This window comes from Atopostipes suicloacalis DSM 15692 (assembly GCF_900129085.1).
GTDB lineage: Bacteria > Bacillota > Bacilli > Lactobacillales > Carnobacteriaceae_A > Atopostipes > Atopostipes suicloacalis.
In genome coordinates this window covers 1-57,671 of the sequence record NZ_FQUF01000012.1, presented here as the reverse complement: position 1 = coordinate 57,671, position 57,671 = coordinate 1, and the positions used below count along the sequence as shown (strand labels likewise).

General features: G+C 35.4%; 53 protein-coding genes and 1 pseudogene (1 of these 54 running past the window's edge). 45 read left to right on the top strand and 9 right to left on the bottom strand.

Annotated elements, in window-relative coordinates; genetic code table 11:
• Positions 1-399, top strand: partial view of a hypothetical protein gene (locus BUB96_RS04900; protein WP_073297224.1) — the 3' portion only. It extends 366 nt beyond the left edge of the window; only the last 399 of its 765 coding nucleotides appear in the window; its start codon lies beyond the left edge, outside the window; its stop codon occupies positions 397-399.
• Between the two features lie 100 nt (positions 400-499).
• On the opposite strand, the gene BUB96_RS04895 is transcribed toward BUB96_RS04900, so the two are convergent.
• Genes BUB96_RS04895 through BUB96_RS04880 form a run of 4 tightly spaced genes read right to left on the bottom strand, consistent with a single transcriptional unit; the run spans position 500 to position 4,279 of the window.
• Positions 500-1,417, bottom strand: a complete 918-nt coding sequence (locus BUB96_RS04895; protein ID WP_073297221.1) for a dihydroorotate dehydrogenase — start codon at positions 1,415-1,417, stop codon at positions 500-502.
• Positions 1,414-2,133 (bottom strand): dihydroorotate dehydrogenase electron transfer subunit, encoded by a 720-nt coding sequence (locus BUB96_RS04890; RefSeq protein ID WP_073297216.1) that lies wholly within the window; start codon positions 2,131-2,133, stop codon positions 1,414-1,416. The genes BUB96_RS04895 and BUB96_RS04890 overlap by 4 nt, the downstream gene beginning before the upstream one ends.
• The gene (locus BUB96_RS04885) at positions 2,130-3,395 is read right to left on the bottom strand and encodes a dihydroorotase (RefSeq protein WP_073297213.1); all 1,266 of its coding nucleotides are present in this window, start codon (positions 3,393-3,395) and stop codon (positions 2,130-2,132) included. Before BUB96_RS04885 ends, BUB96_RS04890 begins: the two co-directional genes overlap by 4 nt.
• Entirely contained in the window at positions 3,395-4,279 is an 885-nt protein-coding gene (locus BUB96_RS04880; protein WP_073297210.1) for an aspartate carbamoyltransferase catalytic subunit, read from the bottom strand. The genes BUB96_RS04885 and BUB96_RS04880 overlap by 1 nt, the downstream gene beginning before the upstream one ends.
• Positions 4,280-5,487: 1,208 nt before the next feature.
• On the opposite strand from BUB96_RS04880, the gene BUB96_RS04870 reads away from it, so the two are divergent.
• The 7 genes from BUB96_RS04870 to BUB96_RS04845 all read left to right on the top strand — a co-directional run bounded on the left by BUB96_RS04870 (position 5,488) and on the right by BUB96_RS04845 (position 11,475).
• Positions 5,488-6,744, top strand: coding sequence for a prolyl oligopeptidase family serine peptidase (locus BUB96_RS04870; RefSeq protein WP_073297204.1), 1,257 nt, complete (start codon positions 5,488-5,490; stop codon positions 6,742-6,744).
• A 243-nt stretch (positions 6,745-6,987) separates the two neighbouring features.
• Positions 6,988-8,499, top strand: a complete 1,512-nt coding sequence (locus BUB96_RS04865) for a phosphohexomutase domain-containing protein (protein WP_073297201.1) — start codon at positions 6,988-6,990, stop codon at positions 8,497-8,499.
• A 224-nt stretch (positions 8,500-8,723) separates the two neighbouring features.
• Positions 8,724-9,014 carry an OsmC family protein gene (locus BUB96_RS04860; RefSeq protein WP_084136872.1) on the top strand — a complete coding sequence of 97 codons (291 nt, stop codon included), beginning with the start codon at positions 8,724-8,726 and terminating at the stop codon, positions 9,012-9,014.
• The gene (locus tag BUB96_RS10400; RefSeq protein ID WP_159431724.1) at positions 8,990-9,151 is read left to right on the top strand and encodes a hypothetical protein; all 162 of its coding nucleotides are present in this window, start codon (positions 8,990-8,992) and stop codon (positions 9,149-9,151) included. Before BUB96_RS04860 ends, BUB96_RS10400 begins: the two co-directional genes overlap by 25 nt.
• Before the next feature lie 192 nt (positions 9,152-9,343).
• Positions 9,344-9,982, top strand: a complete 639-nt coding sequence (locus BUB96_RS04855) for a hypothetical protein (protein WP_073297198.1) — start codon at positions 9,344-9,346, stop codon at positions 9,980-9,982.
• A complete protein-coding gene (locus tag BUB96_RS04850; protein ID WP_073297195.1) occupies positions 9,943-10,704 on the top strand; it encodes a cytochrome c biogenesis CcdA family protein in 762 nt (253 codons plus the stop codon). Before BUB96_RS04855 ends, BUB96_RS04850 begins: the two co-directional genes overlap by 40 nt.
• An 18-nt stretch (positions 10,705-10,722) precedes the next feature.
• A complete protein-coding gene (locus tag BUB96_RS04845; protein ID WP_084136866.1) occupies positions 10,723-11,475 on the top strand; it encodes a TlpA family protein disulfide reductase in 753 nt (250 codons plus the stop codon).
• Positions 11,476-11,981: 506 nt separating this feature from the next.
• Here the strand turns inward: BUB96_RS04845 and apf are convergent.
• The 4 genes from apf to BUB96_RS04825 form a co-directional block, all read right to left on the bottom strand.
• The gene (gene apf, locus BUB96_RS04840; RefSeq protein ID WP_084136864.1) at positions 11,982-12,686 is read right to left on the bottom strand and encodes an aggregation-promoting factor; all 705 of its coding nucleotides are present in this window, start codon (positions 12,684-12,686) and stop codon (positions 11,982-11,984) included.
• Between the two features lie 434 nt (positions 12,687-13,120).
• Positions 13,121-13,714 (bottom strand): TetR/AcrR family transcriptional regulator, encoded by a 594-nt coding sequence (locus BUB96_RS04835; RefSeq protein WP_073297192.1) that lies wholly within the window; start codon positions 13,712-13,714, stop codon positions 13,121-13,123.
• Between the two features lie 29 nt (positions 13,715-13,743).
• Positions 13,744-14,622, bottom strand: coding sequence for a DegV family protein (locus BUB96_RS04830; protein WP_073297189.1), 879 nt, complete (start codon positions 14,620-14,622; stop codon positions 13,744-13,746).
• A 264-nt stretch (positions 14,623-14,886) separates the two neighbouring features.
• A complete protein-coding gene (locus BUB96_RS04825; protein WP_073297186.1) occupies positions 14,887-15,312 on the bottom strand; it encodes a globin family protein in 426 nt (141 codons plus the stop codon).
• A gap of 434 nt (positions 15,313-15,746) precedes the next feature.
• Between BUB96_RS04825 and BUB96_RS04820 the strand changes: the two genes are divergently transcribed.
• From BUB96_RS04820 to BUB96_RS04790, 7 genes are all read left to right on the top strand, one after another.
• Positions 15,747-17,324, top strand: coding sequence for an ABC transporter substrate-binding protein (locus tag BUB96_RS04820; RefSeq protein ID WP_073297183.1), 1,578 nt, complete (start codon positions 15,747-15,749; stop codon positions 17,322-17,324).
• 57 nt (positions 17,325-17,381) lie between these two features.
• Positions 17,382-18,311: an ABC transporter permease gene (locus BUB96_RS04815; protein ID WP_073297180.1), complete on the top strand. Its 930-nt coding sequence runs from the start codon at positions 17,382-17,384 to the stop codon at positions 18,309-18,311.
• 17 nt (positions 18,312-18,328) lie between these two features.
• The gene (locus BUB96_RS04810) at positions 18,329-19,231 is read left to right on the top strand and encodes an ABC transporter permease (RefSeq protein WP_084136861.1); all 903 of its coding nucleotides are present in this window, start codon (positions 18,329-18,331) and stop codon (positions 19,229-19,231) included.
• Positions 19,232-19,238: 7 nt separating this feature from the next.
• Entirely contained in the window at positions 19,239-20,729 is a 1,491-nt protein-coding gene (locus tag BUB96_RS10675) for an oligopeptide/dipeptide ABC transporter ATP-binding protein (RefSeq protein WP_073297177.1), read from the top strand.
• Entirely contained in the window at positions 20,710-21,657 is a 948-nt protein-coding gene (locus tag BUB96_RS04800) for an ABC transporter ATP-binding protein (protein WP_073297174.1), read from the top strand. The genes BUB96_RS10675 and BUB96_RS04800 overlap by 20 nt, the downstream gene beginning before the upstream one ends.
• A gap of 300 nt (positions 21,658-21,957) precedes the next feature.
• Complete coding sequence (locus tag BUB96_RS04795) at positions 21,958-22,467, top strand: transcription repressor NadR (RefSeq protein ID WP_084136858.1); 510 nt, start codon at positions 21,958-21,960, stop codon at positions 22,465-22,467.
• A gap of 130 nt (positions 22,468-22,597) precedes the next feature.
• Positions 22,598-23,161 (top strand): hypothetical protein, encoded by a 564-nt coding sequence (locus BUB96_RS04790; protein WP_073297168.1) that lies wholly within the window; start codon positions 22,598-22,600, stop codon positions 23,159-23,161.
• Positions 23,162-23,414: 253 nt separating this feature from the next.
• Here the strand turns inward: BUB96_RS04790 and BUB96_RS04785 are convergent, their stop codons facing one another.
• Positions 23,415-24,041: an HAD family hydrolase gene (locus BUB96_RS04785; RefSeq protein WP_073297165.1), complete on the bottom strand. Its 627-nt coding sequence runs from the start codon at positions 24,039-24,041 to the stop codon at positions 23,415-23,417.
• Between the two features lie 891 nt (positions 24,042-24,932).
• On the opposite strand from BUB96_RS04785, the gene BUB96_RS04780 reads away from it, so the two are divergent.
• The 30 genes and pseudogenes from BUB96_RS04780 to BUB96_RS04635 all read left to right on the top strand — a co-directional run.
• A complete protein-coding gene (locus tag BUB96_RS04780; RefSeq protein ID WP_073297162.1) occupies positions 24,933-25,193 on the top strand; it encodes a helix-turn-helix domain-containing protein in 261 nt (86 codons plus the stop codon).
• A gap of 61 nt (positions 25,194-25,254) precedes the next feature.
• Positions 25,255-25,803, top strand: a complete 549-nt coding sequence (locus BUB96_RS04775) for a sigma-70 family RNA polymerase sigma factor (protein ID WP_073297158.1) — start codon at positions 25,255-25,257, stop codon at positions 25,801-25,803.
• A 73-nt stretch (positions 25,804-25,876) separates the two neighbouring features.
• Positions 25,877-26,080 carry a hypothetical protein gene (locus BUB96_RS04770; protein WP_073297155.1) on the top strand — a complete coding sequence of 68 codons (204 nt, stop codon included), beginning with the start codon at positions 25,877-25,879 and terminating at the stop codon, positions 26,078-26,080.
• A gap of 17 nt (positions 26,081-26,097) precedes the next feature.
• On the top strand, positions 26,098-26,337 hold the full coding sequence (locus BUB96_RS04765; protein WP_073297152.1) for a DUF2922 domain-containing protein: 240 nt from the start codon (positions 26,098-26,100) through the stop codon (positions 26,335-26,337).
• A gap of 91 nt (positions 26,338-26,428) precedes the next feature.
• Positions 26,429-26,656: a hypothetical protein gene (locus tag BUB96_RS04760; RefSeq protein ID WP_073297149.1), complete on the top strand. Its 228-nt coding sequence runs from the start codon at positions 26,429-26,431 to the stop codon at positions 26,654-26,656.
• Positions 26,657-26,669: 13 nt separating this feature from the next.
• Complete coding sequence (locus BUB96_RS04755; RefSeq protein ID WP_073297146.1) at positions 26,670-26,912, top strand: phage holin; 243 nt, start codon at positions 26,670-26,672, stop codon at positions 26,910-26,912.
• Positions 26,893-27,648, top strand: coding sequence for a CHAP domain-containing protein (locus tag BUB96_RS04750; RefSeq protein WP_073297143.1), 756 nt, complete (start codon positions 26,893-26,895; stop codon positions 27,646-27,648). Before BUB96_RS04755 ends, BUB96_RS04750 begins: the two co-directional genes overlap by 20 nt.
• A 417-nt stretch (positions 27,649-28,065) precedes the next feature.
• Positions 28,066-28,815 carry a DNA methyltransferase gene (locus BUB96_RS04745; protein ID WP_073297140.1) on the top strand — a complete coding sequence of 250 codons (750 nt, stop codon included), beginning with the start codon at positions 28,066-28,068 and terminating at the stop codon, positions 28,813-28,815.
• Positions 28,805-31,503, top strand: a pseudogene (locus tag BUB96_RS04740) (DEAD/DEAH box helicase family protein). Before BUB96_RS04745 ends, BUB96_RS04740 begins: the two are co-directional and overlap by 11 nt.
• A gap of 30 nt (positions 31,504-31,533) precedes the next feature.
• Positions 31,534-32,958 carry an ATP-binding protein gene (locus BUB96_RS04735; protein WP_073297137.1) on the top strand — a complete coding sequence of 475 codons (1,425 nt, stop codon included), beginning with the start codon at positions 31,534-31,536 and terminating at the stop codon, positions 32,956-32,958.
• 304 nt (positions 32,959-33,262) lie between these two features.
• The gene (locus tag BUB96_RS04730) at positions 33,263-33,862 is read left to right on the top strand and encodes a DNA-3-methyladenine glycosylase family protein (RefSeq protein WP_073297134.1); all 600 of its coding nucleotides are present in this window, start codon (positions 33,263-33,265) and stop codon (positions 33,860-33,862) included.
• A 347-nt stretch (positions 33,863-34,209) separates the two neighbouring features.
• The gene (locus tag BUB96_RS04725) at positions 34,210-35,268 is read left to right on the top strand and encodes a PTS sugar transporter subunit IIC (protein ID WP_073297257.1); all 1,059 of its coding nucleotides are present in this window, start codon (positions 34,210-34,212) and stop codon (positions 35,266-35,268) included.
• Between the two features lie 24 nt (positions 35,269-35,292).
• Positions 35,293-36,288 carry a D-2-hydroxyacid dehydrogenase gene (locus tag BUB96_RS04720; RefSeq protein WP_073297131.1) on the top strand — a complete coding sequence of 332 codons (996 nt, stop codon included), beginning with the start codon at positions 35,293-35,295 and terminating at the stop codon, positions 36,286-36,288.
• Between the two features lie 387 nt (positions 36,289-36,675).
• Entirely contained in the window at positions 36,676-37,779 is a 1,104-nt protein-coding gene (locus BUB96_RS04715) for an ABC transporter ATP-binding protein (protein ID WP_073297128.1), read from the top strand.
• Positions 37,780-37,827: 48 nt separating this feature from the next.
• Entirely contained in the window at positions 37,828-39,327 is a 1,500-nt protein-coding gene (arfA, locus tag BUB96_RS04710) for an arabinosylfuranosidase ArfA (protein WP_073297125.1), read from the top strand.
• Positions 39,328-39,401: 74 nt separating this feature from the next.
• Positions 39,402-40,904 (top strand): alpha-N-arabinofuranosidase, encoded by a 1,503-nt coding sequence (locus BUB96_RS04705; protein WP_073297122.1) that lies wholly within the window; start codon positions 39,402-39,404, stop codon positions 40,902-40,904.
• A gap of 113 nt (positions 40,905-41,017) precedes the next feature.
• Complete coding sequence (locus BUB96_RS04700; protein ID WP_073297119.1) at positions 41,018-42,310, top strand: ABC transporter substrate-binding protein; 1,293 nt, start codon at positions 41,018-41,020, stop codon at positions 42,308-42,310.
• 88 nt (positions 42,311-42,398) lie between these two features.
• Positions 42,399-43,307 carry a carbohydrate ABC transporter permease gene (locus tag BUB96_RS04695; protein WP_073297116.1) on the top strand — a complete coding sequence of 303 codons (909 nt, stop codon included), beginning with the start codon at positions 42,399-42,401 and terminating at the stop codon, positions 43,305-43,307.
• Between the two features lie 12 nt (positions 43,308-43,319).
• On the top strand, positions 43,320-44,192 hold the full coding sequence (locus tag BUB96_RS04690) for a carbohydrate ABC transporter permease (RefSeq protein ID WP_084136848.1): 873 nt from the start codon (positions 43,320-43,322) through the stop codon (positions 44,190-44,192).
• Positions 44,193-44,248: 56 nt separating this feature from the next.
• The gene (locus BUB96_RS04685; RefSeq protein WP_073297113.1) at positions 44,249-44,827 is read left to right on the top strand and encodes a DUF624 domain-containing protein; all 579 of its coding nucleotides are present in this window, start codon (positions 44,249-44,251) and stop codon (positions 44,825-44,827) included.
• A 139-nt stretch (positions 44,828-44,966) separates the two neighbouring features.
• The gene (locus BUB96_RS04680) at positions 44,967-45,917 is read left to right on the top strand and encodes a glycoside hydrolase family 43 protein (RefSeq protein ID WP_073297110.1); all 951 of its coding nucleotides are present in this window, start codon (positions 44,967-44,969) and stop codon (positions 45,915-45,917) included.
• A 15-nt stretch (positions 45,918-45,932) separates the two neighbouring features.
• Positions 45,933-47,381 carry an alpha-N-arabinofuranosidase gene (locus BUB96_RS04675; protein ID WP_073297251.1) on the top strand — a complete coding sequence of 483 codons (1,449 nt, stop codon included), beginning with the start codon at positions 45,933-45,935 and terminating at the stop codon, positions 47,379-47,381.
• A gap of 122 nt (positions 47,382-47,503) precedes the next feature.
• Positions 47,504-48,607 carry a GntR family transcriptional regulator gene (locus BUB96_RS04670; protein ID WP_073297107.1) on the top strand — a complete coding sequence of 368 codons (1,104 nt, stop codon included), beginning with the start codon at positions 47,504-47,506 and terminating at the stop codon, positions 48,605-48,607.
• Positions 48,608-48,623: 16 nt separating this feature from the next.
• Positions 48,624-49,322 carry an L-ribulose-5-phosphate 4-epimerase gene (locus BUB96_RS04665; RefSeq protein ID WP_073297103.1) on the top strand — a complete coding sequence of 233 codons (699 nt, stop codon included), beginning with the start codon at positions 48,624-48,626 and terminating at the stop codon, positions 49,320-49,322.
• Positions 49,323-49,338: 16 nt separating this feature from the next.
• Positions 49,339-50,763 carry an L-arabinose isomerase gene (araA, locus tag BUB96_RS04660; protein ID WP_073297100.1) on the top strand — a complete coding sequence of 475 codons (1,425 nt, stop codon included), beginning with the start codon at positions 49,339-49,341 and terminating at the stop codon, positions 50,761-50,763.
• A gap of 110 nt (positions 50,764-50,873) precedes the next feature.
• Positions 50,874-52,466, top strand: coding sequence for a xylulokinase (locus BUB96_RS04655; protein WP_073297097.1), 1,593 nt, complete (start codon positions 50,874-50,876; stop codon positions 52,464-52,466).
• A gap of 36 nt (positions 52,467-52,502) precedes the next feature.
• Positions 52,503-54,497 (top strand): transketolase, encoded by a 1,995-nt coding sequence (gene tkt, locus BUB96_RS04650; RefSeq protein WP_073297094.1) that lies wholly within the window; start codon positions 52,503-52,505, stop codon positions 54,495-54,497.
• Positions 54,498-54,776: 279 nt separating this feature from the next.
• Positions 54,777-55,922: an SIS domain-containing protein gene (locus tag BUB96_RS04645; protein WP_073297247.1), complete on the top strand. Its 1,146-nt coding sequence runs from the start codon at positions 54,777-54,779 to the stop codon at positions 55,920-55,922.
• A 33-nt stretch (positions 55,923-55,955) separates the two neighbouring features.
• Positions 55,956-56,894, top strand: a complete 939-nt coding sequence (locus BUB96_RS04640) for a hexose kinase (RefSeq protein ID WP_073297091.1) — start codon at positions 55,956-55,958, stop codon at positions 56,892-56,894.
• 19 nt (positions 56,895-56,913) lie between these two features.
• Positions 56,914-57,671 (top strand): tagatose 1,6-diphosphate aldolase (locus BUB96_RS04635; RefSeq protein WP_073297089.1); only part of this gene is annotated, 758 nt, incomplete at its 3' end.

Below are 57,671 nucleotides of genomic sequence, written 5' to 3'. Positions count from 1 at the left end.
TTTTTAGATGCTTGTCAAAAGCAAGGAATGATCTGGGCAGTTCGTCTTCCTGAGAAAATTTTTGCTGCACGTAAACAAATAACCCTTGATTTGAAAAATGATTTTATAGAAACTGATTTATTTTTAGGTAATCGAAATAATCTAAATACAATGCTGTTACCAGTAGAGGCGAAAGAATATCAAGCTGAATTAGCTGTATTATTTGGTAGAAATTTATTATTCTCGAAGTTTGCGAGAAGTCGTTTGTTGAGATTATTACCAACAAATCAATGGATTCAACCGGTTATTAAAAGTGGGATAACAAAGGGAAAAGATTGGAAAGAGCAGATTGCAAATGTATACGGGCAAGAGTTATTGAATGTTTATAAAAAAGGGGAAAAATTATCGATGAACTTGTAATGAATGTCATGAATAATTATTCCCCAATATTTAGGATAAGTACACAACTAAATTTGTTGTGAAGCAGAGTTTGTAAAATTATTCTGTATATCTTATTCGATTAGCTATTTTTCTTAACCTCGTCGATTAAGTGTTCAATAGATTGATAACCTAATTCGTCTAGTTTTGCAGGAAGAGCTTCAATAAGCTCTTTACAAATCATAGGATTATGTAAATTGGCGGTTCCTACAGCAACAGCACTTGCGCCAGCTAGATACATTTCAATCACATCATCTACCGTCTCGACGCCACCCATCCCAATAATTGGAATATCGACTGCACGCGCTACTTCATAAATCATACGAATCGCGATTGGTTTAATAGCGGGTCCACTTAAGCCACCTGTTTTATTCGCAAGGATTGGTTTACCTGTGTGAAGATCAATCCGCATACCGGTTAAAGTGTTAATCATAGTAATTCCATCGGCTCCACCTTCTTCAACTGCTTTTGCGATTTCCACAATACTTGAGACATTAGGGGATAATTTAACATAAAGAGGTAAATCTGTGACGGCTTTGACTTTTTTAGTTAGTCGTTTTGCGACTGTTGGATCAGTTCCAAAAGCCACGCCACCTTCAGAAACATTTGGACAAGAGATATTTAATTCAATGGCTTTAACATTGGGTGCTTCGTGGATTCTTTTACAAACTTCTATATATTCTTCTTCCGTGGCTCCAGCCACATTTGCAATGATTGGTACATCAAATTGAGCTAAAAAAGGATATTTTTCGTTTAAAATAACTTCTAAACCAGGATTTTTAAGTCCGATTGCATTAAGCATACCTGAAGTTGTTTCTGCAACTCTTGGTAAATCATTGCCGACACGTTCCTCTAGAGTAACAGCTTTCGCCATAATGGCGCCCAGTATACTCAAATCATAAAACTTTGAAAATTCTTCCCCAAATCCAAAGCATCCACTTGCTGGAATAATTGGATTTTTCAATTCTAAACCTGGTAAACTTACTTTTAATTGATTCATAATTCCACCTCTTTTATATTAAATACGGGACCATCTGTACAAATTCTATGCTTTTTATCTTTAGTGTCGCACGCATAACAAGCGCCAATCCCACAAGCCATTCTTTCTTCTAGAGAAACGTAAAGATGGGGATGATCGTCAAATGTCATTTGAAGATAATAAAGTAAAGGCCAAGGCCCACAAGCATAGATAGCATCAAACTCTTTCAGTTCATCAATCACATTTCCTACATTTCCTTTAACTCCCATAGAACCGTCATCTGTAGTGATAATGACTTCGCCTAAGACTTGAAACTTTTCAATATAATAGGCCATGTCAGCTGACCCAAATCCTAAGACAGAAGTAACTCTGATATTTTTATGCGTAAATTCTTTTGCTAGTTGGTATAAAGGGGCCACGCCCATGCCGCCGCCGACAATTAAAACTTCTTCAACATCTAAAAGATCAAATCCATTTCCCAGAGGTCCTAAAGCATCTACTTCCTCACCTGGCTCAAAAAGAGACATTGCTTTTGTCCCTTCGCCAATGACTTTGTAGACAAGATTTAATTCTTCTTCGTTGTAAGAAGCGATACTAATCGGTCTTCTTAAAATTAAATCGTCTCTTCCAGACTTCAAATGCATAAATTGTCCGGCTTTTATCTCTTTGATCTCCCGAGCATCTAAAATCAGCTCATAAGTATCTTTTGCGATGCAATTATTAGATATTATTTTCATAAGCCCTCCTGATATACAATTTGTCCTTCTACCATGGTCAACACACAGGCACCTTTTACTCGCTGATTCATAAAGGGTGTGTTGCTTGATTTGGAATGAATAAAGTTTTCATTAATAGTTACTTCTGTTTCTAAATCAAACACCGCAAAATCTGCAAGATCTCCGATTTTCATAAAGTTTCCTTGAAGGTTGAAAAGCTCTTTAGGCTTAATACTCATCCAATTTTGTAATTGTTCTAAGGTGAAGATTTTTTGTTTTTCAACAAATTCGGTATAAAGTAAAGGAAAGGCCGTTTCTAAACCAATAATTCCAAAAGGTCCGTCAAAACCTAAAGCTTTTTCTTCTTGAGTATGAGGTGCATGATCGGTAGCGATAATCTCAATATCACCATCCAACAATGCTTGAATTAAGGCTTCTTTATCTTCACGAGCTCTTAGAGGCGGATTCATCTTATAAGCTCCGTTATTTTCTTTAATATTATCTTCGCATAACAATAAATGATGAGGAGAGACTTCAGAAGTCACATTTGCACCAATCGCTTTCCCCATTTTAATGGCGGCAACACTCTCTTTACTGGAGACATGGCAGACGTGATAGTGTACCTTTGTTTCTTGAGCTAAGATGACATCTCTAGCTATTTGAGAACTTTCAGTTGCGCTTATTATTCCTTTTAGACCAAGTTCTTTATTTTTGTTTCCCTCATGCATCACGCCACCATATAAAAGGGAATTATCTTCTGTATGAGCTACAATGCTTTTATTATTTTCCTGAGTTTGTAGCATCGCTTCATACATCACCGAAGCTGTTTGAACGCCAACGCCATCATTGGTATAAGCAAAAGCATTAATTTCTTTGAAATCTACCAATTCACCACTCACTAGTTTTTGGGTAATCGGTGCATATTGCTGAACTTTTACAAGCGCATCTTTTTCAATTAAAGCTTCAATCTCCCGATATTTTTCGACAGTATCGGGAATAGGGTTGGTATTGGGCATCGCACAAATAGTTGTGAAACCTCCCTTAGCTGCTGCTTTTGTCCCTGTTTTTATGGTTTCTTTATCTGTGAAACCCGGTTCTCTTAAATGAACATGGACATCTACTAACCCAGGCATCAATAATTTCCCTTTTAGATCAATAACTTTATCTGCTTCATGCTCTTTATTATCTATTGTATTAATTTTTTTATCTTGAATTAATACATTGACTAACTCTAATTGATTGTCTTCTTCAATAATATTGGCATTTTTAAGTAATATTGTCATTATTCACCTTTCACCCATTCTAAAATAGCCATTCGCGCAAACACCCCATTTTCCATCTGTCGAACAATTCGAGACTTTTCACTTTCAACGAGACTTGACTCAATTTCAACATCTCGGTTAACCGGAGCAGGGTGCATAATAATCGCATCCTTTTTTAGCTGCTGATATCTTTTTTGATTGAGTCCATAATCTCTTAAATAAGCGGCCTCCGTATCAATATATCGAGCCTTACTCGTATGTCGTTCAAATTGAATACGTAACATCATTAAAACATCCACTTCGGAAATGACTTCATCAATCATTTGATACGTTCCATAATTTTCGAAGTCGTCATCATAATATTCTTCAGGACTACAAAAATAAAGAGTCGCACCCAATTCGTGTAAAATTTTTGCATTACTTCTAGCTACACGACTATGTTTTAAATCACCAACAATCGCAATTTTCCGTCCCTGTATACTTCCAAATTCTTCGACAATCGTCATCAGATCCAATAGACATTGAGAAGGATGTTCTCCACTTCCACTTCCTGCATTAACAATGGAAATACCAATATCCAACAAGTCTTTGTAATACGCATTATTTTGATGCCGAATGACTGCAATATCCATTCCAAGAGCTTTCATGGTAAGAATGGAATCATAGAGACTTTCTCCTTTATTGACTGCACTTGTTGTCACATCGAAATTATATGTATGAAAATCCATTTGCTTCTCTGCCACTTCGAAACTCATTTTCGTACGTGTGCTACTTTCAAAAAACATATTCACAATACTTTTTCCGTTTTTATTTAAAGAAGCTCCATTTTTAATTTCGATTCCTCTTTCAGCTAACCCAATAAATTCCTCTGATTTAAATTGTTCCACCTCTAGAAAATGTCTCATGATGATGATCTCCTTTCATATTCACAAGTAAATGATGTCTGTTACTTTAGTTTGATTAATTTTGGACAAAAAAATATCGCGATTGAAATCAATAAGATCAACCACGATAGTAAGAAGGTTGGAAGGAAAGAATATCCAACCAATACAACTATTAAATTTTTTATTTTGAAATAAATCAGGAAAAATGAAAACACTCGAAAGATGATTAAAATCTAATGTGCACGTCAACTTATCTGTCTTCATATTCTTCCCGCCTCCAAATGTATTCTTAATCAAACTTTCAGAAGTATAAATAATTTTTCGAGAAATGTCAAGGAAAAATTATTTCTTTTTTGGTCAACCCCATCCTCAATACGATGAATCTCCTATAATTTAATTCACTTGTAAAATTTTTGCAGCGTCTAAATATACTTAAAAAGTTGATAAATTAGCCACCGCACACAAACTGCGAAAAAATTGCGTGCAATAAGGCAGTATCACGCACAAATCGCGAATAATTGTGTGTAACGGGGCTGTATCACGCACAAATTACGAAAAATTGCGTGCAATAAGGCAGTATCACGCACAAATCGCGAATAATTGTGTGTAACGGGGCTGTATCACGCATAAATTACGAAAAATTGCGCGCTGGAGATTATACCGCACACAAATCGTAAAAAATTGCGTGCTGAAGATTGTACCGCACACAAATCGCAAATAATTGCGTGCAACGAGGTTGTATCACGCACAAATTACGAAAAATTGCGCGCTAGGAGGTTCCACCGCACACAAATTACGAATAAGTGTGTGATAAAGGAAAAAATCGACTTTATATTGGGATAAAGAGGTAAAATATGTAGAAATTAAAATAAAAAGAGATTTAAAATCAAATCACTGATTTTAAATCTCTTTCTTCTTTTATAAAGTTTCTCTTAAAGATTATTTTGGCTTTAGTCTTTTATGTGGCGAGTTCTATTTTATCCTTTAAAAGGGACTCATTTGAAAGAACCAGTAAGTTTTTAGATTTACTGGCCGTATTGTCGCTACTCTTCACTTTCAGTTATAAAATTGACAAAGAGAACTTCAAGCTTCATTCGTTAATTGAAAATAAAATAGAGAAATAGCAGAATGTGTTATAAAATATAATAAGATTCTATTTAAGCGCTTTATACTAAAATTTACATAAAATTTTTTTAAAATATGAGTGAAGAAAAGAATAGGGGAAAATAATGGTAGAAGAGCATAATGAAAATAGACCCACATTTAAGCTAGTAACTAAAGGCTTTGACTGGGGCCCAGGCTATTGGAAAATGATTATTGATTTAAAATCAGAGGTGAACGATCTTTCAAATACTGATTTTAAAGTTGAAGCGAAAAAGAATTATGAAGCTTATGAGCCGTCTTCGAAAGAAGTAAAGACGGAAGTAGGTAATGAAGAAGTTGGAATGCCGGAATATTATCTTTCTGATGAAAAGGGGAATAAACTGCAGGGTAGCTCTCAGTATGTGACACTAGAATTAAGTGTGCATCCAGACAATATTTTTACAAATCCTTTTAAATATAGTTTTGAAACGGGTCTTAATACTTATGAACCTATAGAGTATAAAGTAACGATGTCACAACCTATTTATAATTTGACTGGAGAAAAAATTGAAGGATTCGTTTTAAAACCAGCCGACTGTACAGAGGTATTAGAACCAGAAGCATCACTTTTTGAATATAGTGAATTTAATTATGAAGATGAAGATTATGGAGATATTAATCTGACATATGCTTTTTTTACGCCAGATACCAAGAAATCTAAACATCCACTTATTATTTTACTCCATGGAGCTGGTGAAGGGGGAACAGATCCTAGAATCGTCTTATATGGAAATAAAGTCGTTGCTTTAGTCTCAGATGACATACAGTCCTATTTTGATGGAGCCTATGTTTTGATTCCACAAGCGCCCACTATGTGGATGGATAGTGGCGAAGGTGAGTATACGAAAACAGGACAAAGTAAATATACAAAAGCTTTAATCGCTTTGATAGAAGAGTATATTGATAAAAATCCTATAGATACGGATAGAATATATTTAGGAGGAGGTTCTAACGGAGGCTATATGACAATGAACTTGCTTTTAGAAAATCCGGAATTGTTTACAGCGGCCTTCCCAATTTGTCAAGCTTATGCCTCTGAGTGGGTGAGTGATGAAAAATTGGAGCGTATAAAAGAAATCCCCATTTGGTTTATACATGGAGAGAACGATCCTGTTGTTTCATTTGAAAAAACAGCAAAAAGTATAGCAGAAAGACTGAATCATTTAGGAGCTAAAGAAATAAAAGTAACAACCTTTGAGAATATAGTGGATACTAGCGGAAAATATAAAACAAAAGATAATAAGTCTTATAAATATAATGATCATTGGTCATGGATTTACGTATATAACGATGAAGTAAAAGACCAAGATATATCATTGTTTGAGTGGTTAGCTTCTAGATGATTCGATGATTAAATATATTGTCAGTTCAAGATGAATAATTGTCAGTTTCTTAAATTTTGTTTATGAAATGGTCGCTGAAATAACGCCTATTAGACATAGAGTGTAAGTTATATCTAATAGCGTCGATTCTACGCCTCCATCCAATGGCTTAATTTACAGGAGTCCTTGTAAAATGGTATCATAAAGTTATGAATAAAATGAAAGCGTTAAAACGAATGAAATAAATAAGAAAGTTGGGGGAAGATGGGAAATACATCATTAGGGAAATTAATTAATGGCTCAGATATTCGCGGGATAGCGATCGATACAAAAGAGCACAAAGCGAATTTAACGGAAAAGGAAGTTAAAAAGATTGCGAATGGGTTTCTGAACTTATTAAAAGAAGATAAAAAGGTGCAACGAAAGCCCATGCGTATTGCCATCGGTTTTGATAGTCGTGTTTCAGGACCAGCGATCAAAGAAGCTTTGGTAGAGGTTTTCATGGGAGCTGGGGTGACGATTTTAGATGCTGGTTTGGCGACAACGCCGGCGATGTTTATGGCGACACAGTTTTCAGAAATCGATGCGGATGCCGGAATTATGATTACAGCAAGTCACTTGCCTTATTTTCATAATGGCTTGAAATTTTTTACAAAAGAAGGAGGTGCCGAGCATGAGGATATGGAAAAAATAATCGAATATGCTGATTCTGGAGTAGCTTCTCAAGGGGAGGGCCATTTAGAAGATATTGATTTAATTTCTTATTATGCAGATGATTTAGTCCAAAAGATTCAAGAGGGAACAGGATTGGAAAAACCTTTAGAGGACTTACATATTGTTTTGGATGCTGGAAATGGTGCAGGCGGCTTCTTTGCAGCGGATGTATTAGAGCCATTAGGAGCTAAGACGACAGGGAGTCAGTTTTTAGATCCGGATGGGTATTTTCCAAATCATATTCCAAATCCAGATAATTCAGAAGCGATGGCCAGTATTCAAGGGGCGGTATTAAAAAATAAGGCGGATTTGGGTATTATTTTTGATACGGACGTTGATCGAGCGGCGGTTGTCGATGATAGTGGCGAGTTTATTAATCGAAATAACTTGATTGCTTTGTTGGCTCAGATTGTATTAGCGGATGAAGCGGAAGCGACGATTGTGACGAATTCACCAACGACTTCTCATTTGAAAACCTTTATTCAAAATTTAGGTGGAAAACAATACCGCTATATTTCGGGTTACCGGAATGTTATTAATAAAGCGATTGAATTAAATCAAGAAGGCACTTCGACGCCTTTAGCTATCGAAACAAGTGGTCATGCGGCATTTCGAGAAAATTATTTTTTAGATGATGGAGCTTATGTTGTGGCGAAGATTTTGATGTTGCTTCCTGAATTAAATCAGAAAGGCCAAAAAGTAGGGGACTTGATTAAAGAGTTAAAGCAACCGGCAGAAGCACAAGAAGTTCGCTTTACGATATTAGACGAGCAGTATCAAGAATATGGGCACCAAGTGATTGGCAATTTAGAGGAATTTGTGGCTCGGACTCTTGGTTTTGACCGAGAACCGGATAACACGGAAGGCATTCGCGTGAATGTGTCAGAAGGCTTTGGGAGCGGATGGTTTTTATTGCGGATGAGTTTGCATGAGCCTTTACTCGTTCTCCAAGTGGAAAACGATCACGAAGGATCCAATCACAAAGTGTTCCAACAACTCGCTAAGTTCTTCGAAAAATACGATAAATTAAATCTAGAAAAATTAGAAAAGATTTTAGCCTAATAAAAAAAAGAAAAACCTCTTCGATTGGAGATTTTAGATGAATCCTCTTGAAGAGGTTTTTGTATTGATTTAAATATCATTATTTATAGGAAAGATTGCTGTAAGGACGAGTTTAGAAATAAGACTAGTTTTTTTGACTGATGAGCTCATTAATGCTAACATTCAATTAATTAATTGAATAGATATTTAAATAGATATTTGAATAGTAGAAGGAGAGATTATCAATGACAAAATTACATTTAGATTGGGCAGGCGCTAGTAAAGGTAAGGGCGTCTACCAAAGAGAAAGTGACCATGAAACTTTAAACATTGCAATCCCTGAAGAATCCGGAGGCAGTGGCGAAGGCTTTGCGCCAAGAGATTTATTGGCTTCATCCGCTGGTGCTTGCTTATCTTTAACGCTAGTCAGTTTAATGGATGTTCGAAAACTACCGGTGGCTAACTTTTCAATGGATACGGAGTTACAAAAGAAGACGGAAAATATAAAATTATGCATTATCCAAAAGTCGTCTTAGAAAAATCAGCAACTGAAAAAGACCATACAGGTGTGGAACGTGCCATTGTCTCTGCTGATCAACGCTGCAGTATTGGGAATTTATTAAAAGAAGCCGGTGTTGATTTAACGATTGAATCAGAAATAACGACAGAATAAAGAAACAAAAATAAAGCAGAATAGGGATAAAAAGATAAAATTAGGGTGTTGAAATGCTTGCTTTTGCTTTATACTAAAGGACTCTGAGTGAAATTTTCTGCTATCTGAAAGGGTAGAAGAGGACTTCCACTCAAAAGGTTAGAAATTAAAAAGAAAAAAATCTATCATTGTCATTTTACTGAGGAGTTTTCAATGCGCTATTTAACATCGAATCTATTTTTTTCATCGTTTTTGATTGTGGGGGTGGGGGCGCTTATTTGGTATTTGCTGAATGAAAGCTCTAAAAAAGAGAGGCAATCGATTTTGTCTGTTTTTACGGATTTTATTTTTAACTTTGTGCTGACGCTATTTGCCCTGAATGTAGTGCTTCATTTCAAAGCGATTATCGAGTTTCCTTATCGTGTACTCATGTTTTCATCCAGTGTTGTTTTTATAGCGTCTTTACTTTTGACAATTTATAGCACCTTAAAATATGGCGAAAAAATGTGGATGAAGCCGACCAAATCGAAAAGCATCGCACAATTGTTTCTTTTTATTGGTCTGACTAACCACCTCTACTTATATGTTCTCTATGGAAATCTGCAGACCATTCTTTTTATCGCCTATTTTATTCTGCTACTTTTTCTCATCTCTTTTACGCCTGTATTTAAAAGAGTCGACCCGTTACTTTTTATTCTTTTCTCGATGGGGATTCATCTTTTACTGATGAAAAATCAACCGATTGTGTATTTAAACTTTACGTTTTATACAATTCCTTTGCTGATTTTAACGCTGACGTTAGTCCTTATCCTATATTACCAAAGGAGGAAACTTCAATCGAAACAGAAATAACCGCCCTTGCAGCTTTCGGAGCTGGTGCATTGTCTTTTTTGTCCCCTTGCACGCTCCCTTTACTGCCTCTTTACCTTTCATATATTACCGGAACAAGTGTCACTGAAGTCAAAACCAATCATTCAAAAGGCTTCAAAAAAACACTTCTTTTGCACTCCGTTGTCTTCCTGATAGGTGTTTCAACGGTCTATATTAGTCTTGGACTCGGTGCCAGCTATATGGGCAATCTTTTTACCCAAATGATGACCGGTTCAAACAGCGTACTCATCCAACGAATTGCCGGTTTACTGATCATTATCATGGGACTCGTCACAGCTGGATGGCTCAACATTCCCCCCCTTTTAAAAGACACCCGTAAAATGCGAAACAGAGAAGCTAGTGGATATTTCTCGAGCTTCTTTATTGGGTTAGGCTTTGCCGCCGGATGGACCCCCTGCATTGGACCGATTTTCTCTTCTATATTATTCATAGGGATTGCAACAGGAGCTCCCCCTTTGTTATATTTAACCTTGTATATACTAGGCTTTACCTTACCATTTCTATTGGTGTCGTATTTTATTGGGCGAATGAACAACATTTTAAAATATACGGAAAAGTTGATGAAAATTGGCGGTGTTTTGATGGTGATTATGGGGCTTTTGTTATTGACAGGATACCTAGAATACCTATCAGAAATCATTGCACGCTTGTTAGTGGATACGCCCTTTGAGTTGCTTGGATAAGAGGAGGAGTAAAACGTTATGAAGAAAAAAGGATTTTGGGTCCTGATATTTTTGGTTTTGGGCTTTATTATTTATGATTATATTTCAACGTCAAGAGAAGAACAAGAAGCTTTAGAAAGAGCGCAAGAAGCTTCGCAGATCGTCTCAGAAGAAGAGCCGGTGGAAGAAGCAGAAACAGATGTCGCAGATGAAAACTCAGAAGAAGATACAGAAGCTTCAGAGTCTGTTTTGGAAGATGAAGCAGTCGATTTGGATTTAGAAGATGGCGATTTAACCGAAGAGGAGATTGAATCTCTTGTGGAAGAGTATTCCGGAGGGTCTAATGAGAATTCCGGTCCTATGATTCAATTTGGCGCAAGTCCAGGAGACAGAGCCTATGACTTTTATTTGGAAGATTTAGATGGAAATGCAGTGAGTCTTTCCGATTTTAGAGGACAGAAAGTTTTCTTAAATTTCTGGGCTAGTTGGTGTCCACCTTGTCGTGTTGAAATGCCTCATTTACAAGAATTTTCTGAAGAAAATGAGGATGTCATGATTTTAGGTGTAAATGTAACAACTTCCGAAAGCAATCTAGATAATGTCGAAGAATTTGTGGATGAGTTTGGAATCACCTTCCCTACACTTTATGGAACGGAAGAACTTTTCTACTTATATTATGTAGAGTCCCTACCAACATCTTATTTTATCGACAGCAAAGGCATCGTAAACGAAGCCGTTGTTGGACCCGTAACAAAAGATATCTTAGAAGCCCGTTTTTCTATGATGGATTAAATAGAATAAGCCAATCAAAAAGGAGACGAGAACCGTCTCCTTTTCATATTGAAAAATTTAGACAAACATTAGCCGGTTAACTAGCATTCCTCTCTTTTTCTCTGAGCCTCTGGATAACAATCTATTTCGGGATCATAAGCTTTGATGTTTTAAAGTGGACTTTGATCCAAAATATCCTCTCCTTCTTCGAAAACACGACTCATCTTCTGAAAATAAGTAGTAAAGTAAAAATACGAGACATTTTTTCGGAAAATGTCCAATAAAATAGAAATACGAGACATTTTTTCGGAAAATGTCCAATAAAATAGAAATACGAGACATTTTCCCGGAAAATGTCCAATAAAATAAAAATACGAGACATTTTCCCGGAAAATGTCTCGTAAACCAGTTCTATTAGACGCAGAACCACTTTCGTGTCTAATAGAGCGCGAAATATGAGACAAAAAAACCTACCCAAAAAGGGTAGGTAGAATCGAAAGTTCTTCCGATTAATTTTTATTTTTTAATTAATACCAACCATTTTGTAACCAGAATTCTTTTGCAGCTGTCCATGAACCATAGCGGCTAGCTACATATTCATCCGCAACGCGTTCTTGGTTTTCAGGAGAATGGTCTCCATTGAGGTAAGATTCGGATAATTGGTATTTTCCAATATATTGTCCATTTCTTGCATTATAGTTATCCGTTGATTCTTTATAAGCAATCCAAGCTTTCGCTTCCGCTTCAGAACCACTTGTTGTATCTGCAGATTCCGTATTTGAAGTTTCAGCAGATGCTTCCTCAGCAGGAGCTTCTGGGGCAACCGCTTCTTCAGTTTCTTCAACAGGTGCTGATGCTTCTTCAGTAGGTTCTTCTATTTCATACGTTTGTACTTCTTCAGTTGTTGGATCTTCAATTGAGACAGTTTCTGATTCTGTAGATAAATGTAAAATATTTCCAGCAATAATTAAGTCACGATTCGCAATTTCATTTACATTAACAATTTGATTTACGGGAATATCTAACGCATCAGCAATCGTTCCTAAAGTGTCGCCCCATTGGATGGTGTATCGAGATTCGACTCCGTTACTTTGAATATCTTCTTTGACTTCTTCAACCGTACGTGCTTCCCACTCTGCAGCTTCTACATTTAATGGACCAGCTACCGCAAAAGCTCCAGTTAAAGCAGCGGTCACTCCAAAAGTTAATAGACCTTTCTTAATGACGTTCATTTTTTAAAAACTCCTTTTAGTTTTGAGATTTGTTCCTAAACAAAACAACTCAATGAGGCGTTCGCCTCACTGAATGAATACTCTAGCATAAAAAATGAATGAAATGCGATTATTACAAGCTTTGTGACGGATTAGTATTCCACATGTATTTTTACGCAACTCTCATGTAATAGAAAGTCCGTTCATTACAAAAACTGTATAAACCAAGCTTTTATGTATTATTTCCATAATATTTCACAGTTAAATGACAAGATTTACACATTGTTTCTAAAACAATTCATAAACCCTCTCAAAATCTCCAAAAAATCCCCTTTATCTGTAAAACACGACCTCGAAAAGCATCCATATCTTGAAAATTTAAATAAAAAACGAATAACTGGAAGAAAACTTCCAGTTATTCGTTAATAATAAATAATATAATAGCAATTTAAAATTTAAGTTTCATTAGCCAAAATGCCATTCAATCCTGAAAAGATAAGTGTATTCATTGTTTGAGCTAATTTTTCTAGAGAAATCTCTTTAGGGTTTTGCAACCACTCTTTATAACCTTCCATCATTCCCGTAATAATATAATTGACTGAAAACTCCATCGTAAACTTATCTTGAAAGAGTCCTTTTGGAAGGTTAGCTTTCACACGTTCTTTTAACGTCTCCGTAATCTTTGCAATCAGATTAATCTCGCCAACTTTTTGAGTTTGGACTAAATCACTGTAAAATTCAAAATCATTTTGAATAATGTTCGTTAACGTTTCAAAAAAATCCAAAGGCTGCTTTAAATTTTCCTCGAGGTTAATTTTTGACAAGACATCATTAAAGGAATTGACAATATCATTTTCAATTTCTTCAATCACTTGGAAAATATTTTCATAATTATTGTAAAATGTTTTTCGGTTAATGTCTGCTTCTTTTGCGATTTCAGTAATCGTTATATTTTCTAAGTTTTTATGGGTTAATAATTTTACGAGAGCCGTTCGGATGGCTTCTTTGGATTTACGAATTCTTCGATCTATTTTTTCTTCCTCAGACATTATATCTGCCTCCCGATCTATCCTTTCTTCTAACGGAAACCTTCTTTTCCTCGAACAAATGTTACTACACATCCATATCCGGTATGACTGGAAATCGTAGGACCTAAATTTAAAATCAAGACTTCTTTTGGTTGAACCTCATCTAAAATAAGGGCTTTTACCGTTTCAGCCGCTTCTAAATCGCTAGCGTGTGTAACCATTACGATTTGCTTTTCAGGGTTTTCCACCAATTTTAAACTTTGAATGGTTTTGTCGGCAATATAACGTAAAGATTTTTTCCGCGCTCTTACTTTCTGATGAACCACTAATTTTCCTTCTTCGTTCATCGTAATTATAGGCTTCACACTCAATAATTCCCCAACAGCAGCTGCCCCTCTTGTAATACGGCCTCCATGATACAAATGATTTAAATCATCCACGGTACACCAGTGTTGGTAATTCATTTTTTCACGTTCTAACCAATCAATATTTTCTTCAAAGCTGAGTCCTTCTTTTTGATTTTGTATGGCATCTAGAACCATTAGACCTTGACCAGCACTTGCAGAGAGAGTATCGAGTACATAAATTTCAGCCTCTGGATATTCTTCCTTAATGGTTTCAACAGCCAATAAAGCACTCTGATAGGAGCCGCTGAGTCCGGATGAAAAACAAAGATACAAAACCGGAATATTTTCTTTAACATAAGGGATAAAAAAGTCCACATATTTTGAAACATTCACCTGACTTGTTGAAGGAAGGGCCCCATTTTTTAATTGCTTATAGAACTCTTCCATATCAAAAGTCTTTCCACCATCATCTAGGAAAACTTCATCATTTAGGATAATTTCCATCGAGACAAAGTCAATCCCTTCCTTTTCCAGGATAGTGTATGGTAGATCACAACACGAATCTGTGACGATTTGATACATATTTTCACTCCTTTGTGTACATGTATATATTTTTACTCATCTGTCCATTATCGTCAATAGACAAAAGTTGGTAATTTGTCTATTTAAGGACGTTCTATTAAAAAACCATCTTCTCATAACAAAGCTTTTTAGAAGAAAAACTTCTAATTTCGCATATTAAAATCCCTCCTAAGTAAAGTACTTTACCTAGAAGGGATTTTTTTAATTTATAAGTTGCTTTTGTAAGGCGATTGTTAAAGAGGCCATTTAGTAGTAAGCCTTTGTTTATTTAATGGTTCCGCTAATAACTTCTTCTTTATGGGCCATAAACGCATCTAAAACTTCCTGCTTTTCGCGTTCGGGTACATCAAAATGATCAAGAGAGTTTTCTAAAATCTTTCCAGCAGCATCAAATTCTTCCGCTGAGAGCTTCATATCATAATGTGTTGGTTCTAAATCTAAGTCTGCATCTTCAGGAACGGAACTGACATATTCATAAGGACCTCCAGCTTTTTCACAAATCCAAATCGTATTAAGCACTTTAAAACCTGGTGCTCTCCATAATCTATTTTCATACCAGTCTTTTAAGAAGGGATTGTCAGTGTCTTTTCCTATAAGGGGGTCTTCTGTTAAAGAATCAACGAAATGATCGGTAACTGCTGCAATACTATAAATTCCACCGAGACGTTCGTATAATGATTTTTCAGCCATAATAATTTCCTTTCGTATTTCGATTCTTGTAAATATTGAACATTAAATGAGCCAGTTCTATGTCTGCCGTCTAACAATTCTTACAAAAGCGCTCTTTAAAAAGGTGAAAGCTTTTCGTGCTTTCAAGAACGGGGTAGAATCCGTTTACATGACTATTATCAATGTAACAACGAATAGTTGTAAAAAGCAACTAAAAGGCATGTATAAGAGATTTAAGCTTTAATAGAACGAAAAATCTCATCTAAAATTAATGTTACTAACGTTATTTTTATATAATAATAAAGGTTTGTCTCTAATAAAAAGAAAATTAGCTGAATTTAAGGGTTTGTAATCTAATAAACGCTCATTTATTACTAATCTTTTTCTCATTTACTATTGACTTTTAATTTTGATTTGGTAGAATCTAGCATAACCTTAATAAGGAGGGAAAAAATATGATTAAACAAAAGAATAAACTTTGGCTCTTTTTCTTAGCAGCAGTAATCTTTTTAGCGGCTTGTGGTTCTAGTGGAGATAGTGGAAATGGGAGTGGCGGAGAAGCCACTGCGGACGACGGAGAACCGAAAGTATTGAAAGTAGCCAATGGTGCTGACCCAGTCACTTTTGATATTCAACAAACCAATGACCAAGCAACGACTCGTATTGCTCGGCAAATTTATGACACGTTAATCGTACAAACAAATGATTTAGAACTAGTCCCAGGACTTGCGACCGAGTGGGAAGAAGTAGAAGATAACCTTTATGAATTTAAATTAAGAGAAGATGTTACTTTCCATAACGGTGAGCCATTTACAGCAAATGATGTAGAATTTACTTTACGTCGTGCAGTAGAGTCACCAACTATCGGACATATTGTGGACTCTATTGATCCAGATTCTATTGAAGTCATTGATGACCATACCATCCGTGTTGGAACTTCCGATACTTTTGGACCTTTCTTAACACACTTATCTCATCCGGCAGTAGGAATCCTAAATGAGAAAGCTGTGGAAGAAGCTGGAGAAGATTATGGAGTAAGTGTTGTAGTCGGTACTGGACCTTTTGAGTTTGATGAATGGGTAACGGGTACACATGTAACCACGAACCGATATGATGATTACTGGGGAGATGCTCCTGAAATTGACCGGATTGAATTTAATACGATTGCCGATCCAAGTGTTCGTTTAATCGAATTGGAGAGTGGCTCAGCAGATATTGCTTACGATATCGCTCCTTCAGATATCCCGGCAGTAGAAGAAAATAGTGAGTTAACTTTGATGAATACACCGAATTTAGGCTCTGAATATTTAGGTTTAAGTTTGCATAATGATACACCCCTTCGTGAGGTAAAAGTTCGTCAAGCCATTGCACACGCGGTAGATGTTGAAGCAATTATTGATACTGTTTATATGGGTGTTGGTGATCAAATGTCTGGTCCAATTAATGAACTCGTCTTTGGATTTAATGATGATTTAGAACCCATTGAATACGATGTAAACAAAGCAAAAGATTTACTAGCAGAAGCTGGGTATCCAGATGGAGGATTCTCTCTTTCATTATATGTAGGAGATAATAGCCAAGAGCGTATCCGAGTTTCTCAAGTTGTTTCCGAAGCTTTAGCTGAAGTTGGGATTACTGTTGAAGTTCAACAAATGGAATGGGGAGCGTTCCTTGATTCCGCAGCAGTCGGTGAACCTGATATGTTCTTATTGGGTTGGACAACCGTTACAACGGATGCAGACTACGGACTTTATCCATTATTTCATTCAAACAGTTTCGGAGAAGCAGGAAACCGTACCTTCTATGAAAATGAACGCGTAGATGAATTGTTAGATGCCGGACGTTACTCAACGGATCAAGATCAACGATTAGAAGATTATCGAGAAGTTCAAGAAATTATTCATGAAGAAGTTCCTTGGGTATTCTTACAAACACGTGAAAATGTCACAGGGTTAAGTAATCGCGTCCATGGATTTGAACACCATCCAACAGGAAGCTATGACTTGAGTGTTGTAACCCTTGATGCTGAATAATTAGAATTTTTGTAAAGGGTCGTTCATCCGACCCTTTCTTTATTAGGAGAGGTTGTTATGTTTCGATATATCGTAAAACGAATACTGTGGCTGATTCCTATTTTATTAGGAGTCTCTTTTATCGTATTTACCATTATGTATCTATCTCCTGGGGACCCAGTGACGATGATTCTCGGAGAAGGGGCAACAGAAGAAGCTTACCAAGCACTACGTACACAAATGGGGTTTGATCAAAGCTTTATCGTACAATTTTTAAATTATGTTCGTGGAGTTGTTTTTGATTTTGATTTGGGCCGATCGTATGTTTCGAATCGAGTTGTCTTAGATGAAATTTTAGTCAGATTACCCAATACGATTCGCTTAGCCAGTTGGAGTATCCTATTTGCGACCTTAATCGGAATTCCTTTAGGGGTTATTTCAGCCACACGACCTTATTCAAAAGTCGATAATGTAGTGATGTTTATTTCTTTAGTAGGAGTTTCCATGCCAACTTTTTGGCAAGCTCTACTATTAATAATATTGTTTACATCTACTTTAGGTTGGTTACCCGCAAGTGGATTTACCAGTTGGCAACAAATGATAATGCCTGTTTTTGCACTTGCTACGTCCTCTATGGGAACTATTGCTCGAATTACGCGCTCAAGTATGATGGACGTTTTAGACCAAGATTATATTCGAACTTCTGAAGCAAAAGGGGTCTCGGATGGGCGAGTGATCTTCCAGCACGCCTTACGTAACGCATTGATTCCAGTGGTTACGGTCATTGGATTACAATTTGGTGCTTTACTAGGAGGAGCCGTTCTTACAGAAACGATCTTCAGTATTAATGGTTTAGGGACCATGATGGTAAACGCTATTCGAACCCGAGATACAATGGTCGTTCAAGGTGGTGTTTTATTTATCGCCTTTATTTTTACACTCGTTAACTTATGTGTCGATATTTTATACGCCTACATTGATCCTCGGATTAGATCTCAATATGATTAGGAGGAGGAGAGGAGTCTATGTTGCTTACGAGTAAAAAGAAAATAAACCAAGCAGAAGAAGAAATGTTGAATGTTCCTCAAGGTTCATGGGCAGAAATTTGGTATGAGTTGAAAAGAAATCGACGCGCCATGTTCGGTTTGTTCTTTATTCTTTTCTTAACCATTATGGCCATCTTTGCCGATCAAATTGCCCCTTATGGCATGCGGGAACAGAATCTATCAAATGCTTTACAGTTCCCAAACACGACTCATTGGCTAGGAACAGATGACTTAGGGCGTGATATATTAAGTCGGATGATTTATGGGACACGTGTTTCATTAACGGTTGGGGTCAGCGCAGTTGCTGTTTCTTTAATCATTGGTGGAATTTTGGGCGTTGTCGCTGGTTACTATAAAGGCTGGATTGATACGCTAATTATGCGTTTTTGTGATATTTTACTTTCGATTCCTTCAATTCTTTTAGCCATCGCGATTGTCGCGTCATTGGGCTCTAATTTACAAAATTTAATTATTGCTATTGGAATTTCAAGTATTCCTGTCTTTGCTCGAATTATCCGCTCAGGTGTTATTTCAGTCAAAGAACAAGAATACATTGAAGCCAGTGAAGCCTTGGGAGCCAACGATATTCGGATTATCTTTAAACATATCTTGCCAAATATTTTGTCTCCTATTATCGTCCAATCGTCCATGGGGATTGCCAGTGCTATCTTGTCAGCTGTCGGCTTAGGCTTTATCGGACTCGGTTTAGAAGCTTCCATTGCTGAGTGGGGGACCATGCTAAACGCCGGTAGAGGCTATATCCGAACCCATTATTATCTAACACTATATCCAGGTTTGCTGATCATGCTGACCGTTCTATCCTTTAATTTACTAGGAGATGGACTAAGAGATGCGATTGATCCTAAGATGAGAGAGAGGTAATTCGCGGATGAAAAAATTAATGAGCATTAAAAATCTACAAAAATACTTTCCAGTCAAAAAGAATAACTTTTTCCAAATAGGTACAGAATACGTAAAAGCCAATAAAGATATTTCAGTTGACATTTACGAAGGAGAAACCTTAGGAATTGTAGGGGAGAGTGGTTGTGGGAAGTCAACCTTTGGCCGTACCATAATCCAACTCCAACGCCAAACAGGCGGTTCAACGTTGTATTACGGTGATACCATTGAAGACTTCATGCCCGACTATGTTCAAACCGTTTATCGTAATTTACCCAAAATAAGTGGTGACTACGACCAAGACTTAAACACTATCGAAAAAATGGAAGAAGAGTTAGAAACCTTAGACGCTGCCGAAAAAGAAGCACACTTTGAAACGTTACGCCTTAAAAAAATTGAATTCGATAACACGTATGGTAATACACTACGTTTAGTAGGAGGACTAGTCGCTCATGACAATTTAAAACAAGTGAGCAGTATCTTATTAAACCGCTATGACGCAGCCTCTACCCTAGCTGAATACAAACGAAACCTAGAATTCGAACAACAAAAGCAAAAAATGAAGGCGGCCTATAACCAAGAAGAAATTGATCGACTAACAGAAGAACTCCAAACGGCAGAAAAAAATCTAAACGAAGAAAATGCCAAAGTCGAAGAACTAAAGGCCCCTCTTCGAGGAATGACCAAGTTTGAACGATTTGAACGTTATTTAGACGAGGGAATTGATCTAGCCGCTTTGACCAAGAAAGAAACTCGCCTTTTAAGAAAAGACTTGCAGATTATTTTCCAAGATCCTTATTCTTCCTTAGATCCAAGACTAACGGTTGGTGACATTATTGGTGAAGGCTTATTAATTCATAAGTTTTTCAAAAGTAAAAGAGACCCAGGTTATCAAGCGTATATCGTAGATATTATGGAAAAATGCGGACTAAAAGCGGAATTTATTCACCGGTATCCGCACCAATTTTCAGGAGGTCAAAGACAAAGAATTGGAATTGCTCGTGCACTTGCAGTCCAACCAAAATTTATTGTTTGCGACGAAGCTGTCTCAGCCTTAGATGTATCAATTCAGTCACAAATCATCAACTTATTACTCGATTTGCGGGAGAAAAATAACTTAACCTATTTATTTATCACCCACGATTTAGGAGTTGTGCGCTATATTTCCGACCGCATAGGCGTCATGTATTTTGGACACTTGGTCGAGTTGGGCTCTGCCCAAGAAATCTTTAACAACCCTAAACACCCTTACACCAAACAATTGTTAAACGCGATTCCGACCATGGAAGAAGATGAGGATGCGCTTTGGGATGTAGAAGAAGAGTATGATGATTTTGAATTCCATTACTCCAAAGATGGTGACCATGATCCGGATTGGATTGAAGTTGCAGAAGATCATTTTGTGGCCACTACGCTAAAAGATCGCGAAGCGTATTACGATAAGAGAAAGGAGTCGTCACATGAGTTTGTTACAAGTTAATAATTTACACACTTATTTTGATACCCGTCGCGGAACAGTCAAAGCCGTAAACGGTGTGACGTTCTCCTTGGAAGAAGGGAAAACGCTGGGAATCGTGGGAGAGAGTGGAAGTGGAAAAAGCCAGACCGCCATGTCGATTTTGAAACTTTTTCAAAAAAATCAACGGATTGCGAATGGAACGATTTATTTTGATGGTGAAGAAATTTCATCTTTTTCTAAAAAAGAATTGTTAAACATTCGAGGAAATGAGATTTCCATGATTTTCCAAGAACCAATGACAAGTTTGAATCCTGTCTTTACTGTGAAGTACCAGTTGATGGAAGCTTTGCAGCTGCATCAAAAACTAGACAGTAAAGCGGCTTTAGCGAGAACCTATGAATTACTAGAAGCCGTTAAAATTCCGAATCCAGAGCGAGTGATTAAACAATATCCTCACCAACTTTCTGGTGGGATGAGCCAACGAGTGATGATTGCGATGGCTTTAGCGTGTAGTCCAAAATTGCTGATTGCGGATGAACCAACAACCGCTCTAGATGTGATTATTCAAGCCGAAATTTTAAAGCTGATGAATGAACTGAAAGAAAAATTTAATACAAGCATTCTATTTATTACCCATGACTTAGGCGTCATTAGCCAAATGGCAGACGATGTTATTGTCATGTATGGCGGGAAAATTGTCGAGAGTGCACCCATTAAAGAAATCTTTAAAAACGCGCAACATCCTTACACCAAGCGTTTAATGGCTGCATTTCTAAGAACAGATATCAAACAACGATCGACTAATGAAGCACTCGACTTTTACAGTAGTGAAAACGAGCAGTTTGATTTCTCGAATTTCAGAGAAAATGCGGATGCTGACCCCGATTGGATTCAAATCAACGACAATCACTATGTTGCCGCAACCCTCAAACAACACCCCGTCAGCTAAAAACAAATAACCTCCGCTCCTCATAGCAAACCAAAGTGAAAGCTTTGCGTCCTGTGAGGAGTTTTTGTCTTCTTCGAAAATGACCTTAACAGTGCTCCTCTGTTTGAAAAACCTCTAAAATCAGTTTATATCACAATAAAACGAAAAAAGTATCACATAAATTTTTTTAAGTGATAACAATCTCAAAAAAGTATCACAAAGTACAGACAAATTAAAAAATTATGAATGAAAAACTGAATCTAGCTGGAGAATACGGTAAACTATAAGAAGCTCAAAGTAAAAAGGAAGAGAGGAATCATTTTGAAAGTTGAAGAAAGACTGGAAAAAATTTTGAAAACACTAAAAGATTCATCTGAGCCAATTGTCGCTCGAGAATTCGCAGAAAAATATCAAGTCAGCCGCCAGGTCATTGTGGGAGATATTGCGAGATTACGAGCTGCCGGTGAAGAAATTGTCTCCACCCCCAGAGGATATTTAATCAATACGCGATTAAACCATCAAATTACCAAAAAATTTATCTGCAAACATACCCCTGAAGAAACCATCGACGAAATCAATACTATTGTTGGCCTAGGCGGAGAGTTGCTCGACGTTGCGATTGACCACCCTGTTTACGGCGAGCTCACCGGTGCTTTAAATATTTTTGACCAAGCGGATGCCGATCAGTTCAACCAAAAAGTTGTCAGCGGAGAAGCCTCGCTCCTATCTGAACTCACAGAAGGCATTCACGTCCACACCATCGCCGCCCATTCAATGAGGGTTTTAGAAACCATCGAAGAAAAACTAAAAGAAAAAGGTTACCTAGCCTAGGCCCTTCGGGAAATACGACACAGAAAAGCAGCACTAGGGCTGACTGTATTTCTTAAAAACAGTTGACTTCTTCTCCATTATAAAGTATCTTGATAGGTGTCAAGACACATGTATGGAGGAGATGTTTTTAATGGAGAATAGAAATCAAGCAACAAAATTAACCATCACTGCCTTATTAATGGCGATTGCTATTATTATTCCGGTCATTATGCCCGTCAAAGTAGTTATTGGACCCGCGTCCTATACACTCGCTAGTCATGTTCCGATCTTTATTGCGATGTTTTTTTCACCAAGCATTGCTATACTTGTAAATTTAGGCGCTACCGTAGGATTTTTTATAGGCGGCTTTCCAATTGTCATCGTCCTACGCGCCTTGAGTCAAGTCGCCTTTGTATATATAGGAGCTAAAATTCTTGAGAAAAATCAAAATAAAATCTTAAGCTCCTTTTGGAAAAGCCAGCTTTTTTCCTTAGGAATTGGCTTAATCCATGCATTAGGTGAAATGATTATTGTTTCATTATTTTTCTTTGGCTTTATTGGTGTTACGGATACCAGTAATGGTTTCTTCTATACCGTCTTTTTATTAGTCGGTGTCGGAACACTTGTGCACAGTATGGTTGACTTTTTTATCGCCCAATATATCTGGAAAGCTCAAGAAAGCCGACTCACCACTATGAAATTAAAGATCACTTAAGAGTTATCCGAATAAACAAAAAGCGTTGCTGGCTCAGTTCACTGATTCAGCAACGCTTTTCATATTATTTAAAATACGAGACAAAATCTCAGAAAATGTCCAGTAATTCTAAAATACGAGACATTATCTCAAAAAAAGTCTCGTAAATAATTATGGGAGAGTAAAGTATAATAGCAGGATAATGTTAAAATTTTTTGAAACAATACAAAATAAGTAGCCATCAAAGGCTTTTATTATTTAATTAGAGATTTTCTTATAATAAATGAAGCAAATCTCTAGGTTCTTTAAATATATACTCTGGTTCCAAAATCCCTTCACCTGAAACACTTCCCCAGGTCGCATATCCAAAATCTATTCCCGCACTTTTAGCTGCTTCGTAATCCGACAAAGTATCTCCAATATAAATCACATCATTGGCGCTAAGTTGTAGATGATCTAAACATTTTAAAAGTGGGGCAGGATGAGGCTTATGTTTATCCGTGTGCTCAGCCAATACAGCTACTTTCATAAATCGATCCAAGTCTTTTTCTTTCATATCAATATCATATTGTTTAGTCGTTTTTGCCGATACGACCGCTTGGAGAATATGTTTTCTATCAAAACATTCAAAGACTTCCTCAAATCCTTTGTAAACTGTCGCACCTTCTTCATATTCATTCACATATTGTACCCATCGTGCATAGACTTGTTCTTTGTTCTCAAATGATAATTCTTCCATCACTTTCATCCCAGGATAAGAAGCAAACTTTAAAACATCTTCATAGGACCACTTTTCGCCGGTCTCTTCTTTAATAATTTTTATTAAAGGAATCATATTCATATCAAGAGTATTCAATATTGTCCCATCAATATCATAAATAACCGCTTTGTATTTTCCCATTCTCTCACTCCATTTATAGTGACTTTCTATTCTTATTCATTTTACTATAGAAAGAATAGCTAAAGTCAAATTTTCTCAATATGAATCTTTTTAAATCCCTTCACCTCGTGTGAGCAGTTTCTTTAAATAACCTGGAAATCGACTGCATACAAAATGCAATTAAATACGTGCTGGAGCACTTACCGCTCAAAAAAAGCGAATAAGTGCGTGCTAATCAGCCCACCGCTCAAAAAAAAGCGAATAAATGTGTGCTAATCAGCCCATCGCCCAAAAAAAGCGATAGAGTGCGCGCAAATCAACTCACCGCACAAAAATCGCAAATAAGTGCGTGCAAATCAACTTACCGCACAAAAATCACAAATAAGTGCGTGCAAAAAAACTCACCGCACAAAAATCTCGAAAAAGTGCGCGCAAACCAACTTACTGCACAAAAATCTCGAATAAGTGTGTGTAAATCAACTCACCACACAAAAATCTCGAATAAGTGCGCGCAAACCAACTTACTGCACAAAAATCTCGAATAAGTGTGTGTAAATCAACTCACCACACAAAAATCTCGAATAAGTGCGCGCAAATAAACTCACCACACAAAAATCTCGAATAAGTGTGCGTAAATCAACTCACCACACAAAAATCTCGAAAAAGTGTGCGCAAATCAACATACCGCACAAAAATCACAAATAAGTGCGCGCTAAAACACCTCATCATCCCCAAAACTTATTTACAGGAAAATCCGACGAAAGATCCTATCCAACAGCCTAAAAAGCACAATTAATTTACCATTTTGCGAAGAACTATTTACAATATATACAAATACTGATATTGTGAACAATATAACAAAACAGGCCCGTTTTGAATCCAAAAATATTTAGAATAAAGGTGGTCTTAGTATTGGACACAATTGATACAGAATTATTATTTGCATTTTTTGACAAAAGTGGATTTACCTATACCGAACTCGCAAAAAACATCGGAATTTCCCGGAATACCATACATAATATCCTGTTCGGAGTAACGACCCCCAGCCATTACGTCGCCGCTCACTTAGCTGAAGCATTAGACCTATCACAGGAAGAATTCGTCACAATCTTTTTCCCAAACATCAAAAGAAAAGAATCCCACAAAGAAATATTCGCACAAAAAGAATATTAGCTTTTTAAATATTTGAAAGCGCTATCTCTTCCGATCACAAAATAAGAAAGAAGGAGGAAAATTGAAACAAAATTCTGAATACTTAGAAAAACTACTCATTCAATTTCAAGCATTAATCCATAAAACCATGAATCGATTAAATCTTCGACAACACGACATGGATTATGACGACTTGACCCAAGAGTTGCAACTTCATTTATTAACAATTTTTGAAAGTTTTCAAGGAGACCCACTGCGTTCTGAAGCCGATCGGTATAAATTTACAGCCTATGCAGGAAGAGGGTTATATTGGCATGGACTAAACTTATTGCGACAAAATAAATTGGATCCTGTACATATTTCAGATAATGAAGAAATGGATTGGTTGATTGAACAAGAAGGGGATTCAGACAAAGAGACTCAAACGAACATTTATATTGAAGATTTCTTAAAACAAGCACAAGGTAGATTATCAGAGGAAGATTACTCCTTATTGCTTCATATAGTAGACGAAAAATACACAATGGATGAATTAGCAGGTTTGATGGGAGTCAGTCGAGATACCATCTATCAGCGAAAAAAGAAAATTCAACAACGTTTATTGAATATCAAAGATTGCTTAACGCATTAGGCAGACACTCCAGACTTTTTATGTGTTGTTAGTAGTGTAGTAGCTATTACACAACAAAAAAGGAGGAAACAAAATGATAAAAGCTTTTGAAAATGCTCGAATTCAGTTCGGGATTTATGATGTAGATGCGGATGAAACCTATAATCTTTCTTTAAGTCATCTAAAAGAGAATGCCGATACAGAACAGATTGAAGGAATTTATACAACGCTTGACACCATTGTTGATGGTCAAATCGATTTCGCTAAGGTGACACAAACTCACCGCTTAGTTCTTTAAGAAGGAGGAAAAAGTAAATGAATGAAAGTTATAATTTAGAATTGTTATTTGAAAACGAAGAAGGAAAAGCACGTAAAATTACTATCCGTCGACCTTTAGACGGCTTGACAGAAGAAGTAGTTTCTCCTGTGATGCAAGCCATCGTCGATAGCGATCTTTTCGATGATGAAGGGTTAGACCGCTATGCCGTAGCTTCTAGTGCCCGCTACGTTCGTACAACAGTTGATGAAGTTTTTACAACAGCTGAAGAAAAATAAAACGAAAGGCTCTTAAGTGAGTCGATAAGCCCTCGCTTAATTTTAAGTGAGGGCTTTTTAATTATAAAAATAAAAAAGGAGAAGATGTTCTATGGGACTTATTGAAATAGGTGGGATAGCTAGTGGATTAGTTGCTGTAATTACATTAATCAGTAAAATCATTAAGTTAATTACTACCATCCAATCCCTCATTAACCGCCTTGATCAATTACAAACAGATATGAACACAACAAAAGAACATTGGGAAGAAGCAACCGAAAAAATGATCACTTTCGATCAACGACTTCATTTAATCGAATATGAATTAGCGATTGTTTAGAAAGGATGGAGAGATGGAATTAAGTAATAAGATATATGATATTGGAAAATGGTTGGTATTAATCTTCTTACCCGCTTTTGCCGTATTAATCAGTGGATTAGGCGATTTATATGGTTGGATGAATACTTCACTTATCGTCACGACCATAAATTTAGTGACTGTCTTTTTAGGATCCGTTTTACAACTCTCTTCTCAAAATTATCATGATGAGAACTCATCGGGAGGAGGTGGAAGTTTTGTTAAAATCTGTTCTTAATACAGCAAAATCATACGTGGGTACACAACAAGGAGATGCGAAGCATAAAGACCTTATCAAGAAATATAATGCCGTCAAACCCCTACCAGTAGGCTATCCTATGAAAATAACGGATGATTGGTGTGCAGCTTTTGTCACAGTAGTCGGTGATTTGGCTCAGGCCTCTAAATACATTGGCCGCGAATGTGGCGTTCAGCGCTTTATAGCAATTTTCAAAAATAAAGGGATTTGGCGTGGGCTTGCTAAACCAATAGCAGGAGACATTGTCGTCTTTGATTGGCAAAAGAATGGCTGGGCTGATCATATAGGCTTTGTCGAAGCAGTAAACGGAAATAAAATCACCACGATTGAAGGCAATACGTCAAAACAAGTAGCCAGAAGAACGTATGCATGGAATGACTGGCGAGTAGATGGCTATGCAAGACCTAAATATCCATCCGCTACCCAGACTTCTAAGAAGCCTGTTCACGAAGTTGCAAAAGAAGTCATTCAAGGCAAGTGGGGAAACGGTAATAACCGAACAGCTCAATTAACAAAAGCTGGATATAATGCACGTACTATCCAAAAAGAAGTCAATGCAATTTTAAAAGAAAAAGGAAATCGAAAATTGAATGAAATCGTCGCTAAAGAGGTTATTCAAGGCAAATGGGGAAATGGGCCAGAAAGGAAGAAACGTCTTACAGAAGCCGGTTATAACTACTCAATCATTCAAAAAATAGTAAATGGAATGGTTTGAAAAGAAAAACTAGCTAGAATTTTATTCTGAATAAAGCCTCGCCTATAACAGTAGGCGGGGTTTTTATGTTGCTCATGTCGCTAAGAATTAATTCTATTTATAAAACGATCCCTGATAATGATGTTTAATTTTTAAAGATACAAAGGTTAGAATGAAATCCTAATTGAATAAAATAATGTGAAAAAATAAAATGAGTAAAACAGATAAAGAAATTTTATTCGTGAAAATAATATAGAACTTAAAATAACCGTAAATTACACAATAGCTTCTAAAGATTCGCGTTTATTTAGGTTAGTTAACCCTAAAACTGGAAAAGAATACCCTGTAAATCCTAAGCGTTCATGGGCGGTCACTAAACAAACATTTCAAAGCTATTATGATGCTGGCGGAATTGGTTTTCCAGATGATTATGATTTTATGTCTGGAAAACGTCCATTTAGAAGGGTTTTTAAAGATGAAGATGTAGCAAACATAAAGCCGACTTATGTCAGTAGTGATTTTATTATTAAACAGTTTATTCGTTCGCTTTTAAAAGACGTAAAAAATCAAAAAGGTAATGAGCAAATTGATGAGTTGTTTAGTAGAGATGATTTTGATTACGCTAAACCTGAAGAATTAATTAAATTAATTATTAAAGTTACAACATCTGAAAATGATTTAGTTCTCGACTTCTTCATGGGCTCATCTACCACTCAAGCCGTTGCGCATAAAATGAATCGCCGCTATATTGGAATTGAGCAAATGGATTATATTAATACAGTATCTGTGCCTCGCCTTCAAAAAGTCATTGAGGGAGAGCAAGGCGGTGTTTCAAAAGATGTGGACTGGCTAGGTGGCGGAAGCTTTGTTTATGCTGAATTAATGGAGAAAAATCGTGGCTATCTAGATGATGTAATGAATGCTTCTGATCAAAAGGCTTTACAAAAGGTTTTGGACTTAATGTTAGAAAATGCAGATTTTGATTTTCGAGTAGATTTAGAAGAGATTAAAAATACACTGAATAAATTATCATTTGAAGATCAGAAGAGAACATTAATTAAGATTATCGATAAAAACCAACTTTACTATAATTATTCAGAGATTGAGGATAAAAATGTGCGAGATTTAATTTCTGATAATGATTACAAGTTTAATAAAAATTTTTACAAGGATGAGAATGATGAGTAAAGTAAAACCAAAATCATTACCTCTTTATGAAGAATTACTTGAAATGGATGCTGATATTTTTGTTCAAACGGATGCTTTTGAGCACCCTGAATATATCAAGAGAAATTTAGTCCATACCTATCGAGATTATCAAGAAGAAGCTATGCGTTTTTTCCATTACACACAATCTTCTGAGCTTTTTAACTATCGTTTTATTAATCACGTATTATTTAATATGGCAACGGGATCTGGGAAAACGGATTTGATGGCGGGCTGATTCTTTATTTATTTGAGGAATATGAGTATCAAAATTTTCTTTTTATCGTTAATACTAAGAGTGTACTTAATAAAACAATTGATAACTTACTGAATGTGTCTTCAGATAAGTATTTATACAATAACCCCATTGAAATAAATGGGAAGAGAATCAACATCCAACAAGTTAATCAATTTCCAAGAGAACCTAGAGAAAATATTATTTATATTAAGCTAGACACTGTTCAAGCAGTCGCAAGTGATATTTATACTGTGAAAGAAAATTCGATGGGGGCAGAAGACTATACTCGAAACAAGACAGTCGTTCTCGGAGATGAGGCGCATCATTATTCGGCTTCAACGAAATCAGAAAAAGAAGATGAACACTCTTGGGAGAGTGCAATCAACACTATTTTAGATGCGCGAGAAGATAACTTGTTATTGGAATTTACAGCGACTATCGATCTAGACAACAAAAACATTTATGAAAAATACAAAGATAAGATTATCTATCGTTATACGTTAGATCATTTTATAGCAGATGGCTATTCTAAAAACATTCGACGTATTCAAACGTCTAATTCGGATGAGAATAATATGTTAAATACTGTATTACTCAGTCAATATCGAAAAATGTTTGCTCGGGAAGAATATGGGGTAGAGATTAAGCCTATTATATTATTTAAATCTCAAAGAATTGCCGATTCAAATCAATCAGAAGAAAATTTTAACCAAATGGTAGATTCTCTAACTCCTGAAAATTTAGAGGAATTTATTACTAGACAGATGCAGATGGATACTATAGAAGCTAGTGAAACACTAGAGAAGACATTTGCTTATTACATTTCGCGTTTAGATGAATTTCCAAAAATTGTGCGAGATATAAAAAGAGACTTTGGGACGAACCGAGTGATTAATGCCAATGACTCAGGACAGTCTGGAATTCTTGAAAAAGGACAATACGAAGCACTAAATAGTTTAGAAAGCCCAACAAACTTATATCGTGTTATATTTGCGGTAGCAAAGTTAACAGAGGGTTGGGATGTCCTAAATTTATACGATATTGTACGTATTAGTGATCCTGAAAAAACGACTGGAACAAAGAATGCTACAAATGCAGAAGCTCAATTAATTGGTCGAGGTGCACGATATAATCCATTTGAAATGAATCAAGAACGCAGTTATATTCGACGTTTTGAAGATGGAAATAAATCTAGTCTGTTTTTAGAAACTTTGCATTATCATACAATTAATGAACCACAATATTTGAAAAATTTAGTTAAATCATTAGATGAGATGAACTTACCTACCGGTGATGATACAAAGAATCCTCTAATTGATGTAAAGTTAAAATCTTCATTCACCAAAAGTAATGTTTGGAAGACGGGGAAAATTTATTATAACGAAGCTGTTTCTGTTCCAGATAGTTATTATGATGAGCTGGGTAAATATGGAATTAACAATAAAAAAGATATTATAGTTCCTTGGATATCTGCTGCTCAGGAAGTGAAGTATTCTGATTTTGTAGGGGAAGATGGAGCTCAGCAACACCATATAGTCGTTCAAATTGATGAGAGGTACTTAAATAAAGCAATGAACCGACTCACTTTCTTTCATTTTGAACATCTAAAACAATATTTACCAAACTTATCATCACGAGAAGAGTTTTACGAGAAAAACTGGCTCAATATTCGTGGGCGTACACTCTATGCTAGAGTAACTCGATCGATGACAAAGGATGATTTGACGCCTATAGAAAAGTTGCAAATTTTAGAAGTATATTTGCAAGAAGTGGCACAACAAATTCAGCGAGGCTATCAGAAAATGCGTGGAACCAATAAATTCATTGGTTATCCCATTAAAGATTATATTCAAGATTATCGTAAAAGAATCCCAGATTATGATACAGGGAAAGAATCTGTTTACACGGTTACACAGAAGGTAAAACGATATGTAATCAAAGAACCTTATTTTGCATACGATTCAGCGATTGTTAATTTATTAGAAAAAGATTTAATCGATCGAATAAGTGAAAGAGTCAATGAGTTGAAAGATGAGTATGATGAAGTTTATTTAATTCGTATGGATGAGAACATGCATCGTGAGAGTAGCAAAAAAGATAATTTGAAATTATATCAATTTGATTCTCATGCAAGAGAAATTCATTATAGTGGCTTTCAACCAGATTTTATTTTATATTTAGAAAATTCAGATTTTTATATTCAGATTTTCATAGAGCCAAAAGGAACGAATTTATTAGAGAAAGATCAATGGAAAGAAGACATTTTCTCATTTATTAATCAAAACGAAGGTGAACTTGTAATTAATGAAGATGTTGAAGGAACTAGAATAAAAGGGGTTAAGTTCTACACAAGCAACGATGGAAGAAATACAATGGATCAAATAGGAGAGATTGCTTTAGGAAAACCATTTGAGGGATTGTCTATGGAATAAAAATATTTTGGAAGAGAGGTATAGTCTAAAGTGGATAATTTAAATTATTATCAAAAAGAACCTGAAGGGCAATTATTAGATAGAAAACGAGCGGTTATCCATCCTAGAGAAGTCGCTAGACATCTTAGTGCTTTTGCGAATGCGGAAGGCGGAACTTTAGTAATTGGAATTGAAGATGACGGAGAAATAACAGGTTTTAAATATCCTAAAGCAAAAATAATCGAGAATTATCTAGAAGCTCCTTTTGATTTTTTAAACAGCCTTCCAAAATATGATACAGAACGTCTAGAGATTAAAAATTCAAGTGGAGAAAATGATGAAGTTTTATTGTTCTATGTTGAGCCGAGTTATGATTCAATTATTTCATTAAAAGATGAGTCTGTTTTTTTACGCATTAACGATAAAAGTAAAAAATTAACTTATCCTCAGATTACACAATTAGAATATGATAGAGGCTCCCGAAAATTTGAAGAAGAGTTGGTTGAGTATTCCTCTATAGAAGATGTAAATGAGGAATTAGTTGAGGAATTCCGACAATTATTGAACACAACGGTTTCTACAGAAAAATTATTAAAAGCTCGTGGCTTTCTTCGTGATGGAAAATTAACAGTGACGGGATTATTGCTTTTTAGTAATAATATTCCTGCTTACTTTCCGAGCGCACGTATCCGTTTTATGCGCTATGAGGGGACAAGGGAAGAAACAGGTGCACGCTTAAATGTTGTAAAGGATGTGACTTTTGATCAAGCCCTACCTACAGCGATTCGAGAAGCTGCTGCTTTTATCCGGACGCAGCTGCGTGATTTTACATTTTTAGGAAAAGATGGGCGATTCGTTACCCTTCCAGAATATCCGGAATTTGCATGGTTTGAAGGGATGATCAATGCGATTATTCATAGGCGCTATGATAATCAGGGGGACCATATTAGAATAAAAATGTTTGATGATCGTTTGGAAATTTATAGCCCTGGAGCATTACCAGCTTCAGTCACTCTAGAAAATATCAAAGAAGAGCGTTATTCTAGAAACCCGAAACTTGCGGCGGCTTTAACTCAATATAAATGGGTGAGGGAGTCAAACGAAGGGGTAGGACGAATTTTTAAAGAAATGAATGACTATTTCTTAGAAGATCCCGTTTATGAAGAACCAAATGGAAGTGCCGTGCAATTGACACTGAAGAATAATATCGTAGCTCGTAAGGACCGCGAAACTGGACGAGTCAGTGAAATCATAACACCAGAATTATTTGAAGAGTTAAATGAACAAGAAGAAGCTATTGTTCGATATTTGTATAATAGTGGAAGACTAACTACAAAAGAGACAGCTGAGCTAATAGACCGATCTGAAAATACTGCCCGTAAATGGATAAATAAATTACTAAAGAAAAATATTGTTGTAGCTCATGGATCAGGGAAAAATGATCCTAAAAGGTTTTATACGCTTAAGGATAATTAATTTTTAGTAACTTAGGAGTGGGTTGGGAGTAGGTTGGGAGTAACTTGGGAGTAGGTTGGGAGTAACTGAAAATTTAAATTTGAAATACATGATAAAATGTTATCCCAACAATGTTTTGCGGTTGTTTAGAGAACTGTTGAGTAACTTTCGAGTACTTTCGAGTAACTGTTGAGTAATGTTCGAGTAGTCTTCAACAAATACGAAAATATGCAATCTCCTGTATACTTATTTTGTATGAATAAGTTGCGGGAGATTTTTTGGTTTCTAATAGAACATATTAAAATTAAGTGTGAAGGGATATTATATGCATTACTTTGAGTATGGAGATAAAGAGATAGAACATTTAAAAGAAAAAGATTTAATCCTTGGCCGTGCGATGGACGAGATAGGAAGGATTAAACGTCCTATTGAACCGGATATTTTTTCTTCATTGATTTCTAGTGTTATTGGTCAACAGATTTCAAATCAAGCAGCACTTACAGTTAAGATGAGGTTTCTAAATCTTGTAGGAGAAATAACACCTGAAAATATAATGAAAGTAAAGATAACAGATATCCAGCAATGTGGGATGACCATGAGGAAAGCTGAATATATAAAAGGGATTGCTGAATCAGTAATACGTAAAGAGATAGATTTTAAGATGTTTAAAAAATTACCAGATAAGGAAGTGATCAGCAAGCTTACTCAACTGAAGGGGATAGGGGAATGGACGGCGGAAATGCTGTTGATTCATTCGCTCCAACGGCCAAATATTATTAGCTATCATGATTTAGCGATCCGGAGAGGAATGAAAAAATTATACAAAATGGAAGAATTGCCAAAAAAGACCTTCAATCGTTATAAAGAAAATTACCATCCTTATGCCACAATAGCATCTCTTTATTTGTGGGAGATGAGTAAATAAAACTAAGAATGTGTTTCAATTGCTTTTTCACGAACTTCGAGTGATTCAATGAACAAACTTTCTCTATTTTTAATTAAATTCGTTATAAATAACAGGGGTTATTTTTGTCGTGTTGACCGAAGGAATCTATAATTATCATTATGGGTAGCGTATTCATGAGTTTTTGATGAGTAGAAATGCATAAAAGTATATTGAGAAATCATTGAAAAATGTCTTGTAAAAATCATTTTATGGTGTTACAATTTTCACAATAAAAGAAAACTTCTAAAACGTTTATCCTTTATTGAGTGATATTTATTCGAAGGATGGAAGTTTTGGAGTAATTGATGATTATAGGAGATGAAAAAATGGAAAATACACCAAAAATGAGTGTAGGAGAATTTACGAATAAGATTTTAAATGGTGCAGCAATGGGGATTGTCGTGGGTTTAATCCCAAGTGCAATTTTTGGAGAAGTTTTTAAAGCTTTGGCCAATCATGGAGCGATGTGGGTAACATTATCTCAAATTGTTACTACATTTTCTTTCTCTGTACCTTTCTTAGTGGGCATGTTAACAGCTATACAATTCGGCTTTGCACCAATACATACAGCAGCAGTAGCTGGGGCTGCTTTTATCGGAAGTGGAGCTGCTAGTTTTGTTGGAGAAGGTTGGGTATTAAATGGTACGGGAGATCTTGTAAATACAATTATTACTGTTATTATTTCTGTATTGATTATTCGTTGGTATGGCAAACGTCTTCCTGATTTAACAATTGTTATTGTTCCAATAATTGGTGGAGCGATACCTGGTCTTGTAGGTACGCTAACATTACCTTATGTTGCTAAAGCTACAGCGCTTTTAGGTGATTTAATTGCGAACTTCACAAACTTACAACCATTCTTAATGATGATATTATTAGCTGTAACGTTTGGAATAATGATTGTGACTCCTTTATCAACCGTCGCTATTGCTTATGCAGTTTCACTAGCTGGTTTGGGAGCTGGTGCAGCAAACGTAGGGATTGCAGCTACATTGTTCACTCTTGTTTATGCATCTTCACGTGTGAACAATCCAGGAACAACTTTCACTCTTTTCTTTTCGGGTCCAAAATTATTAATGGCAAATGTTTTACAAAATCCGATTGTGTTTTTACCAATTGTGATTAATACAGCGGTGACTGGTTTAGTTTCTTACTTCTTCAAAATTCAAGGAACAACTGCTTCCGCTGGATTTGGTATTACAGGATTATCTGGCCCAATTACTGCCTTCAGTTTTATGGAAGGAAATGTTATGATTCGTCTAGTGATTCTAATCGTTCAATATTTGGTTGTTCCATTAGCTATAGCTTTTGTAACACATACAATATTTACACGAATGAACTTATACAATGATGACGTGTTTAAATTTGTTGGTGACGAAAATTAATAATTATTAGAAAGAGGAGATTAAATGACTAAGATTGCTGTTTATCAAGTACGAGAAGAAGAATTACCAATTGTAGAAAAATGGTCAAAAGACAATAATGTAGAAGTAAAAATTATTGATGGCCAAATAACTCCTGAAAATGTTCATTTGGCTAAAGGATTTGATGGAGTAACAACTAGTCAAAACATGAAAGTTCCAGCTGAAGTTTACGAAAAATTACATGAGTATGGTATTAAACAAATTGCACAACGTAGTGCTGGCTTTGACTATTATGATTTAGAAGAAGCAACTAAAAATGACATTATTATTAGTAATGTGCCTGTATATTCACCAGAATCCATTGCTGAGTTTGTATTAACTCAAGCTTTAATGTTAATTCGTAAAGTTCGTGAAATTGAAGAGAAGACGAACGAACGAGACTTCCGCTGGCAACCAGCTATTCGTGGAGGCCTACTTGGTGAAATGACAGTGGGTGTTATTGGAACGGGTCATATCGGTCGAGTAACTGCACAATTATTTAAAGGTTTTGGTGCGAAAGTGATTGGTTATGATCTGTATCCTAATGAAGAAGCAACAAAATACTTAGAATATAAAGATAGTGTTGAAGAGCTTGTAAAAGAAGCGGATGTTGTGACTTTACATGTTCCGGCAACAGCAGATAACTACCATCAATTTGACTACGAGATGTTTAAACATTTCAAACCTTCTGCTTATCTTATTAATAATGCTCGTGGATCGGTTGTCGATACTGAAGGATTAATCAAAGCTTTGGATGAAGGTTTACTTGCGGGTGCTGCTTTAGATACTTATGAGAATGAAGGTTCCTATGTTCCGGCCGATAATCGTGAGACAGGAATTAAAGATGAATTATTCCAACGTCTTTTAGATCATCCAAAAGTTTTATACACTCCACATATTGCTTTTTATACGAATGTATCTGTACGTAATATTATGAATATTGGTTTGGATTCTACTCTTGAAGTGATTAAAACTGGCGATACGAAAAATCGTGTAAACTAATTAAAATTTTTAAAAGTAAATTTAGAGACTATGTACCTGTATCTATAGGCATAGTCTCTTTTTTATGTGTGAAACTAAAAAAATAAAACTTAAGAAGAAAAACAAAAAACGCTTGCTTAGTAAAAAAAGATGTGTTAAATTCATTACAAGATAAGTTGTACGAACCTCTTTTTATTTTGAACAAAGTCGTGTGAACGACTTTTTTATAGAAGTGGAATGAAAACGTAATCAAATGTAATTAATGATAAAATAATAGGACATATTTCAAAAAAACTTTTTAAAAATAATTATTTTTGTGGTTTGTACGTACGACTTTTTTGAGGAGAGAGCAGTTAATTTACGCTCAATCTTGAAAACGATTTAAAAAAGTTGAGGGAGGAATTATTGGTGGCAGAAATAAAATTGGAACATATTCATAAGCGTTATGAAAATGCCGAAGATTTTGCCGTGACGGATTTTAACTTGGATGTAAAAGACAATGAATTTATCGTCTTTGTCGGACCTTCAGGTTGTGGAAAATCTACTACACTGCGGATGATCGCAGGGCTTGAAGAAATTACTGAAGGAGATTTATACATTGATGCGGACGTCGTAAATGATGTGGCACCAAAAGACCGAGATATCGCAATGGTTTTTCAAAACTATGCGTTATATCCACATATGACGGTTTTTGATAATATGGCATTTGGACTAAAATTACGTAAAATGCCAAAGGATGAAATTAAAGAACGGGTCAATCATGCGGCAGAGATGTTAGGTTTAACCGATTTATTGGATCGAAAACCAGCAGCATTATCTGGAGGGCAAAGACAGCGAGTCGCTTTAGGACGTGCGGTCGTTCGAAGTCCAAAGGTTTTCTTAATGGATGAGCCATTATCTAACTTGGATGCGAAATTACGTGTTCATATGCGTACAGAAATTGCTAAACTACATGAAGAATTGAAGACCACAATGATTTACGTCACCCACGATCAGACAGAAGCCATGACATTAGCTGATCGTATTGTCATCATGGATGCCGGGGTTATTCAACAAGTTGGAACACCTTTTGATGTCTATAATTCACCAAATAATGCCTTTGTTGCAAGCTTTATTGGTTCACCGGCAATGAATTTACATGAAGTGACTTATAGTGGAGGACGAATTACAGGAAAAGGGATCGATCTTGCTGTAAGCGCTCCTACGAAAAAAGCATTAGATCAAAAAGGTTATGATGGGCAAACAGTCATTTTTGGAATACGTCCAGAAGATATTCATTCGGAACAGATTGCTTTAGATGCATCGCCGGAGACAGTCATGGAAACGGAGATCACAGTCGCTGAACTAACGGGAGCCGAATCCATTTTATATATTGATGTAGGTGGAACAGAAATGGTCGCTGTTGTCGATGCAAGAGATTACCATGAACCTGGACAAACACTTGAGGTTGCATTCAATATGAACAAAGCTCACTTCTTTGATGTAGAGACTGAAGAGGTTATAAGTAGATAAACATTTTTAGTTGAAAAGGAAGCATAAATAAATTAACTGGAGGAAAAGATGAAAGCAGATTTAGTTGTTAATCGAGAAAATATCATTTCGGAAGTAGATCCTAGATTATATGGTTCTTTTATTGAACATTTAGGAAGAGCTGTTTATAGCGGTATTTATGAACCAGGACATGAAACAGCTAATGAAGATGGATTTCGACAAGATGTTATAGATTTAGTGAATGAGTTGAATGTTCCGTTAGTCCGTTATCCAGGTGGAAACTTTGTATCTGGCTTCAATTGGGAAGATAGTATTGGACCAAAAGAAGATCGTCCGACAAGACTTGATTTAGCTTGGCGTACAGTTGAAACCAATGAAGTTGGGCTACATGAATTTATGAATTGGGCGCAACAAGCAGATACAGAAGTGAACATGGCTGTAAACTTGGGAACTCGAGGCGTAGACGCAGCTAGAAATCTTTTAGAATATAGTAATCACCCAGGGGGTACCTATTGGAGTGATTTACGAAAAGAAAATGGTGCAGAAGAACCATTTGGAATAAAAACTTGGTGCCTTGGAAATGAAATGGATGGTCCATGGCAAATAGGAGCCAAAACGGCGGATGAGTATGGACGTTTAGCTACAGAAACAGCGAAAGCAATGAAGTTGGTAGATGACTCAATCGAATTAGTCCTTTGTGGAAGTTCTTCAAGTAAGATGCCTACATTTGGTGAATGGGAATACACGGTTTTGGATCATGCATATGATTATGTGGACTACCTCTCCTTACATATGTATTGGGGCAATCAAGAAGAGGATTTAGAGAACTACCTAGCTAAATCAATTGAGATGGATGAATTTATTAAAGGTGTTGTCGCTATTTGTGACGCTGTGAAGGCTAAAAATGGTTCAGATAAAACAATTAATTTATCTTTTGATGAGTGGAATGTATGGTATCACTCAAACAAAGCGGATGATGAGATGGAACCTTGGCAAATTGCGCCACCATTATTAGAAGATATTTACAACTTTGAAGATGCTTTATTGGTTGGTTGTTTATTAATTACTTTACTAAAGAATGCCGATCGAGTAAAAATTGCTTGCTTGGCTCAATTAGTAAACGTTATTGCACCAATTATGACGATTGAAAATGGTGAAGCATGGAAACAACCTATCTTTTATCCATTTATGCAAGTTTCAAATTATGGTAGAGGAAATGTCTTAACGCCTTCTGTGGAATCAGAAACCTATGCATCAAAAGACTTCTCAGAAGTTCCTTATGTTGAAACTATTGCTGTCCATAATGAAGAAGCGGATGAAGTCGTTGTATTTGCGGTTAATCGTTCTAAGGAAGAAAGCGTTAACTTTACTACAACATTAAATGGCTTTACTTTAGAGAGCATTGTTGAATCAACTGAATTAGCAGGATATGACATCAAACTAACAAACGAACAAGATCATGATGGAATTAAACTTGCAGATAATAATGATTTTGAGATCAATGGAAATGAACTAGTTGGAGAACTTAAACCTTTATCATGGAATACAATAAGAATTTCTCTCAAATAGATATATAAGCTTGATTTTATTAAGTTTATTAATATTTCTGTATTGGAAGTAACATTTAAAAGGGGTTAGTAATTATGTCAGAATTTGTATTGAAGGCTACTAAAGATTATGAAATAGGGAAAATTAGTAATCTTTTATTTGGCTCATTTATAGAGCATATGGGAAGTGTAATATATTCTGGGATATACGAACCTGGCCACAAACTAGCTGATGAAAATGGTTTTAGACAAGACGTTTTAGAGTTAGCAAAAGATTTAGAGTTAGGGTGTTTAAGATATCCAGGAGGAAACTTTATTTCGGCTTATAATTGGGAAGATACAATTGGATCGAAAGAAGGTAGAAAAACAAAATTGGATATTGCTTGGCAAGGCATAGAACCAAATGAATTTGGACTTCATGAATTCATTGAATATGCAGATCGTTTGAGTACTGATGTGATATTTACACTTAATCTAGGAACCAGAGGTATTGAAGAAGCTGTAAACATTGTAGAATATTGTAATTTTGATAGTGGAACATATTGGAGTGAGCTACGGAAAAAGAACGGAGCAGAAGAACCATTCAATATTAAAACATGGTGTCTTGGAAACGAAATGGATGGACCATGGCAAATTGGAGCAAAGACAGCCGAAGAATATGGAAGATTAGCAAATGAGACCAGCAAGGCAATAAAAAAAATTGATACAGACATAAAGACTATTTTGGTGGGTAGTTCTACACCTAGACTAAATACTTATCCTGAATGGGATAGAATAGTATTAGAAGAAGCGTACGATAACATTGATTACTTATCTCTGCATAATTATCTTGATAAATATGATGAATCAGATTTAACAAGACCACCTAAAAACGAGATGTATGACACGGAAGAGTTTTTGGCAAAATCTATACAATTTGAGAACCATATAAAAGAAGTAATCGCAACTTGTGATTATGTAAAAGCACATAAAAGAAGTGATAAAACAATATATTTAGCATTTGACGAATGGAATGTACATTCTCAACCCAAAAAGGAAAATAAAAAATTTGAAGTAGGAAGTCCGATTGACTGGACTTACTTTACAATGGAAGATAGTCTGTTATTCGGAAGCATGGGATTAGCACTGCTTAGAAACTGTGATCGAGTAAAAATAGGATGCCAATCTTTATTGGTAAATACTATACCTTTAATATTAACAGATAAAGATGGAAAATCCTGGGTTAATCCTACTTATTTTGTATTTAAAGATTTATCTAAATATTCTAAAGGAACTGTATTAGATAGTAAATTAGAATCTCTTGATAGAGAGAATAATAATATAACAAATAAAAGAATGATTGACACTGTTGTAGTAAATAATGAGGATTCAATTATAGTGTATGCTGTAAACAAAACAAATAATAATCATATGTTGAGTTTAAATATAGATTTTAATTTTGATAAAATAACACATTTTGAAATGTTCAGCGAAAAACTCAGTGATATTAATCATCGTGATGTACCTCATAAGATTAAACCAATATCAAAAGATTATAATGATAAAAAGTCATTTTCTTTGAAAAAATATTCATGGAATACTTTTATTTTAAACAAATAAGCAAAACTATTTTCTTCTAATATTATAATAAATTGAGGAGGTGCAGAAGAATATTTTTTGTTAATGGAGCTGTCTAGTTTTAAAAAATAGCTAATAGAAAAGGAAGAAGTAAAATGAAAAATAAAAAGACTAATACATTTTTTAAGATATTTACAGTATTATTAACCTCATTATTCTTTATAACTGCATGTGGAAATGATAAAGAAGATTCCACTGATTCAGATGGAAGTAACGATAGTGGTCAAACGGAACTTACCTTTTGGAATGGATTCACTGCTTCTGATGGAGAAATACTTCAAGAGATAGTAGATGAGTTTAATCAAACAAACGATAAAGGCATAAATATAAAAATGGAAGTTATGACATGGGCTAACTTCAATGAAAGATTGCCTACTTCAATTACTGCAGGGTCTGGACCGGATTTTGTACTTATGAATAATGTGGATTTTGCTCAATATGTTAATAATGGCGCAGTAAAACCTTTAGATGACTTCTGGAATTATGAAGGTGTTGACCAAGATAACTTTGAAGAGACCGCTTTAGAACTAGGAGAAATTGACGGAACACAGTACTTTATACCAATGCAAGTACAAGGAATGTTTACTTACTGGAATAAAGATTTATATGAGAGTGCAGGTTTAGATCCTGAAAAAGCTCCAGAAACTTGGGAAGAAGTAATAGAAAATGCTGTGAAAATCGCAGATCCTTCTACAAATACACATGGATTTACTATAAATCATGATGGTAATGCTATTCTCTATAATTGGATAATCCAAAATGGTGGACAGATTTTAAATGAGGATGAAACGGAATCAGCTTTTGCTTCTGATGAAACTTTAGAGGTTCTTGAAAAAATACAAGAAGCAATTCATGAAAATAAATCTGGGCCGGAATATATTTCGGGAGCAGAATTAGATAATTTGTTAATGTCTGGACAAATAGCAATGCATATAAATGGGCCATGGTTAAATAATGGATTAATTGCAAATGAAATTAATTATGGTGTTACTACTGTACCTCAAGTTAATCCAGATACTCCTTATGCAGTTCTAGATGGAGTAGGATTTGGAATTCCTTCAAGTACAGATGATAATAAAACTGAGGCAATATATGAATTCATTAGTTATTGGAATACTACTGAAATAGGTAAAAAATGGAGTATCGAAAATGGTTTCCCAACATATCTAAAATCAGTAAAAGAAGACTCAGAAATTCAAGATAACGAAATTGTTTCAGAGTTAACCAAACAATTAGATTTCGCGGAACCATTATATCCTGGCAATATAGATATGCCAACTATAAACGCAGATATTATTGAACCAATGCTTGAAAATTTACTAACAGGCGGAGATCCAGAAGAATTAATGAATCAAGCAGATCAAGAAATTAATGATATAGTAAAATAAGTAAGAGACCAATGAGAATGAAAAAGGAATCTTTGATGATCTTTTAAGAAAGATTCCTTTTATTTTCAAAGAATAAAAGGTGGGGAATATGAAAAATAAAGTAAACTCATTAGGAAAATTTTGGAATAAACCAAATCATGCTGCTTATTTGTTTATGTTACCGTCAATATTGATCTTATTAATATTTATTGTGCTACCATTAGTAGGAACATTTGCATTAAGCTTTACAGATGTTAATCTGTTTTTTACTAATACAAAATTTGTTGGTCTTGAAAATTTTTTACGTTTTTTTCAAGACGAAAGAGCAATTAATGCGTTAATCAATACATTACAGTTTACCTTGCTTGAAACACCTGCACAAATTATCTTAGGAATTACTACGGCTTTCCTTCTAAAAAGAAATACAAGATTCAATCGACTTACTCGATCAGTATATTACATGCCGGTAGTAATTTCATTTACAGTAGCTGGAATTATTTGGGCTATGATTTTAGATCCAAATATAGGTGCCGTTCCTTATTTCCTTTTTAAATTAGGTTTGCCTATTCCACAATTTTTTAGAGATCCCAATATGGCTATGCCACTAGTAGCTGCATTAACTGTATGGAAAAATTTTGGGGTAAGTTTGACGATTTCACTTACTGCTATTCAATCTATTCCAGATTCACTGTATGAAGCAGCAGAGATAGATGGAGCAACTAAAGCACAAGAATTTTTCCACATAACTATCCCACAAATCATCCCTACAATAGGATTTTTAGCTATCACAAACTTAATCGGTTCCATGCAAGTTTTTGACCAAATATATATAACTACAAGTGGCGGTCCCCAATATGCAACAGAATCGGCAGTAATGTATATATATTCGAGAGGATTTTCATCACCATATGAATTAGGGTATGCATCTGCGTTATCAGCAGTACTGTTTGTAATAATTGCTATAATAACTACTATTACAACTATAATAACATTTAGACAAGAGAAAAAAATGAGTTAAGGAGTGAATAATATGAATAAAGATACTTTAGCGATAGAAAAGAAAAAGAAAAATTACAAAAATAATAAATTTAAATTTGGTAGAATAATATATTATTTTTTTGTTGTTCTATTATTATTTTTGATATTGTTTCCATTTGTTTGGTTGGTTATTTCATCTTTTAAATTCGAAAAAGATATAATTTCATGGCCGCCTAAACTCTTTGCAGAAAATTATACTCTGGATAATTATATAAAAGTTTTTAATCAAATACCTATGTGGAGTTATATAAAAAATACTGTGATTTTTGCTGGTGGAGTAACTATTATTTCTGTTTTCTTAGATTCATTAGCTGGATATGCCTTGTCAAGAATGGAATTTAGAGGGAAAAACATTTTGTATTATGGAGTACTTTTAACAATGATGATTCCATTTCAGGTATATATGATCCCTTTATTTTTAGAAATAAGTGGAATGGGTTTAATCGATACTTACACCGGATTAATATTACCTAGAACAACTTCTGCTTTTGGTATTTTTATGATGCGCTCTTTCTTTATAAATTTACCTAAAGACCTAGAAGAAGCTGCCAGAATTGATGGCCTTAATGAGTTTCAGATATTTTATAAGATAATGCTTCCCTTAATTAAGCCTGCGATGCTAAGTTTAGGAATGTTTACTCTTATGAATAGTTGGAATGATTTATTATATCCTTTAATGTTAACGACTACTTCTGATATGAGAACGCTCCCTGCAGGATTAGCTTTATTTACTGGACAACATATATCTTTCTATGGACCTGTAATGGCTGGAGCTGTAGTAGCAATGTTACCACTGTTAGTTTTATATGTATTTTTACAAAAATATTTTGTACAAGGAACCGCTACAGCTGGATTGAAGGGATAAAAAAATAAAATTTATTAACTAATAAAGATAAAATTTTGCGGTATGAGGAGAAAGTAATGAAAATTATAAATAGTAAAATATATCAAATATTTACTGATTTGACGAATCATGTAGTTTTAAACATTTTGTTTTTACTCTCTATCTTACCGGTAATAACAATTGGACCAGCCATAAATTCCTTATTTCATGTTGTTAGCGATTGGAATACTAAAAATAATAAAGATGTATTAGTTCCTTACTTAAGATATTTCTTCAGAAGTGTTTTTTCTATTGATGTAATAATGAGTATCTTATTAATATTTATTACGGGAATTTATTATATAAATTTTACTGATTTATTACCTATTAACGCGCAAAACACTTTAATCATTGTGTTAATAATGATGGTGAGTCTATTACTGTTTATAGGAATAGTTGTTAATTACTATTTAATTACTGTTAGAGAAACTAATAAATTGAAGTTTATAAACACATTAAAAAAGGTTGTTTCTTATACAACATTGAATATCGGTCGGACATTAATTTATGGATGTTTAATATCTTTATTTTTGTTATTAGTAGATTTGTTTCCTCCCGTTATATTTATTATCAGTACTTCCGTTGTAAAAATTATTTTGAAAATAGATACTATTTAATACATCTAAACAAATTAAACAATGTTAAAAAATTTATAAAATGTAATTCACATAATTTGAAATTGTAGACTTATAAGTAATCAGTTTATATAAGAGTTTTTTAAAAATTTATTAAACTTAGCTAGAAAGGAAGTTAAAAATGTTGAAGAAACATTATGAAAATCCAATTGTTATAGAGCGAGCAGATCCTTGGGTGTATAAACACTCGGATGGCTATTACTATTTCACGGGTTCAGTACCAGGATATCAAGAAATAGAAGTTCGAAGAGCTAAAACTCTAAATGAGTTAAAGGATGCTGAACCTGTAACAGTTTGGCGAGCACACGAAGAGGGTGAAATGAGTGCATTAATTTGGGCACCTGAAATCCACTATGTTAGAGGTAAATGGTATATTTATTTTGCTGCTGCTTCTACAGGCGAAACTAAAAATGATATATTCCAACATCGGATGTATGCGATTGAGTGTGACGCTGATAATCCTTTAGAGGGTGAGTGGGTCGAAAAAGGCCAAATTAAAACACATATCAATAGTTTTTCACTAGATGCAACCGTCTTTGAACATAAAGATGAATTATATTATGTTTGGGCTCAAAAAGATCCAGCAATCCCAGGAAATTCTAATCTTTATATCTCAAAGATGGAAAATCCTTGGACCTTGAAAGGACATGCAACCTTACTGACCATTCCTGAATACGATTGGGAGAAAATTGGTTTCTTAGTAAATGAGGGAGCAGCTGTCATTAAAAAAGGAGATAAAATATTTATTTCTTATTCTGCTAGTGCAACAGATGAAAATTATGTCATGGGCTTACTCTGGGCAAATGAAGATGATGATTTACTCGATGGTTATTCTTGGCATAAAGCAAAAGAACCAGTGTTTGAGAGTGCACCAGAAAATAGTTTGTTTGGCCCTGGACATAATTCATTTACAAAATCTGAAGATGGGGAACATGATGTATTAATCTATCATGCTCGTCCTGAAAAGAATAAAGAAGGGGATCCATTAGATAACCCAGATCGACATGCGAATGCACAAGTATTTACTTGGGATGAAGAAGATTTCCCAGTATTTGGTAAACCAGGAGGATAAATGGAAGAAAAAAATATGACAATTGAAGTTTTGCTAAATAAATCAGAGACGAAGATCAGTAAATATATTTATGGACAATTTGCTGAGCATTTAGGTAGAGGAATTTATGAAGGGGTTTGGGTAGGAGAAGACTCCGAAATACCTAATGATAAAGGAATTCGTTTAGATGTAGTGGAAGCTTTAAAAAATATTCAGGTTCCATTAGTTCGATGGCCTGGTGGATTATTTGCAGATGAATACCATTGGAAAGATGGAATTGGACCAAGAGAAGACAGAAAAAGAATTGTTAATACGAACTGGGGAGCTGCCGTAGAAAATAACCATTTCGGTACTCATGAATTTTTCCATCTATTAGATTTACTTGGTGCTGATTCATATATTAATGGAAACGTTGGTAGTGGAACGGTTCAAGAAATGCAGGAATGGATTGAATATATGACTTTCCCAGGAGAGTCACCAATGGCTAACTTAAGAAAAGAAAATGGCCGCGATAATCCCTGGGATGTTGAATTCTTTGGAATTGGTAACGAAAACTGGGGTGGTGGTGGTCATATGCGTCCAGAATACTATGCGGATTTATATAGACATTACCAAACGTATGTTAAAAACTATAACAATAATTCTATTTACAAGATTGCTTGTGGGCCAAATATAGATGACTATAACTGGACAGAACAATTAATGAAAATTGCAGGGCCATTTATGGATGGTTTAAGTTTACACCATTACGCACTTGCAGCCGAATGGGAAGATAAACGTCCTGCTACAGGATTCCCAGAAGAAGAATGGTTCTCACTTATTGAGAGTGCCTACTTGATGGACGAATTCATTACCAAACATAGTACGATTATGGATAAATATGACCCTGAAAAACGCGTAGGTCTAATTGTAGATGAGTGGGGAACTTGGTTAGCGGTTGAAGAAGATACTAATCCTGGTTTCCTATACCAACAAAATACAATTCGCGATGCAATGATTGCAAGTATTACACTGAATATTTTTCATCGTCATGCAGATCGAGTTCACATGGCAAATATTGCGCAAATGATTAACGTCCTACAAGCCATGTTGCTTACTGATGGGGAAAAGATGATTAAAACACCAACATATCATGTTTTTGATATGTATAAATACCATCAAGATGCCCAATTAGTAGAAGCTTATGGTGATACTAGTGAGTTTGTTGATTATACTATTTCTAAGAAAGACAATAAATTAGCTGTTTCAGTCACTAACTTTGGTTTGGAAAACGAAGAAACAGTTAAATTTAATATTTCAGGATTGAATAAAGCAAATTCAGAAGGTTGGATTTTAACGGCTGACCAAATGGATGCTCACAATACTTTTGAAGATCCTGAGAATGTAACGAAAAAAGGATTTAGTGACTTTGAACTTGAAAAAGGTAAATTGAGCGTTACTTTACCTCCGAAAAGTGTGGTTACTTTGTTAATAGATCTTGATTAATTGTTTAAAGACTTAATTCTGTCTAGCTATTTTACAATATTTTAATCCATAGAAAAAGCAGTAAACAATTTGAATTAAGAGATGGAAGAAGTAATAAAATATTGTAGTGGGAGAGTACTGATATGAATCAACCAAAATATTTAGCGATTAAAGATGATATAAAAAATAAAATAGTAAGTAATGTTTACACACTCGATAGTAAGATTCCGTCAGAGATGGATCTCAGAGATGAATACAATGTTAGTAGGCATACTATTCGTCAAGCAATTTCTGAGTTAGTAAAAGAAGGTTATCTAATTAAAATTCATGGCTCTGGAACATATGTTAGTGATGGACATTCAAAAAAATCATCGAAGAAAATGAAAACAATTGGTGTGGTGACAACCTATCTCTCGGATTATATCTTTCCATCGATTATTCGCGGGATTGAAAAGGAACTAAGCAGACATCAGTACTCTTTAATGCTAGCTAGTACGCAAAACAATGTTGAAAGTGAACGCGAGAACTTAGAAAAGATGTTAGAACACGAAGTGGATGGTTTAATTATTGAACCAACAAAAAGTAATCTCTTGAATCCAAATTTAAATTATTATTTAGATATTTTGGAAGAAGAAATCCCACTTTTAATGTTACATGCATCTTATGAAGAGCTAGATACTCCATTTATCACAATGGATGATGAAGGTGCGGGTAGAATAGCGACTAACCATTTATTGGATCTTGGCCATGAAAAGATTGCCATAATTACTAAATCAGATGACTCACAAGGAAAAAAAAGATTAAAAGGATATATTGAGGCTCTACATACGGCAGGAATGTCCTATGAAAATGATCATGTAATCTTTTTTGATACAGAAAATAGACATGAAATTCCTAAGAAAATAAATGATTTAGTGAATAGTGATAATCCTCCAACGGGAATTATCTGCTATAACGACCAAATTGCAATCAGTGCGATTCAACAAATTCAAAGTCTAGGTTTAAAAATACCAGGAGATATTTCTATTGTGAGTCATGATGACTCATTTTTAAGCACTTCGTTTCCTGGCGTGGCCTTAACAACTATTGAACATCCAAAAGAGGAAATGGGTAAACGGGCGGCTCAATGGATTATAAATTCGATTGAAAATCCAGAATTTAACCGTAAACCTATTGTGTTTCCTTCTGAATTAATTATTAGAAATTCAACAAAGTCATTAAATAAAACGGAAAAAGTTGTAGAATAAAAGAAAGGAGATAGAGATGTTAACAGAATTGAAAGAAAAAGTTTACCAAGCAAATTTACTTTTGCCAGAGTATAATTTGATAACTTTTACTTGGGGAAATGTAAGTGGAATTGATCGGGAAGAAGGTTTAATCGTCATTAAGCCGAGCGGGGTAGAATACGATGAACTAACATCTGATCAGATGGTTGTTGTCAATTTTGATGGTGAGATTGTTGAAGGGAATTTGAATCCATCAAGCGACACTGCCACACATATAGAATTATATAAAGCATTTCCAGATATTGGGGGCATCGTACATACCCATTCTCCTTGGGCTGTATCTTTCGCTCAAGCAGGTTTGGATATTCCTGCAGCAGGAACGACACACGGGGACTATTTCTATGGTTCGATTCCGGTAACGCGGGAAATGAAAAAGGATGAAATTCAAGTAGATTATGAGAAACAAACAGGTTCTGTCATTATTGAGACTTTTAATAAAAAGGATATCAACCCGAATCAAGTTCCAGGAGTTTTGGTCAATGATCATGGTCCTTTCACTTGGGGAGATTCACCTGCAGAAGCGGTACACAATTCAGTAGTACTCGAACAAGTTGCGGAAATGACATATCACTCCCTTCAGTTGAACGCAGAAAATATTCAAATGAGTCAAAGTTTATTAGATAAACATTATTTAAGAAAACATGGAAAAGATGCGTATTACGGACAGGGTAAATAAAGATAGGAGTGGACAAATGTTAGAAAGTAAACAGAGAGAATTTTGGTTTGTTGTTGGAAGTCAACATTTATATGGAGAAGATACATTAAATAGTGTGAGAGAACACGCGGAAGAGATGGCTCAAAGTATTAATGATCATCTTGATTTACCTTATCCAGTCATCTTTAAAGATGTTGTGAAGACAGCAGATGAAATAAAAGATTTGATGAAGGAAGTTAATTATCAAGATCAAGTGGCAGGTGTGATTACATGGATGCACACATTTTCACCTGCTAAAATATGGATTCCTGGAACAAAATTATTACAAAAACCATTGCTGCACTTAGCGACTCAATATCATCAGGCTATTCCATGGGATACCATTGATATGGACTTTATGAACTTAAACCAAAGTGCACATGGGGATAGAGAATATGGCTTTATTAATGCACGTTTAAGAAAAAATAATAAGATTATTATGGGGCATTATGAAGATAAAGAAGTCCTTTCCGAAATCCAAAACTGGATGTTATCCGCAATTGGTTTTGTCGAATCCCAAGCGATTAAAGTTGCACGTTTTGGTGACAACATGAGAAATGTAGCAGTTACCGAAGGAGATAAAGTAGAAGCAGCCATTCAATTTGGTTGGACGGTAGATTACTTTGGAATTGGTGACCTGGTAGAAGAAATGGATCAAGTGACCGAAGAAGAGATTCAAAAAGTTTATGAAGAAATTCAAAAACTTTATGAAATGACTCCAGGAGACAATGACCCAGATTTCTATGAAAAACAAGTAAAAGAACAAATTAAAATTGAAATTGGACTAAAATCCTTCTTAGATAAAGGTGGCTATACAGCCTTTACTACAAACTTTGAAGACTTGCATGGTATGAAACAATTGCCAGGAATGGCTGTTCAAAGATTAAATGCACAAGGTTACGGTTTTGCTGGAGAAGGAGACTGGAAAACAGCTGCTTTAGATCGATTAGTAAAAGCGATGACTCAAAATACATCTACTGGGTTTATGGAAGACTATACTTATAACCTTGAACCTGGAAATGAATATATTTTACAATCGCACATGCTTGAAGTAGATCCCACATTAGCAGAGACAAAGCCTCGTGTAGTCGTACAACCTCTAGGTATAGGGGACAAAGAAGATCCAGCTCGCTTAGTCTTTGATGGAAAAGCTGGTGAAGGTGTTGTTGTATCTATGCTAGATTTAGGTACACACTATCGTTTAGTTGTGAATACAGTAGAAGCGGTAACACCTGAAGAAGAAGCGCCAAATTTACCCGTTGCTCGAGTAGTCTGGAAACCAAACCCAGGCTTCAAATCAGGTATTCAACAATGGTTAGAAGCAGGGGGCGGCCACCATACAGTCCTTACCTTAGCTTTAGAAAAAGAAGTTATTTTAGATTGGGCGAAGATGGTAGATTTAGAGGTCGTATTAATCGATTAATTTGCTCCTCTATTAGGAGCTATCTGGAGGAGCTTTCTAGATAGCTCTTTTTTAAAATTATATGAAATTTTACGCTTCTTGAAATATAATTAGAAAGAGAGTGATATAAAATGTCAGAGACAAAAGCAATTAATCTATCGAAAACAGCTTTAGGGATTGAATTCGGTTCTACTAGGATAAAAGCCGTTTTGATTGATCACGATCATACGCCACTTGTCAGCGGCGAACACGAATGGGAAAATGAATTAGTCGATGGAATTTGGACGTATAGTATAGAAGATGTTTGGTCCGGTCTACAAGCAGCTTATCGAGAATTAGCTAAAAAATTTGAGCTACAACATAAAGTAAAATTAAATACAGTAGGTTCCATCGGTTTTTCTGCGATGATGCATGGGTACTTACCATTTGATAAAGATGGAAATCAGCTTGTTCCATTTAGAACCTGGCGAAATACGATTACAGAAGAATCTTCAGAAAAACTATCGGAATTATTCCAATTTAATATTCCACAAAGATGGAGTATTTCGCATCTTTATCAAGCGATTTTAAATGATGAAGCGCATGTGGAAAATATTGATTTTCTGACAACCTTAGCAGGGTATGTACATTGGCAACTCACCGGAGAAAAAGTTCTCGGCGTTGGGGAAGCAGCAGGAATGTTTCCAATTGATAGTGAAGTTGTTAATTATAATCAACGAATGATCCAACAGTTTAATGAATTAGTAAACGAACATTCTTATGCTTGGAAACTAGAAGATATTTTACCAACTGTAGAGACGGCAGGAGTTCATGCAGGACAATTAACCGAAGAAGGAGCTAAATTATTAGATCCGACGGGGGTTCTCCAATCTGGAATTCCATTCTGTCCCCCAGAAGGGGATGCAGGAACAGGTATGGTCGCTACAAACAGTGTGGCAGAGCATACAGGGAATGTTTCGGCAGGAACTTCTATCTTTAGTATGGTTGTTTTAGAGAAGGAATTATCCGATTATTATGTAGAAATTGATATGGTAACTACACCAACGGGGGAACCTGTTGCAATGGTTCATTGTAATAATTTTACTTCTGATATTAATGATTGGGTGGGGCTCTTTAAAGAAGTAATGGAGCTTATGAATGTTGAAGTGGATACAAATGAGTTGTTTACTCGTTTGTATGAAGAATCATTAAATGCTGATTTAGATGTCGGGAAAATTGTAGGTGCTAATTATTATTCTGGCGAACCAATTACTGGCTTTGAAGAAGGAAGACCACTTTTAGTGAGAATGCCGGATAGCAAATTAACGCCAGCAAACTTCATGCGTTCGCAAATTTATTCTGCATTAGCTACCCTAAAAATTGGTATGGATATTCTAACCGAAGAAGAAAATGTTCAAGTGGATTATTTACTAGGTCATGGTGGTTTTTTTAGAACAGAAAATGTTGGACAACAAATTATGGCGGACGCTTTGAATGTTGCGGTTTCTGTGATGGAAACAGCAGGAGAAGGTGGACCATGGGGTATGGCTACTTTAGCAGCTTATTCTGTAAATAAAAAAGAAGGGCAATCTTTAGTAGACTATTTAAACACAGAAGTTTTTGCCTCACAACAAGCAAAAACGCTTAGACCTGAAGAAACTGGTGTTCTAAGTTTCAGCCAATATATGGAGCGTTACAAAGAGATGCTTCATGTGGAAAGAGCAGCAGTAGATCATTTAGATTAATATTAAAAACTATCTATAAGTGGAAGGGATAAAAATATGTTTGATACAATCGATCAATTAGCAGTAAACACAATTCGTACATTAAGTGTGGACGCTGTCGAAGCAGCCAATTCAGGGCACCCAGGTTTACCAATGGGGGCAGCTCCAATGGCTTATGCTTTATGGGCAAAACACTACAACACCAATCCAAAAAACTCGCAATGGTTTAACCGGGATCGCTTTATTTTATCTGCGGGTCATGGTTCAGCTATGTTATATAGCTTACTTCATTTATCTGGCTTTGATGTTTCAATAGAGGATTTGAAAAAATTTCGTCAATTAGGCAGTAAGCTCCCTGGACACCCAGAAGTTCATTTAACAGATGGAGTAGAAGCAACAACTGGACCATTAGGACAAGGAATCGCAAATGGAGTAGGTATGGCGATGGCTGAAGCTCATTTAGCAGATACTTACAATAAAGAAGATTACCCCATTGTTGATCATCATACATATGTTTTATGTAGTGATGGTGATTTACAAGAAGGAATCTCTCATGAAGCGGCAAGTTTAGCGGGACATTTAAAACTTGGAAAATTAATTATGCTTTATGATTCAAATGATGTTCAACTGGATGGACCCACAGACAAAGCTTTCAGTGAAGATATCCATAAACGCTTTGAAGCCTATGGTTGGGATTATGGCTATGTTGAGGATGGAAATAACATAGCTGATATTGATGAAGCCATTGAAAAAGCAAAAACAGTCACTGATAAACCAACGATTATCGAAATTCGTACAGAGATAGGTTTCGGAGCTGAAAATGCGGGAACTTCTGCAGTACACGGTGCTCCTTTAGGACCTGATGGAACAGCCTTTGCGAAAAAGAGTTATAAATGGGAGGAAGAAGATTTCTTTGTTCCAGAAGAAGTCTACGACCGATTCAATAAAAATATTGCAGAAAATGGCCAAAAACTAGAAGCTGATTGGAATCAATTACTCGAAGATTATAAAAAGGACTATCCAGAATTAGCTGAGCGGTTTGAACAAGCGATGAAGGACGAACTTCCAAAAGACTGGCAAGAGAATTTACCAGTATATGAAGAAGGTACAGACGCGATCGCTACTCGTTCTGTAAGTGGAGAGGTGATTAATGCAATTGCTGAAGTTGTTCCTAATTTCTGGGGAGGGTCAGCTGACTTGTCGGGATCCAATAAAACAATGATTGATAGCGCTGAGGATTTTTCTTCAGAAAATTATGCGGGAAGAAACATTTGGTATGGCGTACGTGAACACGCGATGGCTTCAGCTTTGAATGGAATTTTACTCCATGGGGGAACAAAGTCATTTGTATCTACATTCTTTGTGTTCTCAGATTATTTACGCCCAGCCGTACGTTTAGCTGCTTTGTCAGAAATTCCAGCCATTTACGTACTAACTCATGATTCAGTGGCAGTGGGTGAAGATGGGCCGACCCATGAACCGATTGAACAATTATCTAGTTATCGGGGTATGCCAAACGTAGCGATGTTAAGACCTGCAGATGCAAATGAAGTAGTAGCTGCTTGGAAAGTGGCTTTAGAGTCTAAAACTCGTCCAACGTTATTAGCACTTACCCGTCAGGACTTGCCTATCCTTCCTAACACAGAAAAATTAGCTATGGAAAACGTAGAAAAAGGTGCGTACGTGTTATCTCCAGCAGAAGGAGAAGCGGAAGGTTTACTTCTAGCGACAGGATCTGAAGTTCAATTAGCGATGGAAGCCCAAAAAGAATTACGCGAAAAAGGGCATGATGTAGCAGTTGTTTCTATGCCAAGTTTTGAGTTGTTTGAATTACAATCAGAAGAATATAAAGAATCAGTCTTGCCAAAACATCTTACAAAACGTGTAGCGATTGAAATGGGAACACCTTTTGGTTGGGACCGTTATGCAGGGACAGAAGGAAAAATTATGGCCATTGATCGCTTTGGAGCAAGCGGTAAAGGTGAAGAGGTTATTGAGTCTTTAGGATTTACAGTAGAAAAGGTAGTGAAAGAGTATCTTTCAATGAATTAAAATAAATGAAATTTAGTAAGTGAAAAAAATAATTTTACTAGCAGCTTAACCTCTTATTTGAGAAGTTAAGCTGCTAGTTTTTTTATTTTTAGTACGATAATAAATTAGATAAGTGAACTAAGTCCTTATTTTCAAATAAGGCTAAGAAGATAAACGGCATTCATCTATTATTCTACTTGACATAGAAATCGTTTACTATTAAGATAAACCTAACTGGTAGTAACCAATAGAACGTAAAAATATGGAGGTATAAAATTGGAAAAATATGACATTAATAATATGGAAAAAGTAGGAGCATCTGTTACTGCTCGAGAAATTTATCAACAACCTGAATTATGGGAAGAGACCTATTCAATCTATAAAGAAAATCGAAATGATGTTAAAAAGTATTTAGAAAAAATTAGCAGTAAACATGATCAAATTCAAATTATCTTTACAGGAGCTGGAACTTCTGCTTATGTTGGAAAGACGGTAACTCCTTATTTAATGGATAAACTAGATGAAACAAAATGGAGTGTGACAAGTGTTCCAACAACGAGTATTGTTTCAAATCCCAGTCAATATTTACAAAAAGAAACACCAACTCTTTTAGTATCATTTGCCCGAAGTGGAAATAGTCCGGAAAGTGTAGCAACGGTAGATCTAGCTAAAGAAATTGTAGATGATTTTTACCAAATGACTATAACTTGTGCGGCAGAAGGTCAATTGGCAAAAGCAGCAGAAGGAGACGACAAAAATTTACTCCTATTAATGCCTGAACGTTCAAATGACCAAGGTTTTGCTATGACAGGCTCGTATACTTGTATGACACTAACAGCTTTACTTGTTTTTGGTTCATTAGATGAAAAAACAGAAGAATCTTATGTGACTCAAATTATTGAATCTGGAAACCAGGTTCTTGGACAAGCTGACCAGGTTGAAAATACATTAGATACTAATTTTGAACGAATTATTTACCTTGGATCAGGAAGTTTAGAAGGCCTTGCTCAAGAAGCACAACTAAAAGTTTTAGAATTAACAGCAGGACAAGCTGAAGCATCTTTTGAGTCGTCTTTAGGTTTCCGACATGGACCAAAATCATTTGTGAATCAACAAACTTTAATTTTTGGCTTTGTATCTAATGACTTATATACGAGAAAATATGATGTGGATATGTTAGATGAATTAAGAGCGGATGATATTGCAGAATCAATAGTAGCTGTCCAAGTAGATTCTGAAGGGAACTTTGAAGGGAATCACTTTGAAATAGCTGAAAAAGCTTCAGTCTTACCAGATGCATTTTTAGCTTTACCATATATTTTATTTGGACAACTTGTTTCTCTACATGCATCAATCAAATTAGGACATGCACCGGATAATCCATCACCTGCAGGAACAGTAAATCGTGTTGTTAAAGGTGTAACAATTCATGACTACAATAAATAACGATTAAAATGATTGAATGAAAGGGAGAAGAACTTGATTGTAACAGTCACAATGAATCCATCCGTTGATATTTCCTATCCAGTCGATATCTTAAAGATAGATGATGTGAATAGAGTAGAAAATGTTAGTAAAACAGCTGGTGGAAAAGGATTAAATGTTAGTCGGGTCATTAAGCAAATGGATGGCGAATTAATTGCTTCTGGAATTCTCGGAGGAAGCCTAGGGGCGTATATTATAGATCAATTAAATGATGAAAATGTTCCTAATCGCTTTTTAAAAATTGATAAAGAATCGAGAAATTGTATTGCCATTTTACATGAAGGCAATCAAACAGAAATCTTAGAATCAGGACCAACATTGGATGGTGGAGAAGGAGATAGATATTTCAAGTTATTTGAAAAGTTGATAGAAGAAGCGGATGTCATCACAATCTCTGGAAGTTTACCAAAGGGTCTATCTCCAAATTACTATCAAAGACTTCTCCAAAAAAGTCATGGAAAAGATGTAAAAATCTTAGTAGACACAAGTGGAGAAGCATTAAAGCAAACTTTGTTGGGTGATAAAAAACCTTTTTTAATTAAACCAAATACAGATGAGTTAAATGCTTTATTGGAACAAGAAACAACTTTTGATATTAAAGGATTAAAAGAAGCGTTATCTAATTCATTATTTGATGGAGTAGAGGCTATCGTTGTTTCAATGGGTGCGGATGGTGCATTTGCTAAGATTCAGGATACCTTCTACAAGATTTCCATTCCCGAAATTAAAGTGGTTAATCCAGTAGGTTCTGGAGATGCAACTATTGCTGGATTAGCTATGGGAATAGATCAAGAACTATCTTGGGAAGAAGTACTTAAAATAGCTATGACAACAGGCATGCTTAATACCATGGAAGAAAGAACAGGGCGTATTAATAAAGCAAATTTTAAAGAATATTTTAATCAAGTAAAAGTAGAAAAAATAAAGAAATAAATATATGGAGGAAAAATTTGTGCTAAAACTAACTAAAAACAAAAAAGCCGCAATGGATCGTCTGTCTGCAAACGATGGATTTATTAAAGCATTGGCGATTGACCAACGAGGTGCAATGAATCGGATGTTTAGTGCCCTAAATGTTGAAGCAACAGATGAAGAGATTGAACGTTTAAAAGAAATTGTTTCTGAAGAGTTAACTCCCTATGCTTCATCGATTTTATTAGATCCGATTTATGGTTTGCCGGGCGCAAAAGCACGGGATGAGGATGCCGGATTATTGCTCGCTTATGAGAAAACAGGTTATGACAATACTGTTCCCGGCCGTTTGCCTGATTTAATTGATGGTTTATCCGTGAAGCGTTTAATGGATGAAGGTGTCGATGGGATTAAATTGTTACTTTACTATGATGTGGATGAAAGTGACGAAATTAATGATCAGAAAAAAGCGTTTGTTGAACGAGTCGGTAGCGAATGTGTCGGTGAAGATGTTCCTTACTACTTAGAAATTTTAACCTATGATGCGGAGATCGAAGATGCTAAATCGCCAGAGTATGCAAAAATAAAACCGCATAAAGTAAATGAAGCGATTAAAGAATTTTCTAAACCACAATATAATGTCGACGTTTTAAAAATGGAAACACCTGTAAATATGAACTTTGTTGAAGGATATTCTAAAGGGGAAGTTGTTTACTCCAAAGAAGAAGCTGCGAAAGCTTTTAAAGAACAAAGTGATAATACACACTTACCGTTTATTTTCTTAAGTGCAGGAGTCAC

Excerpts from the sequence above, each read along its gene's own strand:
- BUB96_RS04895 (WP_073297221.1), bottom strand. The coding sequence starts at position 1,417 with ATGAATCAATTAAAAGTAAGTTTACCAGGTTTAGAATTGAAAAATCCA.
- BUB96_RS04890 (WP_073297216.1), bottom strand. The coding sequence starts at position 2,133 with ATGAAAATAATATCTAATAATTGCATCGCAAAAGATACTTATGAGCTG.
- BUB96_RS04885 (WP_073297213.1), bottom strand. The coding sequence starts at position 3,395 with ATGACAATATTACTTAAAAATGCCAATATTATTGAAGAAGACAATCAA.
- BUB96_RS04880 (WP_073297210.1), bottom strand. The coding sequence starts at position 4,279 with ATGAGACATTTTCTAGAGGTGGAACAATTTAAATCAGAGGAATTTATT.
- BUB96_RS04870 (WP_073297204.1), top strand. The coding sequence starts at position 5,488 with ATGGTAGAAGAGCATAATGAAAATAGACCCACATTTAAGCTAGTAACT.
- BUB96_RS04865 (WP_073297201.1), top strand. The coding sequence starts at position 6,988 with ATGGGAAATACATCATTAGGGAAATTAATTAATGGCTCAGATATTCGC.
- BUB96_RS04860 (WP_084136872.1), top strand. The coding sequence starts at position 8,724 with ATGACAAAATTACATTTAGATTGGGCAGGCGCTAGTAAAGGTAAGGGC.
- BUB96_RS10400 (WP_159431724.1), top strand. The coding sequence starts at position 8,990 with ATGCATTATCCAAAAGTCGTCTTAGAAAAATCAGCAACTGAAAAAGAC.
- BUB96_RS04855 (WP_073297198.1), top strand. The coding sequence starts at position 9,344 with ATGCGCTATTTAACATCGAATCTATTTTTTTCATCGTTTTTGATTGTG.
- BUB96_RS04845 (WP_084136866.1), top strand. The coding sequence starts at position 10,723 with ATGAAGAAAAAAGGATTTTGGGTCCTGATATTTTTGGTTTTGGGCTTT.
- apf (WP_084136864.1), bottom strand. The coding sequence starts at position 12,686 with ATGAACGTCATTAAGAAAGGTCTATTAACTTTTGGAGTGACCGCTGCT.
- BUB96_RS04835 (WP_073297192.1), bottom strand. The coding sequence starts at position 13,714 with ATGTCTGAGGAAGAAAAAATAGATCGAAGAATTCGTAAATCCAAAGAA.
- BUB96_RS04830 (WP_073297189.1), bottom strand. The coding sequence starts at position 14,622 with ATGTATCAAATCGTCACAGATTCGTGTTGTGATCTACCATACACTATC.
- BUB96_RS04825 (WP_073297186.1), bottom strand. The coding sequence starts at position 15,312 with ATGGCTGAAAAATCATTATACGAACGTCTCGGTGGAATTTATAGTATT.
- BUB96_RS04820 (WP_073297183.1), top strand. The coding sequence starts at position 15,747 with ATGATTAAACAAAAGAATAAACTTTGGCTCTTTTTCTTAGCAGCAGTA.
- BUB96_RS04815 (WP_073297180.1), top strand. The coding sequence starts at position 17,382 with ATGTTTCGATATATCGTAAAACGAATACTGTGGCTGATTCCTATTTTA.
- BUB96_RS04810 (WP_084136861.1), top strand. The coding sequence starts at position 18,329 with ATGTTGCTTACGAGTAAAAAGAAAATAAACCAAGCAGAAGAAGAAATG.
- BUB96_RS10675 (WP_073297177.1), top strand. The coding sequence starts at position 19,239 with ATGAAAAAATTAATGAGCATTAAAAATCTACAAAAATACTTTCCAGTC.
- BUB96_RS04800 (WP_073297174.1), top strand. The coding sequence starts at position 20,710 with ATGAGTTTGTTACAAGTTAATAATTTACACACTTATTTTGATACCCGT.
- BUB96_RS04790 (WP_073297168.1), top strand. The coding sequence starts at position 22,598 with ATGGAGAATAGAAATCAAGCAACAAAATTAACCATCACTGCCTTATTA.
- BUB96_RS04785 (WP_073297165.1), bottom strand. The coding sequence starts at position 24,041 with ATGGGAAAATACAAAGCGGTTATTTATGATATTGATGGGACAATATTG.
- BUB96_RS04770 (WP_073297155.1), top strand. The coding sequence starts at position 25,877 with ATGATAAAAGCTTTTGAAAATGCTCGAATTCAGTTCGGGATTTATGAT.
- BUB96_RS04765 (WP_073297152.1), top strand. The coding sequence starts at position 26,098 with ATGAATGAAAGTTATAATTTAGAATTGTTATTTGAAAACGAAGAAGGA.
- BUB96_RS04760 (WP_073297149.1), top strand. The coding sequence starts at position 26,429 with ATGGGACTTATTGAAATAGGTGGGATAGCTAGTGGATTAGTTGCTGTA.
- BUB96_RS04755 (WP_073297146.1), top strand. The coding sequence starts at position 26,670 with ATGGAATTAAGTAATAAGATATATGATATTGGAAAATGGTTGGTATTA.
- BUB96_RS04745 (WP_073297140.1), top strand. The coding sequence starts at position 28,066 with ATGTCTGGAAAACGTCCATTTAGAAGGGTTTTTAAAGATGAAGATGTA.
- BUB96_RS04730 (WP_073297134.1), top strand. The coding sequence starts at position 33,263 with ATGCATTACTTTGAGTATGGAGATAAAGAGATAGAACATTTAAAAGAA.
- BUB96_RS04725 (WP_073297257.1), top strand. The coding sequence starts at position 34,210 with ATGGAAAATACACCAAAAATGAGTGTAGGAGAATTTACGAATAAGATT.
- BUB96_RS04720 (WP_073297131.1), top strand. The coding sequence starts at position 35,293 with ATGACTAAGATTGCTGTTTATCAAGTACGAGAAGAAGAATTACCAATT.
- arfA (WP_073297125.1), top strand. The coding sequence starts at position 37,828 with ATGAAAGCAGATTTAGTTGTTAATCGAGAAAATATCATTTCGGAAGTA.
- BUB96_RS04705 (WP_073297122.1), top strand. The coding sequence starts at position 39,402 with ATGTCAGAATTTGTATTGAAGGCTACTAAAGATTATGAAATAGGGAAA.
- BUB96_RS04700 (WP_073297119.1), top strand. The coding sequence starts at position 41,018 with ATGAAAAATAAAAAGACTAATACATTTTTTAAGATATTTACAGTATTA.
- BUB96_RS04695 (WP_073297116.1), top strand. The coding sequence starts at position 42,399 with ATGAAAAATAAAGTAAACTCATTAGGAAAATTTTGGAATAAACCAAAT.
- BUB96_RS04690 (WP_084136848.1), top strand. The coding sequence starts at position 43,320 with ATGAATAAAGATACTTTAGCGATAGAAAAGAAAAAGAAAAATTACAAA.
- BUB96_RS04685 (WP_073297113.1), top strand. The coding sequence starts at position 44,249 with ATGAAAATTATAAATAGTAAAATATATCAAATATTTACTGATTTGACG.
- BUB96_RS04680 (WP_073297110.1), top strand. The coding sequence starts at position 44,967 with ATGTTGAAGAAACATTATGAAAATCCAATTGTTATAGAGCGAGCAGAT.
- BUB96_RS04675 (WP_073297251.1), top strand. The coding sequence starts at position 45,933 with ATGACAATTGAAGTTTTGCTAAATAAATCAGAGACGAAGATCAGTAAA.
- BUB96_RS04670 (WP_073297107.1), top strand. The coding sequence starts at position 47,504 with ATGAATCAACCAAAATATTTAGCGATTAAAGATGATATAAAAAATAAA.
- BUB96_RS04665 (WP_073297103.1), top strand. The coding sequence starts at position 48,624 with ATGTTAACAGAATTGAAAGAAAAAGTTTACCAAGCAAATTTACTTTTG.
- araA (WP_073297100.1), top strand. The coding sequence starts at position 49,339 with ATGTTAGAAAGTAAACAGAGAGAATTTTGGTTTGTTGTTGGAAGTCAA.
- BUB96_RS04655 (WP_073297097.1), top strand. The coding sequence starts at position 50,874 with ATGTCAGAGACAAAAGCAATTAATCTATCGAAAACAGCTTTAGGGATT.
- tkt (WP_073297094.1), top strand. The coding sequence starts at position 52,503 with ATGTTTGATACAATCGATCAATTAGCAGTAAACACAATTCGTACATTA.
- BUB96_RS04645 (WP_073297247.1), top strand. The coding sequence starts at position 54,777 with ATGGAAAAAGTAGGAGCATCTGTTACTGCTCGAGAAATTTATCAACAA.